This window comes from Verrucomicrobiota bacterium, from assembly GCA_039192515.1.
Lineage (GTDB): Bacteria > Verrucomicrobiota > Verrucomicrobiia > Methylacidiphilales > JBCCWR01 > JBCCWR01.
Window position 1 is genome coordinate 1 of record JBCCXA010000017.1, and the last position, 57671, is coordinate 57671.

52 protein-coding genes, 3 tRNA genes, 2 rRNA genes and 1 riboswitch (1 of these 58 running past the window's edge) are annotated in these 57671 nt (G+C 42.8%); of the genes, 24 read left to right on the forward strand and 33 right to left on the reverse strand.

All coding sequences use genetic code 11. From position 1 onward, the window contains the following. Both AAGA18_08925 and rrf read left to right on the forward strand, forming a co-directional pair. Positions 1 to 515 (forward strand): 23S ribosomal RNA (locus AAGA18_08925); the annotation flags it as partial. Positions 516 to 716: 201 nt separating this feature from the next. Then, a 5S ribosomal RNA gene (gene rrf, locus AAGA18_08930) occupies positions 717 to 832 on the forward strand. Between the two features lie 408 nt (positions 833 to 1240). Here rrf and AAGA18_08935 read toward each other — a convergent pair. The 13 genes from AAGA18_08935 to AAGA18_08995 all read right to left on the reverse strand — a co-directional run bounded on the left by AAGA18_08935 (position 1241) and on the right by AAGA18_08995 (position 17897). Further along, positions 1241 to 2431: an IS256 family transposase gene (locus AAGA18_08935; protein ID MEM9445465.1), complete on the reverse strand. Its 1191-nt coding sequence runs from the start codon at positions 2429 to 2431 to the stop codon at positions 1241 to 1243. Positions 2432 to 2914: 483 nt separating this feature from the next. Further along, on the reverse strand, positions 2915 to 3250 hold the full coding sequence (locus AAGA18_08940; protein MEM9445466.1) for an IS3 family transposase: 336 nt from the start codon (positions 3248 to 3250) through the stop codon (positions 2915 to 2917). Continuing rightward, on the reverse strand, positions 3244 to 3510 hold the full coding sequence (locus tag AAGA18_08945; protein ID MEM9445467.1) for a transposase: 267 nt from the start codon (positions 3508 to 3510) through the stop codon (positions 3244 to 3246). The genes AAGA18_08940 and AAGA18_08945 overlap by 7 nt, the downstream gene beginning before the upstream one ends. Before the next feature lie 154 nt (positions 3511 to 3664). Further along, a complete protein-coding gene (locus tag AAGA18_08950; protein MEM9445468.1) occupies positions 3665 to 7036 on the reverse strand; it encodes an Ig-like domain-containing protein in 3372 nt (1123 codons plus the stop codon). 521 nt (positions 7037 to 7557) lie between these two features. Continuing rightward, positions 7558 to 10449 (reverse strand): Ig-like domain-containing protein, encoded by a 2892-nt coding sequence (locus tag AAGA18_08955; GenBank protein ID MEM9445469.1) that lies wholly within the window; start codon positions 10447 to 10449, stop codon positions 7558 to 7560. A gap of 316 nt (positions 10450 to 10765) precedes the next feature. After that, positions 10766 to 10915 carry a hypothetical protein gene (locus AAGA18_08960; protein MEM9445470.1) on the reverse strand — a complete coding sequence of 50 codons (150 nt, stop codon included), beginning with the start codon at positions 10913 to 10915 and terminating at the stop codon, positions 10766 to 10768. Positions 10916 to 11483: 568 nt separating this feature from the next. Beyond that, positions 11484 to 12092 (reverse strand): Ig-like domain-containing protein, encoded by a 609-nt coding sequence (locus AAGA18_08965; GenBank protein MEM9445471.1) that lies wholly within the window; start codon positions 12090 to 12092, stop codon positions 11484 to 11486. 61 nt (positions 12093 to 12153) lie between these two features. After that, positions 12154 to 12300, reverse strand: a complete 147-nt coding sequence (locus AAGA18_08970) for a hypothetical protein (GenBank protein ID MEM9445472.1) — start codon at positions 12298 to 12300, stop codon at positions 12154 to 12156. 231 nt (positions 12301 to 12531) lie between these two features. Next, positions 12532 to 12783, reverse strand: coding sequence for a hypothetical protein (locus tag AAGA18_08975; protein ID MEM9445473.1), 252 nt, complete (start codon positions 12781 to 12783; stop codon positions 12532 to 12534). Continuing rightward, positions 12777 to 13442, reverse strand: coding sequence for a hypothetical protein (locus tag AAGA18_08980; protein MEM9445474.1), 666 nt, complete (start codon positions 13440 to 13442; stop codon positions 12777 to 12779). Before AAGA18_08980 ends, AAGA18_08975 begins: the two co-directional genes overlap by 7 nt. A 365-nt stretch (positions 13443 to 13807) precedes the next feature. Further along, a complete protein-coding gene (locus AAGA18_08985) occupies positions 13808 to 15040 on the reverse strand; it encodes a nucleoside recognition domain-containing protein (protein MEM9445475.1) in 1233 nt (410 codons plus the stop codon). A 59-nt stretch (positions 15041 to 15099) separates the two neighbouring features. Next, complete coding sequence (locus AAGA18_08990) at positions 15100 to 16518, reverse strand: hypothetical protein (protein ID MEM9445476.1); 1419 nt, start codon at positions 16516 to 16518, stop codon at positions 15100 to 15102. Positions 16519 to 16583: 65 nt separating this feature from the next. Further along, positions 16584 to 17897: an N-acetylmuramoyl-L-alanine amidase gene (locus tag AAGA18_08995; GenBank protein MEM9445477.1), complete on the reverse strand. Its 1314-nt coding sequence runs from the start codon at positions 17895 to 17897 to the stop codon at positions 16584 to 16586. 90 nt (positions 17898 to 17987) lie between these two features. Between AAGA18_08995 and AAGA18_09000 the strand changes: the two genes are divergently transcribed. Continuing rightward, positions 17988 to 18272, forward strand: a complete 285-nt coding sequence (locus tag AAGA18_09000) for a hypothetical protein (protein MEM9445478.1) — start codon at positions 17988 to 17990, stop codon at positions 18270 to 18272. A 55-nt stretch (positions 18273 to 18327) separates the two neighbouring features. On the opposite strand, the gene AAGA18_09005 is transcribed toward AAGA18_09000, so the two are convergent. Continuing rightward, positions 18328 to 18403, reverse strand: a tRNA-Ala gene (locus tag AAGA18_09005). A gap of 164 nt (positions 18404 to 18567) precedes the next feature. Between AAGA18_09005 and AAGA18_09010 the strand changes: the two genes are divergently transcribed. The 4 genes from AAGA18_09010 (at position 18568) to AAGA18_09025 (ending at position 20458) form a co-directional block, all read left to right on the forward strand. Beyond that, positions 18568 to 19320 carry a LysM domain-containing protein gene (locus AAGA18_09010; protein ID MEM9445479.1) on the forward strand — a complete coding sequence of 251 codons (753 nt, stop codon included), beginning with the start codon at positions 18568 to 18570 and terminating at the stop codon, positions 19318 to 19320. A gap of 9 nt (positions 19321 to 19329) precedes the next feature. After that, on the forward strand, positions 19330 to 19980 hold the full coding sequence (locus tag AAGA18_09015) for a hypothetical protein (GenBank protein ID MEM9445480.1): 651 nt from the start codon (positions 19330 to 19332) through the stop codon (positions 19978 to 19980). Positions 19981 to 19983: 3 nt separating this feature from the next. Beyond that, a complete protein-coding gene (locus AAGA18_09020) occupies positions 19984 to 20298 on the forward strand; it encodes a hypothetical protein (GenBank protein MEM9445481.1) in 315 nt (104 codons plus the stop codon). Positions 20299 to 20370: 72 nt separating this feature from the next. Beyond that, positions 20371 to 20458: transfer RNA gene (locus AAGA18_09025), tRNA-Ser, on the forward strand. 181 nt (positions 20459 to 20639) lie between these two features. Here AAGA18_09025 and AAGA18_09030 read toward each other — a convergent pair. Both AAGA18_09030 and AAGA18_09035 read right to left on the reverse strand, forming a co-directional pair. After that, a tRNA-Lys gene (locus tag AAGA18_09030) sits at positions 20640 to 20711 on the reverse strand. Positions 20712 to 20786: 75 nt separating this feature from the next. Beyond that, complete coding sequence (locus AAGA18_09035) at positions 20787 to 21335, reverse strand: PH domain-containing protein (protein ID MEM9445482.1); 549 nt, start codon at positions 21333 to 21335, stop codon at positions 20787 to 20789. 251 nt (positions 21336 to 21586) lie between these two features. On the opposite strand from AAGA18_09035, the gene AAGA18_09040 reads away from it, so the two are divergent. The 3 genes from AAGA18_09040 to AAGA18_09050 are packed head-to-tail and all read left to right on the forward strand — an operon-like array spanning position 21587 to position 25149. Next, positions 21587 to 22981 carry a hypothetical protein gene (locus AAGA18_09040; GenBank protein MEM9445483.1) on the forward strand — a complete coding sequence of 465 codons (1395 nt, stop codon included), beginning with the start codon at positions 21587 to 21589 and terminating at the stop codon, positions 22979 to 22981. A gap of 53 nt (positions 22982 to 23034) precedes the next feature. Further along, a complete protein-coding gene (locus AAGA18_09045; GenBank protein ID MEM9445484.1) occupies positions 23035 to 23994 on the forward strand; it encodes a GDP-mannose 4,6-dehydratase in 960 nt (319 codons plus the stop codon). A gap of 15 nt (positions 23995 to 24009) precedes the next feature. Next, the gene (locus tag AAGA18_09050) at positions 24010 to 25149 is read left to right on the forward strand and encodes a M20 family metallopeptidase (protein MEM9445485.1); all 1140 of its coding nucleotides are present in this window, start codon (positions 24010 to 24012) and stop codon (positions 25147 to 25149) included. 20 nt (positions 25150 to 25169) lie between these two features. Here the strand turns inward: AAGA18_09050 and AAGA18_09055 are convergent, their stop codons facing one another. Next, positions 25170 to 25541 carry a DUF4870 domain-containing protein gene (locus AAGA18_09055; protein MEM9445486.1) on the reverse strand — a complete coding sequence of 124 codons (372 nt, stop codon included), beginning with the start codon at positions 25539 to 25541 and terminating at the stop codon, positions 25170 to 25172. A 249-nt stretch (positions 25542 to 25790) separates the two neighbouring features. Between AAGA18_09055 and AAGA18_09060 the strand changes: the two genes are divergently transcribed. Further along, on the forward strand, positions 25791 to 26552 hold the full coding sequence (locus tag AAGA18_09060) for an HAD-IIB family hydrolase (protein ID MEM9445487.1): 762 nt from the start codon (positions 25791 to 25793) through the stop codon (positions 26550 to 26552). A gap of 1 nt (position 26553) precedes the next feature. Here AAGA18_09060 and AAGA18_09065 read toward each other — a convergent pair whose 3' ends face one another. Beyond that, a complete protein-coding gene (locus AAGA18_09065; GenBank protein ID MEM9445488.1) occupies positions 26554 to 27711 on the reverse strand; it encodes an AI-2E family transporter in 1158 nt (385 codons plus the stop codon). A gap of 117 nt (positions 27712 to 27828) precedes the next feature. Between AAGA18_09065 and AAGA18_09070 the strand changes: the two genes are divergently transcribed. Next, on the forward strand, positions 27829 to 28329 hold the full coding sequence (locus AAGA18_09070; protein MEM9445489.1) for a hypothetical protein: 501 nt from the start codon (positions 27829 to 27831) through the stop codon (positions 28327 to 28329). Positions 28330 to 28343: 14 nt separating this feature from the next. On the opposite strand, the gene AAGA18_09075 is transcribed toward AAGA18_09070, so the two are convergent. After that, positions 28344 to 30116 carry a hypothetical protein gene (locus AAGA18_09075; protein ID MEM9445490.1) on the reverse strand — a complete coding sequence of 591 codons (1773 nt, stop codon included), beginning with the start codon at positions 30114 to 30116 and terminating at the stop codon, positions 28344 to 28346. 393 nt (positions 30117 to 30509) lie between these two features. On the opposite strand from AAGA18_09075, the gene AAGA18_09080 reads away from it, so the two are divergent. Then, positions 30510 to 31433: an FHA domain-containing protein gene (locus AAGA18_09080; GenBank protein ID MEM9445491.1), complete on the forward strand. Its 924-nt coding sequence runs from the start codon at positions 30510 to 30512 to the stop codon at positions 31431 to 31433. A 10-nt stretch (positions 31434 to 31443) separates the two neighbouring features. Here AAGA18_09080 and AAGA18_09085 read toward each other — a convergent pair whose 3' ends face one another. The 8 genes from AAGA18_09085 to AAGA18_09120 all read right to left on the reverse strand — a co-directional run bounded on the left by AAGA18_09085 (position 31444) and on the right by AAGA18_09120 (position 39316). Further along, entirely contained in the window at positions 31444 to 32364 is a 921-nt protein-coding gene (locus AAGA18_09085) for an FHA domain-containing protein (protein MEM9445492.1), read from the reverse strand. A gap of 10 nt (positions 32365 to 32374) precedes the next feature. Further along, positions 32375 to 34702 carry a ComEC/Rec2 family competence protein gene (locus AAGA18_09090; GenBank protein MEM9445493.1) on the reverse strand — a complete coding sequence of 776 codons (2328 nt, stop codon included), beginning with the start codon at positions 34700 to 34702 and terminating at the stop codon, positions 32375 to 32377. Between the two features lies 1 nt (position 34703). Next, positions 34704 to 35501, reverse strand: a complete 798-nt coding sequence (gene thiD, locus AAGA18_09095) for a bifunctional hydroxymethylpyrimidine kinase/phosphomethylpyrimidine kinase (protein ID MEM9445494.1) — start codon at positions 35499 to 35501, stop codon at positions 34704 to 34706. Between the two features lie 59 nt (positions 35502 to 35560). Further along, positions 35561 to 35917: a hypothetical protein gene (locus tag AAGA18_09100; protein ID MEM9445495.1), complete on the reverse strand. Its 357-nt coding sequence runs from the start codon at positions 35915 to 35917 to the stop codon at positions 35561 to 35563. A gap of 69 nt (positions 35918 to 35986) precedes the next feature. Further along, positions 35987 to 36883, reverse strand: a complete 897-nt coding sequence (gene ispD / locus AAGA18_09105) for a 2-C-methyl-D-erythritol 4-phosphate cytidylyltransferase (GenBank protein MEM9445496.1) — start codon at positions 36881 to 36883, stop codon at positions 35987 to 35989. Positions 36884 to 36905: 22 nt separating this feature from the next. After that, positions 36906 to 37652, reverse strand: a complete 747-nt coding sequence (locus AAGA18_09110) for an MlaD family protein (protein ID MEM9445497.1) — start codon at positions 37650 to 37652, stop codon at positions 36906 to 36908. Between the two features lie 42 nt (positions 37653 to 37694). Beyond that, a complete protein-coding gene (locus AAGA18_09115) occupies positions 37695 to 38447 on the reverse strand; it encodes an ATP-binding cassette domain-containing protein (protein MEM9445498.1) in 753 nt (250 codons plus the stop codon). Between the two features lie 5 nt (positions 38448 to 38452). Then, positions 38453 to 39316: an ABC transporter permease gene (locus tag AAGA18_09120; GenBank protein ID MEM9445499.1), complete on the reverse strand. Its 864-nt coding sequence runs from the start codon at positions 39314 to 39316 to the stop codon at positions 38453 to 38455. Between the two features lie 68 nt (positions 39317 to 39384). Here AAGA18_09120 and AAGA18_09125 point away from each other — a divergent pair, with 68 nt between their 5' ends. From AAGA18_09125 to AAGA18_09135, 3 genes are all read left to right on the forward strand, one after another. Continuing rightward, positions 39385 to 40149, forward strand: a complete 765-nt coding sequence (locus AAGA18_09125; GenBank protein ID MEM9445500.1) for a MotA/TolQ/ExbB proton channel family protein — start codon at positions 39385 to 39387, stop codon at positions 40147 to 40149. Further along, positions 40146 to 40565 carry a biopolymer transporter ExbD gene (locus tag AAGA18_09130; GenBank protein ID MEM9445501.1) on the forward strand — a complete coding sequence of 140 codons (420 nt, stop codon included), beginning with the start codon at positions 40146 to 40148 and terminating at the stop codon, positions 40563 to 40565. The genes AAGA18_09125 and AAGA18_09130 overlap by 4 nt, the downstream gene beginning before the upstream one ends. 324 nt (positions 40566 to 40889) lie before the next feature. Continuing rightward, a complete protein-coding gene (locus AAGA18_09135) occupies positions 40890 to 45446 on the forward strand; it encodes a transglutaminase family protein (GenBank protein MEM9445502.1) in 4557 nt (1518 codons plus the stop codon). Positions 45447 to 45454: 8 nt separating this feature from the next. Here AAGA18_09135 and AAGA18_09140 read toward each other — a convergent pair whose 3' ends face one another. The 4 genes from AAGA18_09140 to AAGA18_09155 are packed head-to-tail and all read right to left on the reverse strand — an operon-like array spanning position 45455 to position 49192. Beyond that, positions 45455 to 46330 carry a transglutaminase family protein gene (locus tag AAGA18_09140; protein ID MEM9445503.1) on the reverse strand — a complete coding sequence of 292 codons (876 nt, stop codon included), beginning with the start codon at positions 46328 to 46330 and terminating at the stop codon, positions 45455 to 45457. A gap of 24 nt (positions 46331 to 46354) precedes the next feature. Beyond that, a complete protein-coding gene (locus AAGA18_09145; GenBank protein ID MEM9445504.1) occupies positions 46355 to 47059 on the reverse strand; it encodes an amidotransferase in 705 nt (234 codons plus the stop codon). Positions 47060 to 47087: 28 nt separating this feature from the next. After that, a complete protein-coding gene (locus AAGA18_09150) occupies positions 47088 to 47291 on the reverse strand; it encodes a hypothetical protein (GenBank protein MEM9445505.1) in 204 nt (67 codons plus the stop codon). Positions 47292 to 47344: 53 nt separating this feature from the next. Next, complete coding sequence (locus AAGA18_09155) at positions 47345 to 49192, reverse strand: SLC13 family permease (protein ID MEM9445506.1); 1848 nt, start codon at positions 49190 to 49192, stop codon at positions 47345 to 47347. Between the two features lie 228 nt (positions 49193 to 49420). Between AAGA18_09155 and proB the strand changes: the two genes are divergently transcribed. The 7 genes from proB (at position 49421) to AAGA18_09190 (ending at position 55503) form a co-directional block, all read left to right on the forward strand. Beyond that, positions 49421 to 50236, forward strand: coding sequence for a glutamate 5-kinase (gene proB, locus AAGA18_09160; GenBank protein MEM9445507.1), 816 nt, complete (start codon positions 49421 to 49423; stop codon positions 50234 to 50236). Further along, positions 50226 to 51506 (forward strand): glutamate-5-semialdehyde dehydrogenase, encoded by a 1281-nt coding sequence (locus tag AAGA18_09165; GenBank protein MEM9445508.1) that lies wholly within the window; start codon positions 50226 to 50228, stop codon positions 51504 to 51506. Before proB ends, AAGA18_09165 begins: the two co-directional genes overlap by 11 nt. Before the next feature lie 106 nt (positions 51507 to 51612). After that, a riboswitch (SAM riboswitch) is annotated at positions 51613 to 51724 on the forward strand. 77 nt (positions 51725 to 51801) lie between these two features. Beyond that, positions 51802 to 53061, forward strand: coding sequence for a threonine synthase (gene thrC, locus AAGA18_09170; protein MEM9445509.1), 1260 nt, complete (start codon positions 51802 to 51804; stop codon positions 53059 to 53061). A 14-nt stretch (positions 53062 to 53075) separates the two neighbouring features. Next, positions 53076 to 53351 (forward strand): ubiquitin-like small modifier protein 1, encoded by a 276-nt coding sequence (locus AAGA18_09175; GenBank protein ID MEM9445510.1) that lies wholly within the window; start codon positions 53076 to 53078, stop codon positions 53349 to 53351. A gap of 35 nt (positions 53352 to 53386) precedes the next feature. Beyond that, positions 53387 to 54907: an excinuclease ABC subunit UvrC gene (locus AAGA18_09180; protein MEM9445511.1), complete on the forward strand. Its 1521-nt coding sequence runs from the start codon at positions 53387 to 53389 to the stop codon at positions 54905 to 54907. Positions 54908 to 55214: 307 nt separating this feature from the next. After that, positions 55215 to 55373 (forward strand): hypothetical protein, encoded by a 159-nt coding sequence (locus AAGA18_09185; GenBank protein ID MEM9445512.1) that lies wholly within the window; start codon positions 55215 to 55217, stop codon positions 55371 to 55373. Position 55374: 1 nt separating this feature from the next. After that, on the forward strand, positions 55375 to 55503 hold the full coding sequence (locus AAGA18_09190; GenBank protein ID MEM9445513.1) for a hypothetical protein: 129 nt from the start codon (positions 55375 to 55377) through the stop codon (positions 55501 to 55503). Between the two features lie 60 nt (positions 55504 to 55563). Here the strand turns inward: AAGA18_09190 and sufU are convergent, their stop codons facing one another. Together sufU and AAGA18_09200 are read right to left on the reverse strand one after the other, a co-directional pair. After that, complete coding sequence (gene sufU / locus AAGA18_09195) at positions 55564 to 56043, reverse strand: Fe-S cluster assembly sulfur transfer protein SufU (GenBank protein ID MEM9445514.1); 480 nt, start codon at positions 56041 to 56043, stop codon at positions 55564 to 55566. A gap of 29 nt (positions 56044 to 56072) precedes the next feature. Continuing rightward, entirely contained in the window at positions 56073 to 57338 is a 1266-nt protein-coding gene (locus AAGA18_09200) for a cysteine desulfurase (GenBank protein MEM9445515.1), read from the reverse strand. 139 nt (positions 57339 to 57477) lie between these two features. On the opposite strand from AAGA18_09200, the gene AAGA18_09205 reads away from it, so the two are divergent. Beyond that, positions 57478 to 57671: the beginning of a C4-type zinc ribbon domain-containing protein gene (locus AAGA18_09205; GenBank protein MEM9445516.1), read on the forward strand. It continues 496 nt past the right edge of the window; only the first 194 of its 690 coding nucleotides appear in the window; it begins with the start codon at positions 57478 to 57480; its stop codon lies beyond the right edge, outside the window.

Genomic DNA, 57671 nt, shown 5'->3' on the forward strand with positions numbered 1-57671 from the left:
GAAAGTAGGCCAAAGTGATCCGGCGGTTGAATGTGGAATTGCCGTCGCTCAACGGACAAAAGGTACTCCGGGGATAACAGGCTGATCGCGCCCAAGAGTTCATATCGACGGCGCGGTTTGGCACCTCGATGTCGGCTCGTCACATCCTGGGGCTGGAGAAGGTCCCAAGGGTCCGGCTGTTCGCCGGTTAAAGTGGCACGCGAGCTGGGTTCAGAACGTCGTGAGACAGTTCGGTCCTCTATCCGCTGTGGGCGTAGGATATTTGACGGGTTCACTCCCTAGTACGAGAGGACCGGGAGTGACGTACCTCTGGTGTTCCTGTTGTTTCGTCAGAAGCAGCGCAGGGTAGCTAAGTACGGAAAGGATAAGCACTGAAAGCATCTAAGTGCCAAGCCCCTCTGAAGATGAGATATCCCTATCAGGGCCGTGGAAGACCACCACGTTGATAGGCCAGACGTGTAAGCGCAGTAATGTGTTTAGCTAACTGGTACTAATTACCCGATCGGCTTGATCTTAAATTTTTAGCGAAGTCTTCCGGATAAGTGCCGGGAGACCGGCTAGAAATTCTAAGTAAAGAATTTTAAATGGTTCTCAAGCCAACGCTTAATATAGTGTTGTGCTCTATGTATAGTTGTCGAGGAACTAATGTTCTTTGAAAAGCTAGTAATTGTATCATCGCTAGAAAATCTGAAGAAAATTTAGAGTTTCTCCAGTCTTCTAGTGATCATAGAGGTATGGCCCCACCCGTTCCCATTCCGAACACGGAAGTGAAACATACCTTCGCCGATGATAGTGCAGCGATAGGCTGTGTGAAAGTAGGGCGTTGCTAGTTATATGAACCCCGCTCAGGGAAACCTGGCCGGGGTTCCTTTTTTGTGGTTGTGATTTTCTTTGAGCAAGGTTTTGCGCATTTCATTCAGCTGATTGGCCTACCTATAGCTGAGTATATTGAGAGTCACACTTTGCGTATTATGATGTTGTTAGTTGATAATGATCGTTTTGTCAATTTTAGAGGATAAATTCTCATCATTTTGTTTCTGATTGATTTGATAATATTGATTTGGGCTATGCCAATCTAGGTTACTATGAGGATGCATTTCATTGTAAAGTCCTCTCCATCCTTCGGTAGTGTCCAGAATCTTTCGCACTTTTTTATTTGCGTGCTAGGGCTTATTGATTATTTCTCTTTGTTATAATTTCCTTCCAAGGATGGATAATTAAATTTACCTTATTGAAGGCGCTATGCTGCCTGCCTTTGGTCCTTCTCTAGGTCACGAAGCCTTTTCATGTCCAAATAACGACGCGTAGACCAATGCCCTCCTGCCATGTGTCTGAGCCGTGCACAAACTAACATCAGAGCACTCTTTCCATCTGGGAATGCTCCTACAGCTCTGGTTCGCCTTCGTATCTCTCGCATCACTCGCTCTAAGGGATTGTTTGTTCGCAGGCTTCTCCAGTGCTCTCTGGGATAGCTCATATAACTTAGAGTTTCTTCTAAGCCATTCTCCAATATCTCTCCAGCTCCACTTAATTTCATTGCTTTAAGCTTTTCTACTACCATTTGCCCCTTTTCTAAAGCCGCCTCCCGATCTTCTTGGGCATGGATAGCCTTGAGCATGGCACTGACTTCTTTGACTTTCTTGGTTGGCACCTGTGTCCATACATTACGATAAAAATGCACCACACATCTTTGCCATTTAGCTGCTTCAAAGAACTCTCCTATACCTTCTACTAACCCTAGACATTTATCGCTTACCACCAACTTGACTCCTTGAAGGCCTCGCTCTTTTAGATGCCTTAAAAAGCCTCGCCAACTCTCCAGGTCCTCTTTGAGTCCTTCGCTTACTCCAAGCACCTCACGGTAACCCTCCTCATTGACTCCTATGGCCACCAACACACTCACGTTCTTTACCTCTCCTCCCCAACTACGTTTGAGCCATATCCCATCCAAATACACATAAGGGTAATTGCGCTCTAGCTTCCTATTACGCCACAGATCTATTTTTGTGTAGATCTTTTGGTTGAGCTCACTCACCGTTGATGGACTCACTCGTGTTCCCCATAAGGCTTCGGTGATATCTTCCACTCTTCTTACGCTCACTCCTGCTAGATACATCTCTACAAGCGCTTCCTCCACACTCGTTTCCTTACGCCGATACCTTTGGATAATCTCACTCTCAAACCCTAATTTGCGTAGCTTGGGAACTTTGAGCTCCACCCTTCCAGCTTGTGTCTCAAGCTTGCGCTTGTAATGTCCCGCTCGGCTATCTCTGCGCTCAGAGCTATGCTCATATCGCTTGGCCCCACACAGTTGCTCTGCTTCGGCTTCCAACAATCCATTAAGGGTCTCTTCCACTGTCTCGGCTACCACTCGGTTCACCTTAGCTTCTATCTCACGCTCATCTATTCTTATGATCTTCTGATCGCTCATTTTCCTTTTTTACCTTCCTGCCCAACTCTCGCAGTCAAAATATGTGCGAAACTTATCCTACGTTATCCATCCTTCAATGACAACTTGAGCTTCGGAGACATTTAAAAAGAGTTCCTGATTGAGACACTCATCTCGTAGCCTTTGATGAAAAGATTCTATATATCCATTTTGCCAAGGGCTTCCAGGATCAATATAGATCATTTTGATCGGATGATTATCAACAAAGGCTCTAATGATCTTGGCGATAAACTCACTGGCACTATCACTTCGTACATATTCAGGTGCTCCGTGTTAACTCATCGCATCAGTGAGCACTCTCAATACATCCTGGCTTTTAAGACTTCGAGCCACTTCTATTCTCAAACACCTCCGCGTATACTCATCAATTAAGGTCATCATCCGAATTGAACCTCCCTTATCGGTTCGATCCTGCACAAAATCCCAACTCCAAACATGGTTAACATGATTAGCTTTGCTAGGTAATCATGTCGATTGGCCTCTCCTTATATGCTTCCTTTTCTTTAAACTCACTTCAAGGCCGTAGTCTCCTCTTATCTTCTGAATCGTTTTCTTGCTCACTTCATAGACCTCTCTTATTAGCAGTCCACGGATTCTTCGATACCCGTATCGAGGATACTTATCACTTAAGACTTTAATTCGTTTTTCTAGGCGCTTTTGCTTTTCCTGGATTCCTTGTTCTTTGTAGTAATGACTACTTGTTTTAAGTTTCAGGTATTTACACGCCTGATTCACACGACAGAGACTCTCTACCTTGGCTACTAGCTCCACCGCCCTCCGCTCCTGCTTCGGGCTTACCACTTTTTTCCATTCACATGCTCCAGAACTTTTATATTAAGCAATTGCTCTGCCACGATCTTCTTGAGCTCCCCATTCTCTTTTTCTAATTCTTTAAGCCTTTGTGCACTCTGAATTTCCATCTGTCCATACTTCTTGCGCCACCGATAAAAAGTCTTATCACTTATATTGTGCCGCCGGCATACTTCTCTGACACTTACTTCTCCTTCAGCTTCTCGTAATACCCCTATGATTTTCTCTATACTCCAATTCAATGCTTTCATTCTTTTTGCCTTTCTTTTTTTTCTTAGGCAAATTATGACTCTCTTTCCACTTCACCTTTAGGGGGCAATTCACAGCTTCTTTTGGATGATTCGCCCCCAGCAAAAGCTCCACTCTGTAGAAAGAGCGAAGCTTTTTTGATTTCAACAAGAATTTTTATTCCACAATGGTCAACTTTGGAGCTAATGTGCCAAGAGAAGAGCCTTCTTTAGAACTGAACCATATATCATCCCTGGAAGAGCTAATAGGGTCTTGGGCCAATATAATGGTGATATCTCCATCTCCAGAGATAGCGCTAGTTAAGTCTAAGGCAATAATGCTGGCTATACTAACGGGACCGCTGATAGAGGTGATCTCGCTCACTGCCATAGGTGGTGAGGATTCCAATCCTGCTAGGTTTTCTTCACTCCAGGAGTTATAATCTCCTAGGAAAGCTCGAATGGTTCCATTGCCGCTGTCCATAACCTCTAGTTCAAGGATCGCAGATGTTGGTGGACCACTCAAACCACTGATATTAAATTTAAGATAAGAGACTCGTGTGCGATCACTATTTTCTAGCCGTAGGGAATTATCATTTTTGGCTTTGCCATTTTCAATATAGGCATCATCTTCCAAAGTTATAATCGGTTCAGTAGCTGCTAAAGCTGTAATCCTTAGATAATCGATGTTAGCGCCTCCTAGGCCGGTATTTTCAATTCTAATACTATTACTTCCAGATAAGAGGTCAAGCGTTAGGCTTGCAGTTTCACTCCAGGTATTTCTACCTCCCGTTGCTGGGAAACTGAGGTCAGAATTGACCTCAATAGAGTTGACAATGACTTTGAATGGTCTGTTTCCGGAAGCAAGCGAGTAGCCGAAGCTTGTTTCTGCTTTCAGATCCTCGCTGGCCTCCACTGTCCATTCGATAAAACCTCTTCCGCTAATCTTAATATAGCCTGTTCCACTAAAACCTGTTGCATCATTTCTAAAAGGCCCAGAAGTAATTGCTTCAGGTCCTTCTGCCTCATAAATAACAGGTTGTTCTTCCGTCGTCTCAACTATAAGAGTAGCTGTAGCTTCAGCAACAGCACCCTCATTGTCTGTAGCGACAAGCTTTAGTACGTAACTGCCTGCATCTAGTGCGAGCAAGCCGGGATCTTTCTTTCCGAACCATGCATAAGGCGCTATATTATCGTAACTAAAGAAAACGTCGTTTACATAAAGTTCCACATTGGCTATTTTTCCGTCTGGGTCAGCGGCATCAGCTTCTATTAAAATACCTTCATATCCTTCAATTTTGTTTAACTCAGATGAAGGGTTGAAAGAGACTGTGGGAGGCGTGTTAATTACAGTTTGTGTTACCGTGAGGGTAGCAACTGCTTCAGCTGTAGCGCCTTCATTGTCTGTTGCGATAGCCTTTAACTCATAAGTGCCTGCTTGTAAGCCAAATAAGTCTGGATTTTTCTGTCCGAACCAATTGTATTTTGGTCTGTTGTCTGAACCAATGAAAACTTCTTCTAGATAAAGTTCCACATTGGCTATTTTTCCGTCTGGGTCAGCAGCATCAGCTTCTATGTAAATACCTTCATATCCTTCAATTTTGTTTAACTCAGATGAAGGGTTGAAAGAAACTGTGGGAGGCGTGTTGGTTACAGTTTGCGTTACCGTGAGGGTAGCAACAGCTTCAGCTGTAGCGCCTTCATTGTCTGTAGCGATAGCTTTTAACTCATAAGTGCCTGCTTGCAAGCCAAATAAGCCCGGGTCTTTATTTTCGAACCAAGTGTACGGTGATTTTTTATCTGAACGGATGAGAACGTTATTTATGTAGAGCGCAACATTTTTTATACTCCCATCAGAGTCTGAGGCACTAGCGTCTATCTTGATTGAAGTATATCCCTCATCCAAACGCAAGGTGGATGAATCCTCGAAGGCCACACTTGGGGGATTGTTTGCTGAGTTGTCCTCAATGATTTTAGAAACGGGCAACTTGTCAGCTTGATTGTTTTGTTTTTGCGAAGTATTGCCAGTGCTACGGCTGGCATAGTCTTTATTACTGTTTCTATCCCATAGGAGCAATCGGTCAATAGCATGTCCTCTTGAACGGGCACTTACCTGGAGAACATACTGCTTTCCGGTAACCAGATCCCAATGTACTGGCTGAGCATTGTTATCAACATTGCGGGCCTGCCAAGTCCATTTACCTATCGTGTTCATGTAAATCTTATACCAATCATCTTTTGGGTCTAAATCTCGCTTATTTGCCGGGTCGACGGTTTTTCCATCAGCTTCAATCAAACGGGCCCAATTGTCATTATGCTCAGTATTGTTATCTCCAATTGTGATATAACTCCGCCATTGAAATTGATAGTTTCCATCTTTAGTCACAACAAAAGGATAGTTAAGAGTTCCAAACCCAGGTTGTTGGAATGAATCTGCCGTCGCAACGTAATAGGAATTCCCCGTGTAACTGGCAATACTCCTCTCCTCAGACCACAGATTGTTAGGAGAATCAAACTCGATGTCCATCACGACCACTCCATCTTCGGACCCTTCATAGTAGGAAGTAATGATTGGCGGGTCCGGGTCTCCAATGCCAGAAGAAGTTCCTTCTACCACATACCGATCCCAGAATTTACGGATAGTATCGGCTTTGGTATTGATCTCCATGATCCACCATACTTCGACAGTATCAGAGAAGTCGGCTCCACCAGGTATAGTGGAGTAGGGGGCACCAGGCCACCCCGAGTCTACGATAACTTCTTCCGCTAAGCCCCACAAATCTTTGGCTGACTCATTCTCATTGGCTGGACTAAGAGCCTCTTGAATGTAGGTTAAGTCACTCGAATTGTAGGCTGGGCTTCTTTTGCCTTTTTTGCCGTTTTTACCCTTTTCATCGTAATCCAGATTCCCGTCGTCAATTTTGATGTATGATGTCTGGTCTTGAACGTAGCCCAAATCACTAGGTGATGACTGGTTTTCATTCCATCTGCTGTGCTGAACGACCACCACATTGCTTTTGATCAATGAAGGTGATACACCTTCATCGATCAGCTTTCTAATCCATGCGGCAGTAATATTTGACTGTCCGGCTTCTGCTACAAAAACGACACCTCCATTTTCAATAACCGATCTGACTTTGTTTTTGACGCGATCAACTGATCGGTTCCAATTAACACCTCTGACCAAGTGGCCATCCCAGGCATAGGTCCACGTGTTTTTCCCCTCACGCCCATAAATTTTTTCCATAAGTGGCCTAGAGTCGATAAAACCATCTGAATAGCCCTGTATACCTGTTGCACCGAGGACCGCATAAACATCAACATTCTTTAAATCAGGGTGTAGCAGCATGCTGCCGAGTGCGGCCTGCGCATGGATATCATCAGGGTCCGGTAGGGAATCATACTGTGCTAGCAGTAAATCGGTCCTAGTGTCAAACAATGGATAGTTTCCTCTTTCTTGCGCAGTTAGTGCCTGAACAAAAGTTGGTATCAATAATAGTACCAAAATACTTAGTAGTATTCGCATATTTCTCATAATTAATTCTCTCATTATCTATCAGTCCTTCGGGGCTTCTATTTATTAAAACGCAAAATAATGCGTTTGTAACGTTACACTCTTACTGTTGTTTCAAACCCCTTGAACCTTACTAAAAAAATGTAAATTATGGTTTCAAAGACAGAGTGCCAAGCCCCTACGGCAGGCTGAATAACCGTTCAGAGCTACAACGGCAAAATGAAGTGTAAGCGCTAGTTTGTAACTCACATTACAATTATGATAAGGCTTGTTGGAAAAAAAGGCAATTTAAATATTTAATCCAGATAATTAGCATAAAAGTTAAAAGAAGTGCCTAAAAATTTGAATAGGAGGAAAAAGGGAGTGGACGAAAATATATCGAACGCATCCTTTGAGCATATCTTTTGAAACAAATGAAGGCCAAGCGATCGAGCGCGAATCCTGATAGAGTCAGGATATCAGTCTTCATAGATGGTAACTATAGAAGACTAATCGCTTCTTGGGGCCAAGATCCCACCCAGATCTCTAAGTCTTTATTGTATCATTCCGGTTAAGGCCTACTCAGTGGCTTTAATGCGGAGGAATGACTTATCTCCAATATCTCCTAGCGCAATCTCGTAGGTAAGAGTAAGGGTTTCAGTTCCATCTCCGTTATCGACCGGGCCATTAGTAACTTCATAGTCTTTTCCTATCGTTAATGGGGTCCAAGAGCTAGCAGAGAGATTAGTTGATATTTCAACTATATAAGAAATTGATTGATCACTACGACGGGTATAGATCATGTTTAGAAAACCTTTAGCATCCACAAAAATTTTCTGCTTCCTCGGATTCAGAGGGTTATTGGGGTCTAAACCGAATAGAAATTCATATTTATTGCTATAACCATCTTTGTCAGTGTCCAAATCACCCGAATTGTCTGGTAAATCATTCTCTTCTTCCCAGATCTGGTAAGGACTTTTTGGTGCACTAATCACGGTAAGGGTGGTTACTACTTCAGCCTTAGCATCTTCATTGTCTGTAGCAACTACTTTTACCTCATAAGTTCCTGCTGCTAGGCCAAGTAATTCAGGATCTTTCTTACCAAACCAATTATATTTTGGTTTACTGTCTGAACTGATGAAAACATTATCTAAATACAATTCTACATTAGTTATTTCACCATCTGAATCTATGGCATTAGCCTCAATGTAGATGCCATCGTATCCTTCAACCTTATCCAATTCAGATGAATCGTTGAATGAGACGGTGGGTGGCGTATTGTCTACAGCCTTCACAGTAAGGGTGGCAATAGCTTCAGCCGTAGTACTTTCATTATCTGTTGCGATAAGTTTCAGCTGATAAGTTCCCGCTGTTAGGCCAAGTAATCGAGGGTCTTTCTTACCAAACCAATTATATTTTGGTTTACTGTCTGAACTGATGAAAACATCATCTAAATACAGTTCTACATTAGCTATTTCACCATCTAAATCTATAGCATTAGCCTCAATGTAGATGCCATCGTATCCTTCAATTTTATCCAATTCAGATAAATCGTTGAATGAGACGGAGGGTGGCGTATTCTCTACAGCCTTCACAGTAAGGGTGGCGGTAGCTTCAGCCGTAGCACCTTCATTATCCGTTGCGATAAGTTTCAGTTGATAAGCTCCCGCTGCTAGGCCAAGTAACTTAGGGTCTGTGTTTTCATTCCATCTGTATTCAAATGCGTTGTCCTCTCTTATCAAAATATCATCAAGAAAAAGTTGAACATTGTCAATTTGCCCATCCAAGTCAGAGGCATTAGCCGCTAATTCTATAGATGTATATCCTTCCTCAAGATTTAAACCCGACGAACTATCGAAAGCAACGCTGGGCGGGATATTGGTAGGAATGCCAACAATGATTTTAGAAGCCGGTAGCTTATCGGCTAGATTGTTTTGTTGGCGTGAAGGAGAACCATTGGTTGGATCTGCATACTGTGTCTCACCGTTTCTGTCCCAGAGGAGCAATCGGTCAATAGCATGACCTCTTGAACGGGCACTTACTTGGAGAACATACTGCTTTCCAGCATCCAGATCCCAATGTACTGGTTGAGCATCGTTATCGACATTGCGCGCTTGCCAAGTCCATTGATCTGTCCTGTTCATGTAAATCTTATACCAGTTATCCTCATTTGAGTCTTCCTTTGGGTCTAGTTTCTTACTGTTTACTGGATCAACGATCGTTCCATCAGCCTCAATCAAACGGGCCCAATTGTCATTATGCTCCGTCCCGTTATCTCCGATTGTAATGTAACTGCGCCATTGAAGTTGATAGTTTCCAGCTTTAGTCACTACAAAAGGATAATTAAGGGTTCCGAATCCGGGTTCCCTGAATGAGTCCACCTGAGCGACGTAATAAGATCTCCCTGTGTAGCCGGGAACAGTTGTTTCCTCTGACCAAAAGCTTCCCGGAGAGTCAAACTCAATATCCATCACGACCACTCCATCTTCAGACCCTTCATAATAGCTAGTGATGGTTGGAGGGCCTGGATCACCAACGCCAGAAGAAGTTCCTTCTACCACATAACGATCCCAAAATTTGCGGATCGTATCTGCCTTGGTATTGATCTCCATGATCCACCATACTTCTACGGTATCGGAGAAGTCGACTCCGCCTGGTATAGGGGAGTAGGGGGCTCCAGGCCATCCTGAGTCTATAATCACCTCTTCGGCCAAGTTCCACAGTCCCTTTGCTGCTTCATTGGAATTCAGAGGACTAATTACCTCTTGTATATAAGTCAAATCACTTGACTTGTAAGCTGGAGTTTGTTCGCCCTTTTTGCCATTTTTACCCCCTTCATCGTAATCCATATTCCCGTCGTCAATTTTGATGTATGATGTCTGTTCTTTAACATAGACCAAATCATCCTCTGATGATTGATTTTCATTCCATCTGCTGTGCTGAACGACCACCACATTGCTTTTGATCAAAGATGGTGATACACCTTCATCGATCAATACTTCAACCCAATCGGCTGTAATATTTGACTGGCCAGCCTCTGCAACAAAGACGACACCTCCACTTTCAATAACGGATCTGACTTTGTTTTTGATGCGGTTCACGGATCGATTCCAGTTAGCGCCTCTGACCAAATGACCATCCCAGGCATAAGTCCAAGTGTTTTTACCCTCTCGACCGTAGATTTCCTTCATCAGTTTTGTAGAATCGATAAAGCCTTGATCTAGCCTCTGTATGCCTGTTGCACCAAGAACTGCATAGACACTAACAGTCTCTAGGTCGAGGTGTAGTAACATGCAGCCGAGTGCGGCCTGAGCATGGATATCATCAGGATCCGGTAGAGAATCATATTGGGCTAATAATAAATCCGTGCTGGGATTAAAAATTGGATAATTACCTCGGTTTTGAGCAGTCAAAGCTTGCAATACTCCCGGCACTAGAAAAATGGCCAAAATATTTAGTGTTACACGCATATGTTCTGCAGGCTTTCCCTTTTTAAATATCTACTAATTCACTTCTCTCTGATTTTGTTAAGTGATCACTAAAGTAATTAGTGTAATAGCGTTTTGCATAATTGCCAACTGTAGGACAGGTTAGTTATTTAGTTGATACAATCACTAGTCTTTTTTAAGAATATGGTCTTGCTCTTTAAAATTCTAAAATTTTCAACAGAAAGATTGTGGCTGAAGATAGTGCTTGCAATTCAAATTGCGAATTAAAAGATAATTTTTATCGATCCCCTATTTTATTTTAAACTCATATGATGGTGTAGTGACTTAAAAATCAGGGTTAGATCTTGGCATCGACAAACACAGAGTTTTTAAAGGTATCCCCGTTCTGAGACCCATGTCTCTGTAATATCAGGATGGGCGTTCCGCGTGCTTGATCACTTTGCTTGCCAGTAATTAGAGTTACGCTCTGACGATGCGATTGAGACATTTTCGTTGATTCTCTTTCTGTAGTGCATTTTGTAATGTATAGGCAAGAGAGGCTAATCTGGCTTGCCATTCTGTGGTTTCACCGGTAAGTGCTTGTAAAGGTCTGTCTAGTCGCTTGTGCTTGGATCCATGTTCATATCAAAAGCTCAATCCGGCGGAAAAATCTAGGAATACTTAAATTTCCTGGATACCCCGGTTGAACCCGAGTATGACAAAATGGGTGTTAAAATTAGTTCAAAAAAGCTCTAGTAGTTCAATTTCTACTTCATAACGCAAATTAAAAAAGTCGATGTGAAAGAATATGATTAGGTTTTAGATTAATCCATATGAACGAATTTTAGGTGCAAAAAGACAGTATTAACACTGACGCACTATACAAGCTGTGTTTGCTTTCAATTAATTATCTTACTAGAATCACTTGAGTGTTATTGATCTAACTTAATTCGTAAGAACAATCTACCTGTAAAATCTGCTTAAGGAGTGTCATATCTCAAGGTAATTGTTTCAGTTTCACTACCATTATCATCAGGTTTAGAAGTGATGGTTAAGGCTTCAGTACCTATCGGTGTTCAAGATTCTGAGCTAAGATTTGTTGAGATTTCCAGGGTGTAAGTAATTGATTGATCTTTGCGTCGGATATAGATTTTACTCAAATAACCTTGCCCATCCACATAACTGCGGGGTCTTCCCTGATTGAGGGGGGTATTAGGGTCCAAGCCCAAAAGGGATTCATATTTATTAGTATAGCCATCTTTATCTGTGTCTGAATCACCAGAGTCAGCTGGTAAACCATTCTGAACCTCCCAGATTTGGCAAGCGGTTCTGGGAGCACTTTCTGCTGTTAGGGTTGCGACGGCCTTAGCTCTTGTGCCTTCGTTGTCTGTAGAAATCACTTTTAATTCATAAGTCCCGACAGCTAGGCCGAGTAACTGAGGATCTCTGGTTTCGTTCCATCTGAACTTGGATTGGTTGTCCTGTCTGATTAAAACATTATCTAAATAGAGTCGAGCATTTTCTACACTTCCGTCAGAGTCAGTGGCATCAGCTTCTATGAAGATTGATGTGTATCCTTCTTCAAGGGTCAAGTCAGATGAATCACTAAAGGCTACGCTCGGAGGGATTTTGGCAGGATTGCTATCTATAATTTCAGAAACAAGCAGTTTATCGGCTCGACTGATTTGTTTCTTTGTAGTGAAACCGTTTTTTAGGTTTGCGTATTCCGTATCGCCATTTCTATCGCTAGAAGTAGTCGGTCAATAGCGTGCCCCCAGAGCGGGCGCTTACTTGAAGAACATATTGCTTTCCTGTATCAAGATTCCAATCCACAGGTTGAGGATTGTTGTCGATATTACAGGCCTGCCAAGTCCACTTGCCTGTCGTGTTCATGTAAATTTTATACCAGCCATTCCTTACATCCAAATTTCTCTTATTTGAAGGATCGACGGTTGTTCCATCCGGTTCAATTAGGCGGGCCCAGTTGTCACTATGCTCAGTGTTGTTATCTCAGATTTTAATGTAACTGCGCCATTGAAGTTGATAGTTTCCAGCTTTTGTTACGACAAAAAGATACTAGAGAGTTCCTATTCCGGTTTGAGGTTGTTGGAATGAACCTCTGATCTAACAACGTAATAGAAATCTCCAGTGTAGCCAGGAATCATTGTTTCCTTCCTCGGACCAGGGGTTTTCTGAAGGGTCAAACTCAACGTCCATCAAGACAACTCCATCTTCAGATCCTTGATAGTATGGAGTGATTACAGGAGGGCTGGATCCTCCAGAGCCGGAACTTTTATTTATGACATATGTGTTCCAGGATTTTCGGAGACTATCTGCTTTGGAATTGATTTCTAATATCCAACAAATTTCTACCATATCAGAAAAATCGATCCCACCGGGTATTGGGGAGTAGCCAGCCCTAGGCCAACCCGTATCCACAAGGATCTGTCCGCCTCAATTTCATATGGTTTTGCAGCTTCATTCCATACACTGTGTTGAACCACCACCACATTACTTTTGATCAGAGATGACGAGACATCTTCATTGATTAACGCCTCGATTCGGTCGGCATTAATACTTGACTGACCAGCCTCAGCTACAAAGACCACACCACCATTTTGAATAATTGATTTGACTTTGTTTTTGATCCGCCTGACTGATCGATTCCAATTAGCACCCCTGGCCAAATGGCCATCCCAGGCATTAGTCCAGGTGTCTTTTCCCTGAGGACTATGGTTGATGTTCATCAAAGGGGTAGTGTCGATAAAGCCTTGTTCGAGTTCTTGTGTGCCGGTAGTCCCAAGGACTGCATAAGTATCAACGTTCTTTAGATCAGGGTTAAGTAACATGCAGCCTAGTGCAGCGTGGCAATGGACGTCATCCGGGTCCGGTAGAGAGTCATACTGAACAAGCAGAAGATCCTCGCTTGTATCAAAAGAGGAATAGTTTCCTCGATTTTGAGCGGTTAATGCTAGGGCTATCGCTGGTATCAGGAGTAGCACTACAGTCTTTAGCATTACGAGAATACTTCTCATAGTCAATTTCTTCCTTTTGTTATAAATCTAATCTTCTAGGTACTGAAATTAACTAAAGTAGGAAATATTGTAATACATCTCTTATAGTCCTACATATTCGCAAAGGCGAAGCAATTTAAATATTTAGTATTTGCAATAATTAGCATTTAGAATTCATTAAGGCAGTTTTGATAGTTTTTGCCTGGAAAAGTAGGTCAGCGATTAAAATTACTGGATTTGCTTAGGTGGACCTAGTTAACCTATTAGTCCGTGAAATCATAGCAATTACACATCAATCAAGTTTATTCTACAATTGGCGTGTGAATATCTAATTTTAGTTCTTTTTTGATGAAATTGGTTTGCTTAACGATGATATTATCCATGGTTCACTGGCCAAAAAACCAGTAGCCAATCAGTATAGCTGCAACGACCCCAGCAACTTCGGCAAACAGTCCGCCAGGAATGGCGTATCTAGTTTTAGTGATTCCGACACTTCCAAAGTAAACAGCTATGACATAAAAAGTTGTCTCGGTACTCCCTTGGATAATGGTAGCCATAACGGCGGGTAATGAATCAACTCCATGGTTTTGCATGGTTTCAAGCATCATGCCACGCGCCCCGCTGCCACTGAAGGGTTTGATGAGTGCTGTAGGTAAAGCGTCTACAAAGGAGGTGTCCCAACCAATTGTAGTTACCCCACTTTTGATGATATGGAGTATGCCGTCCAGCAAGCCGCTTGCTCTGAGGCAAGCAATCGCAATCAGCATGGCAACTAAGTAGGGGATTATCTTTATGGCTATCGTGAATCCTTCCTTAGCACCCTCTACAAATGTTTCATATAAGGGAACTTTTTGGGTGAAACCCGCTATGAGAAAAGTCATGACAATTGAAAAAAGTAGGAGGTTACCTATAAGAGTTGATTGGCGATTCATCTCTTCTTGAGGCAATTGGTTAAGGAAGTAACCAGTGCCGCCAATCACTAGAGCAAAGCCACTAAGGTAAGCTAGTATTACCGGATCCCATAATTTAATCCTTTGGGCTATTGAGACGTAAAGAAAACCCGCTAAGGTCGAGCAGGCAGTTGCCAGCAATATAGGAATGAACACCATAGTCGGTTCCGGGGCACCTTGCTGAGAGCGGTACATAAAAATAGACATAGGCAAAAGAGTTACAGAGGAAGCATTTAGCACTAGAAAGAAGATCTGGGCATCAGATGCGGTGTCTTTGGACTTATTAATTGATTGAAGATCACTCATTGCTTTCAAGCCCAAAGGAGTTGCGGCATTATCAAGGCCTAGCATATTAGCCACCATATTCATGGTGATGGATCCAAGTGCCGGATGATTTTTGGGCACAGATGGCATAATTCGCTCGAAGAGTGGGGAAAGGCCTTTAGCAATGAGCTGGACTAATCCTGCTTTCTCCGCGATTTTCATCAGACCTAGCCATAAGCACATGATTCCTGTTAGCCCCAGAGCTATCTCAAAAGCGATATTTGCATATTTGAATAGGTTCTGGACAATATCATTAAAGATTCCAGAATTTCCTAAAACCAACCACTGGTATAGCGAGGCTATGAAGGCTAGTAGAAAAAATAGAAACCAGAGGATATTGAGCATGTCCTATGCTGATCTGCCGAAACAAAAAGGGAATGTTTTTTTTGGGTTGTAGAAAGCGTCTAAAAACCAAAGCCTTCAATAATGCCAGGCAGGACTTCTTGTATGCTCTCGGTGCCTTTTTTGATGATTTCTGCGCCTTTTTCTACGGTGTCCTCAACCGTGTCTTGAATTTCACCGATAAAAGCCTTTTGGAGTCTAGGTGAAAGATCTTCTTTGAAGGAGTCAGTTGTACCAGTAACCGTCATAGGAGGTGCTGCCCAGTGGTATTTTTCACGACTTATAGTGAAGACTTGGCTCTTAGCCCCGGGAACAAAACTAAGTAATCGATCGGTAGTGCCAACATCTAGCGAGCCATTTAATTGTTTGGAGGAAGCTGAGAGCGATCCCATTAGTTTGAGAATTTCATTTGACTCGAGTCGAATATTCTCAAGACGAAAATTTTCACTATCTTGGTAATCAAAATCTAATTGCGCTTTGTCAAGTTTAAGCCTTAGGAGATCATGTAGCTTTGTTAGATTATGAAGTTTTTGCAATGATGGAAGGCCTGTGATATAGCCTTGATTTAAATTTACCTTTCCCTGGATACTTAATGTTTCTTCCGCATGAATAAGCTTTCCATGGCTGTTGATGGTCCCACTTATATGGTCTTTCAGTGGATTGGGTAAGAGGTCATCACTTGGAAAATCTCCTATAGTGTAGTCAATGTTTGCAGAAATGACATCACTGAATTTAAGGTCACCTTTTACGAAGATCGTTCCTCCGTTTATTCCATTAGCTTTGGCCTCTATAATCTTGAACTCTGGAATGTCTACAAGGAGGCGGTAATAATCCATCATGAGAGAGGAATGGGTGACGTAAGAAGGTGTATTAACCTTTCCTCCATATCCTCTAGCCTCCCAAGAACCGTTATCTTTAGGGACGAGTGATAGTTTAGATTGCTTAAGAGTTCCGTAACGGATTGTCGGAGGGTTATCCTTCGAAGGCATGGCCCAACTAAGATTTGTGTCTTCTATGATGACTTCTTTAATTTTAAGCTTTGTCGGGAGTAGAAAGGCTATTGGAAAGTTGCTGGAAAGGCCTGTAATGGCTGAGTGGTCGAGTTCATTTTTGGGTTCAGCGTTAAGGCGGATATTTAATGTGCTTACTTGGATTTTTTCGATTTCCCACGTGCGAAAGAAGATGGCAGCTAGATTGAAGTGAACACGGATGTTATCTGCCTTTATGATTTCAAAAGCACTGTCTTCATTGCCTTTAGCAACATAACTGTTTGATGAAAGAGTGGTGTCTTGCAAAGATATGGGTTCTAACTTTCCCTCAGCTCTTAATAATTGGTTTAGTTGGATAGATGCAAACTGCTGAAATGCGGAGCTCCTGATATAGCTCGTAACGGTAAACCAAGCGAAAACAAAGGTGGATATAATGAGGGCGAATAATGAGATCGATACTATCCACAGTAAAGTGGGTAAGCGCATTTTCATGGATATGGTTTTATCTCATCAGTAGCTCGATATCAATAGCTGTTGATCCAGGGTGCTGTAAAATTTTAAGGGGTAATGCGGTAATATTCTATCAGCGCCTTTACTACAGTATCAGCGTACTCCTTATAAATATTTTTTCTATCTCTTCCTAGAATGCTTCTAGTGCCAACATATTCGCCGGCATTAATGTGGGCATAGGTATCTCTACTATTCATGACATAGGGTTCAAGAAAGAGGGTAGGACAGTTAAAAAGTCTATTGGCAATTAGATTACGAGACCAGATATATTTTTTTGAGTCCAGCGCTGTGGCGTTTTTGCCATGATAGATAAAAGGGGGTAAAGATGTTTCTTTGACGAAATGATGCCTGAAGACTTTGGCTGCTTTTAATTCGTTGTCATACACTTGAGATAGAATCTTGTACATCATTTCAAATCGAGAGTCTTCAAATTCAAGCTCGCCAGCCATGTAAGTGCCATTGATTAAGATGTGGAAGTGATTCTTATCCACTAAAGTAGGCTTTGAGGGATCTCCCCAACTCTCGGCATTAAAGTGCAGACAAAGTGCGAGCTCTGGCTTGAGTTTTTGATTAATGAGTTTACTGCGTGCTCTGATCTCGCTAATTCGGTAGAAAAACATCTGGCTTCGCCAGTCTGTGGAATAGATTCGTTTGGGATCAAAGCGGCTTCTAAACGTTTTTAGTGGATTGCTAATACCCCAACTAATAAGTTGCTGGCGAGCTTCGTTAACAAAATCAGCAGGCCTTTTAGAGGTCACAGGCTCGGTGCTTTGTCGCGTTAGTAAAACTGTTGCCCCCAATTGCTCAAGTTGTTCTTTGATTAATAGAGCAACTCTAAGGGTCATATCACCTTCTGTTACGGGAGTGTCTTTTCCTATTTGGAACCACCGCTCTTCCATTTTGGCCCAAGAGCCACCTAGATGCCCAGGGTCTATGGCTATGCGTCTCCCATTTAAGGGCAGCGGTTCAAGAGATGTTTGGATAGATGGTGCTGCCGTTTGCTTAGAGCTTTGAAGCCAGTACAATGCAGAGGAATTTAATGCGTTAGTTTTTGCCTGAGTGGCATAGTGTAGCTTGTAAGCATTATCCCACGATTTATCACCAGTAAGGATAAGCGCATGAGTTTCAAAGATACGTATGCTTTGGCTCCAAGCATTATGAGGAGCGTAGACCTCGTTTAAGAGCTTAAGAAATTTGCTTTTACTTATGCTGTATTGGAAAGGGTCCAGTCGTGACCAATCCGGTTTATCAGCTAATGGGCTGATTTTTGCTTGAAGCTTTAAGTTCTGAAAAATGGAAAGGATAAAGGAATAGAGAATTAATTTGATGATTATTTGATGTACTTTTTTATGGGATATCATAAGCTTAGTTGCATGGCGAACATGTGATATTTTTACAAATCAGTGAATTAAAACTAAAGTAATTCAATCTTAAGGCGAATCCTTTTCAGCATGAATGGAACGATACGAAACCTAGCGATAAAATTAAAGCAAGATTATGTCACAGGCGTTGACAATGGAGCGGATACGCAACCAATTTATTTTAAACAGGGTGAAGTGGTTGAATGTCTGATTTATGATCGCAGCGTTCTGCACACAAACATATTAACAGAATCGGGCTGGATTTATCAATTGCCTCATAGTGTCTATGAAGAACTGCGGGAAAATATCACAGAGAAAGAAACGAATGCTATCGATTACTTTCCAGAATTTGGCGTATACGTAAACTCTCGATAGATGATCTTATTTTAATAAATTTTTGAGAGCCAAGGATGAATCGCTCTAGATAGATTGGTGGAGCCATGGGGATTCGAACCCCAGACCCCCACAATGCCATTGTGGTGCTCTACCAACTGAGCTATGACCCCGGTTACGCTTACGATAACCTACAAGCCTGGAGCATGCTAAAAAGACGCTCGCTTATCAACTCTTTAATAATCGATACGTATAAGAGTTTGTCTTAGACAGAATCTTGCTTTTATGTGACATTCAACGCTTGCGCGTTGTAGGTGTCTGCGTATGATAGATTTAGATGAGTAGGTTGATTGCTTTATTGCTAGCTTCTTTCAGTGTTGGCTTAATGTCTTGCGATCCGCCCCAAGCAGGGGTGAGTTCAGAGGATGATCGAAATCCTTATTTTCGGCAAGCCGGCGCTTTTCTGGAAAATGACCTGCATCATGCAGCAATTAAAGAATATAAAAAAGCCTTGGATAAAGCTGGCGATAAAGTTGCGAGAGCGCATGTTGAGATAGGGCTCATCTATGCTGATAAATTAGGAGACTCTATAAGTGCCATTTACCACTTTCAACAGTTTCTTGATGTTCGACCGGAGGCACCTGAAGTAGATAGAGTGAAGAATTACATAGAAAAAGCAAAGATAGATCTGGTCTTAGGATTGCCAAGGCCACCGTCTGCTGATGAGGAAGTTATCTTATTAAGGGAAGAGAATAAGAGGTTACGTGCAGAACTAAAGAAGAGAGGTTGGCAATCAAAATTTGAGACCCAAGCTCTGGTTGCGAATGTCTCGTCCGATACCACTCAAGTAGCTGCCAATACTTTAGATGAAGCCACTACAGGTCAAAACATAGCAAGCGGTGAAACTGAACTGGGCTCCTCTGCATCACAAGTGTATATTATTAAAGCAGGAGATAGCTTGTGGAAGATTGCCGGAGAATTTTATCCTGAAGATATTCCTGCGGGGGTGGAAAAAATCAAGGATGCAAACACTACTGCCACTTCTAATGTAAGAAACTTAAAAGTTGGACAAGAACTCCTAATACCTTAATAGACGCACATGGCATCATCAAAATCTACTCGTCAAGAAACAGATCTGCTTACCAGAGAAGACTCGAATAGTTCATTAGCTGATTTAGATCATGAGCTTAGAGCTCAACAAGAGCGCCTACTGGAGTTGCAAAAACAACAAGAAGAAGTTGAACGCCGCAAACAAAGATTAGAGTCTTTAAATCAGCAACGTATGAAAGTAGCTAGTGGTCAGAAGCATTTACGTGAAAAATTTTCAGATGCGCTGGCACTTCTCGAGCGCTCGGAATTTGATCTTCAGAGACAAGCAGAATACATTGAGTCTACACAAAAAGAGTTTGCAGAACACCTAGAGCGAATAGAGGGCATTGATCCCTCAGCTTGGGATCCAGAAGAAATTGACGAGGAGTTAACCAAATCACTGCGTATTATCGACGTCGCAAACGCTGATTATGAAAAATTTCATCCAAAATTAGATGTTCTTTCTAAAAAGGAGCTTGGGGAAACTACTTCCAACAGTGTAGTAAATGGAATGGGGAGCCAAGAGTATGATGCTTCTGGTGATATGCTATTTGCTGATGATTTGCCCTTTGTAGAGCTTGTGCGGCGGGGTTTTGGTCTAAGTTTTCCACTTATTGTTGTTCTTACTTTGATTTCTTTGGTTTATTTCTTTAAACCTTAACGAGTGTTTTCTTTTCTATTCAATAAGCGGCCTGATCCAATAAACGATGAGATCAAAAAGCTCAAGCAGGCTAGTCGTCGCCTTGAGCGTGAGGCTGCTGAATTGCAATCGCAAATAGGGATGGGAAATAGTGGTGTCACAGACAACGAACAATCACCAAGGGTAGTGCTTCTACCAAACAGTGAAGCTTCAAATTTGCGCAATAAATCTAACCCATCTCGCTTAAAAGTTCAGGGCAGAAAGTTGCGAAACCGCTTTTTAATCCTCTGTGCCGTGGTCATTATATTGCTTCTACTCATTTTAAAAGCAGTTTTATAAAAGCTTGCTGCCTAATAGTTTTTTATTGTGAGGGTGTATATTTGAAGGTAGTGTCCTATTTGCCTTTTTTGAGGAGCGATGCCTGAGTGGTCGAAAGGAACGGTTTGCTAAACCGTCGTACCCCAAAAGGGTACCGCGGGTTCGAATCCCGCTCGCTCCGAACCCTCCGTCAGGAGAGTGAGTAGCGAGTTTTAACATAAGTACGGAACGCTAGGCCTGATAGAGTTAGGTATACGGGTCTCAATCCTGTTTGCTCCGAATCCTCTGATAGAAACTCGGTTTATTTTATTAATAGACGGCTAGTGGTGATATTCGGATAGATTCTAGAGTGGAATAGGCTATAGGCCGACTGGGACTCGAACCCAGAACCAATGCCTTAAAAGGGCACTGCTCTACCATTGAGCTATCGACCCGCTGAAAATGGTAGAAAACACTAACCCATCTCAATAACCTGTCAACGATTTATAAGATCAAGTGGATAAAATGAACTAGTAGAGCGAGGCTCTATAGACTGCTCGGTCATCGACTTGAGTCAATTGTGGGCAGCGGTTAACAATTTCCTGCAAAAAGCCCGCAGAATCCTCAGGCGCAATTAAGATGTATGCCTGGTTTGTATAAACGGTATAATTGATTCTGAGACGCTTGATTGACCAAGCAGGAGCGCTTTCTATATTTAGGATAGGAAATACTTCCCGAAGTGTTCCTAGAGAAATATTCCATTTTAAGAATAAACCAGCACGAACTTCCAAATGTTGTTCCGTAATAGCATAGGTTGTTGGATATCCTAACAGAGCAAGAAGTCCTCCAATAATTAAAACACTTGCTAAGATGGCGAGGCCGATTGCTTGTTGCCCCTGAGAAAATTGAAGGATGCTTGCAATCGACCCAGAAGCAGTAAGGCTTACGAAACACAATGTGAGCCACCAGTCTACTTTGGGCTGATACCTTGATACATTCTTGCTGTCATCTGTCTCACAGGTTTCTGCTTTGAACATCAGTGCTTCTTTTATCCCGGGTATTCGTTTACTGCGTTGCATATTGCTTTCCTTATAGGTTATCGACCGCAGGAGCCAGATTGTAACTAAATTTGCTATTTAGGCTCTTGAAATAAACCTTGCTACATCTAATGCTTTAAGATGACACTCATAAGGTGTCTATTTGGTTCCGGTCTATTTTTCTTAAGGCTTTGTTATTCAGCCTCTTGTGCTTTCTGAGTCGGCTGAAATACTTCTCTAAAAGCTTTTATGATAATCTAATTTTTTTTCTTGATGCCGATTGCTATACCCGCATGTATAGAGTAAAGGAGCTTCTGGCCCAGCCCTTTTTTAAAAAAATATCTATTTCGTTTCATAAGTTTGAAAATTACCCCACAGGAATCGAATCACACGCCACAGCCCCCCTCGATTGGCTTATATGCCTGCTTTCCTTGATACTCAGCGCCTTCCCTGAAAACATGGATTTGGCTGGATTACTGATAGGCCCTATATTGGCAGGTTTGGTGGGTTTTACTCTGTTCAGCTTGAGCAAAGAACTAAAATTAGGAGAGGCTCGCTGGCTTCTTCTTGGAACTTATCTTCTAAGCCCGCCTCTTATATGGTCTTGTTCAATAGGTCGTCCTGATCATCAGTGTCTCATCGCTTCGCTTATTACTTTAGCAATCCTATTCGAATCTATTCGTTGGCAAAAGCCTACTTACCATCCATTTGCAGGATCTTGCTGGGGCCTAGCTTTGTGGACTTCTCTTTGGGAGCCACTCATTCTATTTTCATGTGTTCTGCTACTTAACCTGATTAAAAGGAAGCATGAACATAGAGCATATCTGATGGGTCTGGGCGTGATGCTAGTAAGTTTTTTGGCTGTCGATGGCCTGCCTTCGCTAGCTATGTCTGCAGAAGATCGCAAGCTAATTATGAATTGGCTCGCTACTATTGGAGAAATTGAACATCTCCACTGGCTGCAACTTCTTCAGATAGGTCTGCCAATCTTCGCTCTGCCCTATTTATTCTACAAAAAGCCATCATATCTGAAGCATTCTACCCCTTTTTACCTCATCCTAACTTTATTTGTATGGACCATTTTCTTGAGCTTTTTTCAGAAGCGCTGGCTTCCTTATATGTGTGTGATGGGGCTCTTTCTGACTCCATTACTGTTTTATCAGTATAAAAAGAAAAAGACTTTTATCATGCTTTATATATTACAATTTCTGCCCCTAATTATTTGGAATATCTGGGAATATAAAATGGTTAAGCAACCGACTGAACTAGCAGAACTAAGAGAGCTTGCTACGGAAGCAAAACCAAATGAAGCCCTTCTTGGTCCTTGGTGGCACTCTCCGGCTTTTCTTTATTATGCGCGGACACCTATTGTTGCAAGCTCCTCACATCAGAGCCTTGCAGGCACCTTAGACTCGGCCCAATTTTTTACTACGCAAAGTTTTGTGGAAGCCAAAAAAATTCTTGAGAAAAGGCAAGTCAGATGGGTTTTGATATCCACCCCAAGTAACCTATACATGAATTCTTTCCAAATCCTTTATGGGCATAGACCCTACCATCGTGATATTCCCAAGAATCCCGAAACCGACCTGGTTCTGCTTAGACTTTGGTATAGCAAGGCAGTCCCAAAGTGGCTGAATTTAAGAGGTGTGACGGATCATTACCGACTCTATGAAGTTGTTCAGGACTAGGGCGGGAACGGAGATAGGCTTGCAGACATCTAATAGATTGCTAGCTTCTAGCAATGCGTATTTTAGTAACTGGTGGAGCAGGCTTTATTGGTTCCCATGTGCTTTTGGCACTAAATAACCAAGGTCACACCACTTCGCTAATAGATGATTTTAACGATTTTTACGCCCCGTCTCTTAAAAGATGGAATGCTCAAAATTGTGGATCCATTTTATTTGAAGGGGATATTCGTGTTAAAGAAGACGTAGAGAGATGCTTCGACTTGCATCAGCCCGAGGCAGTTATTCACCTGGCAGCGCGTGCAGGTGTTCGCCCATCTCTAACCCAAACTCAGTTATACGTAGATACCAATGTTACCGGTACCCTCAATATTCTCGAGGCGATGCGCTCTCGTCATATCAAGAGGCTGGTTTTTGCCTCATCAAGCTCAGTCTATGGGTGTAATAAAAAAGTTCCATTTTCAGAATCAGACCCCATTCTTAAAACAATCTCTCCTTATGCGGCCACCAAAGTAGCGGGGGAACATCTTTGCTCTGTTTACTCCCATCTATACGGTATGTCTGTTGTTGCCCTGCGCTTCTTTACTGTTTATGGCCCCCGCCAAAGGCCTGACTTAGCTATACATAAATTTACTCGTCTGATAAACGAAGGTCGTGAGATTTCTCAATTTGGCGATGGTACAACCCGGCGTGACTACACATTTATTGACGATATTGTGCAAGGCGTTCTGCAATCTCTTAGCTACACCAAGGACCATTCTGGTCTCGAAGTCTTTAATCTAGGTGAGAGCAGAACGGTCGAGTTGCGAGAGCTCATTTCTCTGATTGAGGATTCATTAGAAATTAAGGCGAAGATCAGAAAATTGCCTATGCAGCCCGGAGATGTGCCCTTGACCTATGCGGATATTACAAAGTCTAAAGAACTACTGGGATATAATCCCCAAACACCTATTGAACAGGGTATCCAAGCATTTGTTTCTTGGTTTCATGAGGAAACGAAAGTCATTTCAAACTAATCTCACTTGCCCCTCGTGAAAACTAAACCTCTTAGCCCAACAGCTAAACTCCTAGGAGATCTCATCAAGATCCCGAGCGTCAACCCGCAAGGTTCACCTGGCACCTCTCAAACAGGAGAGCAAGAAATTGCAACCTACATAGCCGACTTTCTCAAAAAAGTAGGTGGTGATGTTTCATTAAAAACAATCGAACTAGGTCGGCCTAATCTTATCGCTGTCTTCTCAACATCTAATAAGCGTCCTAAAAGAAGAGTACTCTTTGCCCCTCACCTAGACACCGTATCTGTCTCGAATATGACTGTCGATCCATTTGATCCTCTAATTAAAGGCGGAAAGTTATATGGAAGGGGAAGTTCAGACACAAAGGGCCCTATGGCAGCCATGCTAATTGCCCTAAAAGATTTTTTTCAAAGACCCAGACAAAATTATAACACAGAATTCACTTTTGCCGGACTCATGGGAGAGGAGGCGGGAAACTTAGGAGCCATAGCTCATGCTAAGACTTGTCCAAAATATGATCTTGCTATTGTCGGTGAACCTACCGATTTACGCATTGTTCATGCCCATAAAGGAACACTATGGCTCCGGATTATTACAAAAGGTAGAGCCTGCCATGCTTCAATGCCCCAAGAGGGGGAAAACGCCATAGATATGATGTCAGAGGTACTTCGCTATTTAAAAGAGGACCTGTCTAATATCTTGGAGTCTAAAACAGATCGTTACCTGAGGACTTCAACCCTAAACATTAGCACTATTTCTGGCGGCTCTAAGATTAATATTGTGCCAGATTGTTGCACTCTAGAAGTTGACTTTAGACTTGTTCCAGCTTTTTCTCATAGAGCCTTTATCTCTACTTTAAGGCAAGCACTAAAAGCTATTGATAAGACTATCAAAATTGAAATCATCGGCGATTGTCCAGGCTTATACCTTGACCCTCAACATCCTATGATTTCCCTTATACTACCTGCGACTAAAGGCATTTCAGTAGCACCGTGGTTTTGTGATGCTTCGATCTATGCCCAGAAAAAAATACCAGCAGTCGCATTAGGACCTGGATCCATCAAGCAGGCTCATACCAGTAATGAACATATTCGTCTATCCGCATTAGAAGCAGGCACCCGCTGCTACAGCAAGATTCTAAACCTACTAGCGTAATATAATAGAAGGACTTCTCCTTACTTAATTAGGCGGAGTGCGAAAGGATACCTGTAGCTATGACCTTCATTAGCCTTAATTGCTCCAATAATAGTAAAAATAATACTAATCAATCCCACTATGGGTAGTAACAGAAAGCCAATAGCCACAACCGTTAAAATGGCGGATATAACAAGAGCTATAGATATGGTAATTTGGAAATTCAATACTTCTTTACCTTGGTCCTCAACGAATGGCATTTCTTGTTTTTTTAATAGCCAAACCACTAAAGGACCGATTAAGTTCCCGAAAGGTATTATTAGGCCAGCTAAGGTCGCTAAATGGCAAGCCATTCCCCATGTTTTTTCGTTCTTATTGACTAATTGACCTTCTTCTACCTGACTCTCTGACATCATTTTGTCCTTTCTTTTGATATAGTTGTTCGCTTGCTTGCTCTTAAATCTGTTCAGCGTAATGGACACCTAAAGATCTTCTCGAGATCCAAGCCCTATGAAACACAAATCCTCAATCGAGTATCACCTTTTGAGGTATCTTCGTCGACTCTTTTTTGCTTGTGGCGAAGGATAAAAATCCGAAGCATTCAAGATTCTATTTTACGAACTTATCCATTACATTATGTTTAGTCTCGAATTGAATTTCATATGCATCTCTTATTGTCTACAGACTTTGATGGTACGCTCGTTACTCACCCTGAAAAAAATCCGTTTGCACCAGATTTTATTAAGCAGCTTACTAGGCTACGCGAGAGTCATAAGGTAACCTGGGTTATTAATACCGGAAGAAGCTGGCATATACTAGAGCATAGTCTAGGCAGGATTCCTCCTGCCATACCCCCAGACTGGGTGGTCGTATTGGAGAGAGAAGCCTACGAAATAAAGGGCAAGGAGAGTATCCCACTCAACCCATGGAATCAAAACTGTAGGAGGATACACAGCCAGTTGTTCGAAGAATCAAATTCCACGTTCAACGCTATTAGGAAAGCATGCGCACACTTCTCAAATATACAATTAGTAGAAGATGAAGGCTGCCCCCTTGGTATTATTGCTGCAGATGATCAGCAAGCAAATGAGGTTGATGCCATTGTCAAAGAACATATTAAGCATCTTGAGAATCTATCGATTATGCGAAATACTATATATTTCCGCTTCTGTCACATTGAATACCATAAAGGCAGTGCTTTAAACGCTATTGCTAAAAAGTTGGATATTCCTGTAAGTCAACGTTTTGTTGTGGGAGATCAACTTAACGATCTTCAAATGCTGGATCGTAAAGTAGCAAAGCATATTGCTTGTCCTTCTAATGCTTCAGATGCCGTGAAAAATAGAGTTTTAGAACAAGGAGGATATATCGCAAATCAGCCTGACCAACGAGGCATAGCAGAAGCCTTACAAAAATTCTTCTGAGCTAGAGTAGTTCTCGGATATACTTCTGCTTTGCCAATCTCCAAAATACAACAAAGAAGGCCGTAAGTGGGATTGCCAACAACATGCCTGCTAGCCCATTTAAAGCGGTTCCCCAAAAGAATATAGCTACAATGATTGCTAAAGGGTGTAGTCCTGTCTTCTCTCCCATAATTCTGGGTGTGATAAGTAGCCCATCCAAAACTTGGACAATCACAAATACTCCTATGACTAACCCCAAGGTGAGTACTCCGCCGTCCTGTTGAAAAAACGCCGTAGGCAAGGCAATGGCAAGTCCAACCATATTTCCTAAATAAGGAATTAAGTTTAGCAGTCCCAAAGCAAACCCAATGACAAAACCGTATTGCAAACCTACGATGCTAAAACCTATGGCAAACAGAATTCCTTGAGCCAGTGCAACTAAGAACTGACCTCTAAAAAATGCAACCATGATATCAACAAACTCTTTACAAAGATAAATCACGTCATCCCTAGTCTCCTTTTTCAGGAAAGGTAGCCCGTGCTCCATTTTTCTAATTTCAAACTTAGGGGTCATTAGAAAAAAAGCTAAGTAGACTGGCATAATTAACCATCCCAAAAAACCTGTTGCCCAGTGAGAGACTCCAACACCAGCTTGTATCATTTTACTAACAACGGCTTGGAATCCATTAAAGAAAGCTTCTCCATTTTGCTGAAGCGCTTCAGTCAATTTTTGGTCAAGCTGATACTCCTTCCAAATGTTTTGCACACTTGGAAGGTGATTATAAACCACAGCAAGAATCTGTTCGTACCACAGAGGAATCTTAGGAATCAACTCTGTCATTTGACCCACTAAAACAAATCCAAAAATGAACAGAAATAGTGTTAATGGTAACAGACAAGAGACAAAGACAGCAGTTAAAGCCAAAAATTTAGGGATACGTAATTTAGCGCAGAGCCAATCATAAAATGGCTTCAACAGCAAAGCTAGAGCTGCTGCGACTGCTAAGGGCAAAATAACATTCGAGAAAAAGGCTACAAACTTAGCAACTAACCAAAAAACCACTACTAAAAAACACAAAATGGCAGCAGTTGCCAGAGTTGTTAAGCCAGCGGCTATTGTTTTTGCCTGAAGCTCAGTAAAGCTTAACTTTGCTCCTTTACTCGAAAACTCCTCTTTCATCACGCACAAAGATATAAAAACTTTTTTAATGATTACAAAACAAGTTTTTTTCGACAAGCATTAGAATTAGCTTCTCGTATCTCAATTTAGACCCTTATTATTATATATCTAATCTCTGTGTCTAGTTATTCAAAAAGAGACTATAAGCATTTAAATGCTGCCTGCGGCTATGCACAACTGGGTCTATATCAGGATGCTAAAGTTGAGTTGGATCAATTGAGTGATGATTGCACTGATGAAGAAGATATCATGTCACTTAGTTTATGGGTGCACCAAGAACTAAACGAATGGGAAACATCCCTCAAACTGGCTGAAGCTTTATCTCAAAGAAATCCAGATGAACCCAATTGGTTTATTGCTTGGGCGTATTCGGCCAGACGATTCCTTTCAATATATAAAGCTGAAGAAATATTAGAGCGTGCCATGGAGCAGCATCCCAAGCATGCCATGATTCAATTTAATTTAGGTTGCTATGCCTCTATTCTTGGTAATCAAAAAAAGGCATCTAAGCTCATTAAAGACGCTATCAAGCTTGATGCCTCTTATGAAAAACTAGCGAGGGAAGACCCTGATCTTGAGGGCCTGCGTAAAAGTGATGAGTTTCTCAATGGCTCATAGTTGATATGAGCTAATTATCGTACTCCGTTCTCTACGGAGAGCTTTGCTTTTTGTTCTATCTCTATACTTTGCAAACGATTCTTGCAATCTAACAATCTGTATTCGACTACTTCAGGATAAAAGTCAGATTCATTTTTCTTAAGCCTCTCTAACCCGATAATGGCAAGTTTGTAATTTTCAATGGCTTTTTCGAGATTACCTTGAAGATGAGCAATTTCTGCATCTTGTACCATAGAAAAATAGCGTTTATATTCTAGTCTCCTAGGATCAGGCTCATAAAATATTGAACTGGAGGGATTTTCTTGAGCAGACCTTTTCAGGGCCTCTGCTTTTGCAACTTTTTCAAGATCTGCTTCGGGTTTGTCTTCAGATGAAAAAGGTACAAAATCTAGCTTTTCTTCCTCAGCCGAGGCAGTATTTGGTGGTGTAGGCTGCTTGGCAACTTCCGCGAAGGCATTTTCATTTGCAGATAATGGTTCAGCATTCTCGCTAGCAGGTCTTTTGATAGTCGTTTCTTTCATAATAATCCTAGGCGCTTCCGGGATGTTTAATTCCTCGTCACTTATTTCTATCATTTGCTCATCTAGGATAGGTTCAGCAGTTTCCATAATGGGTTTAATAATCTCTCCACCCCTTACCTCTTCCTTTGCAGCGTCCATCTCCTGCTCTCTGCGTCGCACTTCCTGACTAAGACGTATTTTCTCTTCCGCTTGGCCTATTTCTTCTTCGGCGATGCGAATTTCCTCTCCGGTTGGATTAACTTCTTGGTTGGGCTCAATTGAAATTTCTGTAGCAGTTGGCTCATCGAGAATACCACTATTGGGGATTGGCTGATCCATGTCAAAAGCAGCTTGACTAGAGGCATTGGGAAATGCGGCAACAGGAATGCTTGCACCATCAAGGTTACTAGTTTGTGCTCGCTTCTTGCTTTCATTCTGAACAACTTGCCTAGCAAGCATGATTTGCTCTTTTTCGGCTTTTGCTCGCCTACGAGCTTCGTTACGCGCAATCATCTCAGCGTCAACCTTGTCGCGTATGGCATCATTTTCGCTGTTTTGCTCAACATCTAAATCGTTAATTGTAGGAATGCGAGGGGGGACAGATACTTCTGTTTCCTCGGCAACCGTTATTTCTTCAATAGGAGCTGCTTGCTCTAAAGAGGCTAAGGATTCTGCATCTGCCTGAACCTGCTCTTGCTCTAAGACTGTGGTAGCAAGCACCTCTTGCTCATCTTCATAGCTAACCGGAGCGTCAAGTCCTCCCAAAATTTCAGACTCGCCTTTTAATATCTTTTCCTCTCTAGCCTTGCGTTCAGCTAACTGCTGTTCTATAGCCAAGAGCTCATTTCTTTGCTCTTGGGTCATAGCAGAAAATGACAAATGATGGGCTACTGGGTAAAACCAATTTCCTCTCTTCACCATAAAAGCGGGCGTAGACTTTCCTTGTTTTGGAACGGGAGGTGGATTTAAACCGGTTGAAGCCATAGTGGGCTTCACATATCGGATTCTGATTACAGAACCTGGAGCTGTCCCAGATTTTGAGCGATCTACTTCAACAACTCTTGCTTCTAGTTCTACTTCCTGATTAGCGGCAGGCCCCCATAGAAAGCCTTTATTTTTTTTACGCACACTCAGTACCTCGATAATCATCTTTTCGGGAGCTTTGAGCTGCTCATCTCTTGCTAGTTCTTCGCTATAGTCTTGGCCATAGAGAGTGGAGTAAAAGAAGCTTAGCACTATTAAATATATGCCTATCAGGCGTTTAGATATATTCAAATTTCTCTGCACAATCTTGTTTATAATGATGCGCAACCCCAGTATGGGTTGCGAGTTAAATCTCTTGATATAAAAAAATGACAAAACTTCAACCATATTAACCAAATTTGGGATAAGGAAATATCCAACAGCGCTTATTAATTTCTATATAGAGCTAAAAATAGATGTGAATAGCGCAATCGAAGTAAGAAATGGCGATATATGTTTATAAATTGCGTATTATGTAGACCATTCTTGTGCGGGTTAAGCATACTTTATTCCCCTGTTTCTTATACCCAGCTCGGGTTGTGAAGATAATATTTGTTAATATATTTAAACAACCATTGATGTTTCTCTCAAAATCGTTATGATATCTAGAATAAATTGTAGTTGGAGAGCGGTTAAAATTTAATTCCCACATGCCCTATGACAAGCGATGTATCAGACGAGTTGCAAAAACTCGGCCAGCGCCGTAAGACTGGCTGTTTACAAATAATTGCGAAGCACTCTCAAGATGGCACTGTCATTAATGTATTCCTTAAGAGCGGTCTTATTGTTTATTGCGAGAGTCGAGCGATGTTCAAGACATCGGTAGGGCTGCAGAACTTAGCTTTTTGCCTAAAGTGGCCAAATCCCGAGTTAAAATGGATTAATGAACGACCAACCCCTAAGATAGCCTATCAACATGAAACACAAAGTATACTGTTTCGCATCGCTAGTATCCTTGCTAACCCAAGAGGACAAGAACAAAAGATTGGCCAACTGCTCAATTCCGACCAACGCAATGAAGACGCATACTATGATAATCCTAGAGCCTATGGATTTAGTTTACACGTTTTAGACACGGAATTTTCGGGTATGCAATTTTTTGTGCTGGATGATAAAAGTATCATAGGACGAAAAAACTCCTCTGATTTTGTTATTCCACATCCGACTCTATCCAGTGAGCATTGTGAACTTCATAAAGAGCCATCTGGTTATATGGTCATTCAGGATCTCGGCTCGACAAATGGCACAATGGTCAATGATGTTCTTGTTCAAAGTAGTAAGCTGTTTGATGGAGACCGTATTACAACGGGAGATATTTCTATGATGTTTTGTGTGCGTACCAAATTTGATATTATGCACCAAATAGATGAGCAGCAAAATAATTTTGCAAAAGCTCAAGTGAATACCGGCGGTATTCGTTCAGTTAATCAAAGTGTTAAGGATGTTGCCAAAAAATCAGTGGTTGATGAGACAACTCAACACAGCCCTATTATCACCATTAAGCAGCCCCAGCCTTCTACTTCAAAAGTTTTTTTAGATGAAATCACCAAGCGTGTTAAATTCTGGAAAAAAAAGAGATAACCTAATTCAATTAGGTCAAATGGTATAAGACAGTTGATTGTTTTCGGGGTCCAGTCAGAGCCATAGAATAAGGGTGGGCTGTGCCATGACTTCCTAAAGCACCTTGAAACTTTTCAGTGCATAACATTGGACATCCAGCTTGCATCGCTCTTTCAGATACCTCTTTTACTATCTCACAAGTCTCGCCTGACATAGTTTGATGGTTGATTTCTTTAGAGCCGATTGTTTTGAGCGTAACCTCTCCGTAGTGCATGGCTGCGCTCGCCCTTACAAAGGGCCTTGAGGCATCTACCATGTCCATGGTGTCCTTTGCTAAGGTATCCGTATCTTTCAAGCAACTCTTCACACATTCGAATACAACTTGAGAAAAGGCTCCTGGAGTTTCACTTTCCATTTTCCAATAGGAAGTATGCGAACCTTTTGCTAGCTGGTCAAACACTCCCCCATAGTGCTCAACTTGTGCTTCTTGCCTTTGCAGCCACTGCCCTAACATCCAACTTAAGGCCAACTCTTTGTCTTTAAAAAAGTCTTCGTACCCGGGCAGAAGCCTAATGCATATAGCCACAACATGCTGGTTCGATGATTTGACTTCTATTTTTTTTGTAAAACTTGGCTGGTTAGCTTTATCTAGATCAAGCTCATTACCGTTAAAACTAAAATCTTGATCTCCAATCGTGATTGTATCCCCATCTTTTAGGGGAGTAGGGGTGGTGACTATAGATCCGTTTAGAAAAGTCCCATTTTTGCTTCCCCAATCTACTAACTCATACATACCACGATTATTAAGCCTTAGCATCGCATGAATACGTGAAGCACGGCTCGTGGACACGCGCACACTTGCAAGCTCGCTTCTTCCTAGTGTGATCACTGGAAGATCAAAGCCCCATTTTTCTTCCCCGCTTATGAGTTTTCCTATAATAGGTTCTACCATAAATTCAGGCTTAATCTATGTTGTATTTTTCTAAATGAACATCCTCTGCATTAACAATGATTTGAATGCCTCCTGTCTCAGAAAGCCGCCAAACGGTAATCTTTTTATTCTCGCAAGTCTGCCAAAAATCCAAACTCAAAGAACGATCTGAAGAAAATCCTAATGAATGTCTGACTAAGTGTTTTGGTTGAATAGCTTCAAGCCACTCGTAAGATAAATTAGTCAAGCGTGTGTGTTCCCCTTGGATCAAAACATCCGCTCTCAAGTTTTCTTTCCTTTCTAAAATATGGTTCTCCACCTCCACAGAAATATTAGATGCCATGATAATTACCTTATCGATAAATACCAGACGCAATACACAACCTTGGTCATCTGGACTTCTTTTTACAGAGCTATTGTCGGGCCATAACCATTGAACATGGCTCGTTTCTTTAAGGCTTATCATATCGCCATATCGAGCAAATCTTTTAGGATATTCCATCATTTCAGCAGTATTGACCCATTTTTTATAACTAGAGGAAGTATTTGAGCAACCTCCATCAATGAGTGTTCTAAACCCTTGAGGACTAACAAACACCTCTAAAGCATCACAATAGCGTTTCCCGGGCTGTACTAATATTAAATTTTCCCACTGATTTACTCCTAGTTTTTGGCTCAAAGGCTTGATTATCCAGTTCCAAGTCACCTGATCACCTGGCCCCAATAAATGATATTCATTGTCTATTTCTAGAATGATTGGAGCAGATTTTCTGCCATCACAAACCCATAGCCTAGCTTCGCAAGATGGAGGCTTTACTTCAAAGCCCATTCTCAAATAAGTGTGACTACCGGGTATGTCAGCTAATAAATTTGTGATTATGACAATCATTTTAAGCAAAAACCATGTCACTTGATTTAGTATCAGGCTAAACCCAGTCCATAGAAAGCTGGCCACTACTGACAAAGCACTGATCAAAACGACAAGACTCGCCAACGGCACAATGACCATGTTAGCTATTAGCCCTACCACTGAAAGCATATGAAAATGATACAAAACAAAAGGAATCGAGGCCAAAATTGCACATAGTGATGTTATAAATAAACTACAGAAAAACAGGGAAAGCCTTGTCAAAACTATTTGAAAAGGATGGACCAATCTTCTTGGCAACCAAGGATCTAACTCCCATAGAAAACTTAACTTCGCCATGGTTGGTGAACAAAAAAGAATAAGTGCTAATGTTACAAAAAAAGATAGTTGGAAACCTAAGTCGAAGAGTTGTTCAGGAGCAAAAGCCCAAATGAGCAAGGCAACGGTTGCCAGAATGTTTAGCAGATTGATGGGTCGGTAAATTCGCCATCCAATTAACACGGACCCCCACATCATGAATGCCCGCAAGGCACTGGATTCCATGCCAGTTGCTAAACAGAATATAAAAACTAATGGCAAGACAGTCCAAGCCCATCGCCAAGTAACAACTTGGCTAATATGTAAAACCAGAAGTAACATTCCAGCAATAACGGCTACGTTTTGCCCACTGACGGCAAATAGGTGAAGCGTACCTGTTATTCTGAAATTATCCTCAGTTTCTTCTGCTATGCCATCGGTGTATCCGAATAGCATACCTGCCATGAGTGCCGCAATTTCCGGGTCCTTTTCAACTCCAATTTGGAGGGTTTCTAGCATGTGCTCACGTAATCTGTAGCCGATCTCTAGCCAAGGTAGGCCTCTACCTTGAGCTAGCTTCTTTGAATTCTCCCTTTTAACCTCCAATATATGGGATATGCCTCTCGACTGAAGGTATTTCGCATAATCAAAAACGCCCCAATTGCTAACGGATTTTGGTTCACCCAAAAAACCAGTAACTTGCCAAATATCGCCATATTTCAGCCAAGACTCTTGTGTTTTTAGGTTGTAGGAACGAAGCAAAACCTTGCCTTCTGCTTTTTGCCATCCCTCTGTTGATTTGATTTCAACAACATCAGCTAGACATTCTAATCTCCCTTTACCTGTGGCAACGCCTTTAATCCTTGGGTCATTTGTCACCTGAACTTTCAGCACCATGGTCTCACCTTGTGGGTAGTTCATCACAAGAGAAAAATGATTTTTATTAACTATATGAAAGCTAACAACACCATAAAAATAAAAGGCGAGGACAGACAGAGCTATTATAGAGTAGGCCTTGCAGGAGCTCTTTTTTAGAAAGCAAAGAACGAGAGCCAGTAAGAAAAAAAAGAGGAAAGGTAGCAATGGAGCTGCAGGCCAATATTTCGCAGCTATGAGTCCTAGTACTGCACCTATAGCCACAGAAACCAGTGGAGCTTTCTTATTCTTTTGAATGCCTGAGTGTTCCTCGGCCACTTTATGGCTCTACTACATAATGATTAAGAGCCTTGAAATGGCCGAGTTTCAAATGGCTTTTAATTGCTCTAGTCATAAAAGATTTTGCGAGTCCTACAGATTCGGTCAGGCTATTCCCCTGTGCTAAATAGGCGGCTATAGCAGCTGAGTATGTGCATCCAGTTCCATTTGTCTTAACACCCCTAATCCGGTCAGTTCTATAGCTTTGGTGGGTTTTACTTGCGGCTAAAAAGTCTACAGCATCTTTAGCTAAATGCCCGCCCTTTACCAAAACACCAGCACCCCAACGCTTGCATAATAACTCAGCAGCTTGCTCCGCATCTAATTCATTAACAATTTTTTTAGCTAATAATAATTGAGCCTCATGGATATTTGGAGTAATAAGAGTAGCTATAGGAAATAACTCTTCTAAAAGTGTTTGAATTGAATTTTTCCTAAGCAACTTTGTTCCAGTTGTTGAAACCATAACGGGATCTACAACTATTTTAGGTCGCTTCAGAGAATCGATCTGCTTTAAAAATGAACAGACTTCTTTAATAATAGAGTTGGAGTAAAGCATGCCCGTTTTGACCACGCTAACTGGAAAGGCATCAAAGATCAGCTCCATCTGCTCTCGGACTTTTTTTGCTGGAAGCGAAGTAATGCTTCTTACCTCTGTAGGATTTTCCGCTACGATGCAAGTAACCGCAGTTGTACCATAACAATTTAAGTGACTAAAAGTCTTTAAGTCTGCCTGGATACCTGCTCCTCCACTGCAATCAGAACCAGCTACACTCATGACAACAGGCGTGCTACTCATGAGAAGCAGTTGAAGCTAAATTTACCGGGAGGTCAATAACTGAAATACGGAAAAGAAGATTAATGATTACCTGAGGGAGGGCGTAAATCAGGTCTCTCACCAGGTGTGGGGCGCCCGATCAACTTAGATCGCTGACTTTCTTCCTCCAATTCATCATCTTCTTCAAGTGCAGCTAAAAGCTGCTTTTTGAGAAGTGCCATCCAGCTAAATGATCCAATACATATAACCACCCCAATAGGTAGTAATGATAAGACAAGGTAAAAGGCCCAACCTAACATCTGAGCTTCACGGAAAGGGTCTTTAGGGTCAATCAGTATACTAAGCACGCTAACCCCTACGGGCACAATAACGAGTAGCAATCCAACCCCCATCCACATATTGGCTAGAGACTGCTTTCGAATAATATTATCTTTCATACGCATACTCTAACATCTTTAATGCAGTATAGGTCAGGCAATGTCAACGGGTAATGACTGTGTTTCGACTTAAATCTTATCCTCATTTTTAGGAAATATAATTCTTACTAATTCCTGGAATTGATTTAATAAAAGTTGTGACTGCTCGGAAGACTTTTGCATCTTGCTGACGTAATTGCGAAACTTCTCTGAGTCGCCTCCATATTTTTCAACTAAGGGTAAGTAGCCCATGATTGGGCTTAAACTATTACATAAATCATGTCCTATCTGGCGCAATTTCAATCCTTTTGAACGATTCAATAATAACTCAATGACTTCCCAATCACGTGGATGTGTGATTTTCATATTGATGATTCCACCATCTACTAGAGCAACAGGTTTACCTATGGCTTCCATCGCGGAGGCATCGTCTGTAATAGCTGTCGCCTCTTGGTGAACGCACTCATACGCTTCTAAGATGAGTTCGGTTCGAAAAATTTGGGGTGTTTGCACGGTCCAAATATTTGCTCGGTCTACAGTCTTAAGGATCATGCTTTCTTGAGAGCTGAGCTTCATCGTATCCGTTGCACTCTGCCCACAAATGGCTCCACCTACCTCTTTAGCTTTGGCTAAGAGTAGTTTCATTAGCTCTTCAGTTAATAGGGGTCTAGCGGCGTCGTGAACGGCAACGTAGTCAGTCTTGCCCTTTAAATGCCTTAAGCCTGCCCAAACGGAATCTTGCCTCTCTTTACCTCCCTCAATGATTTCAATAGGCTTGTCAATCTCTAGTCTTTCAGACATCTGATTGAGACTCTCTATAAGATCAGGCCTAGTCACAAGGATGATGGAACCAACAGCATCCATCTCCTTAAAAACTTCTAGGGAGTACTGGACTACGGGCTTACCTGCTATGGGTGTTAAAATTTTATCATAGCCTAAGCGGCGACTTCTGCCTGCTGCTAAAAGAATCGCTGCACAATCACTCATAAAATGTCTATACAAAATGCAGCTATTTTTTCTTCTGATCTTCCTCGGAGCGGTCTTTGTAAAATAGAACTCCACCGCGGCGCAAGTTTTCACCAAGGGCCTTAAATTCCTTAACCATGATCCTCACGTCATCCGCTACCTTTTTATCTTTTAAGACTGTATGTAAAACGCCGTTGCCTTCTTCGGCCTCTTCCATAATGCCGTTCAACTTCTCCATCGACCCCCTCGCATTGGCTACTAAGCCATGAATATCCTCGGACAACTGTTCAGTTAGAAGATCATTGTTAATTCGATCCATCGTTGCATCAATCTTGAGCATGACCGGGTCAATCTTTTTCGCCAACTCACTAGCCAACTCATTGATCTCCAAGTTTCTTTCACCCTCGACGGTATCTCCCGGTTGAACAAACTCACTACTACTGCCAGGAATCACATCTACATAACGGTCTCCCAATAACCCATAAGAACCGACTTTGAAAGTAGAGTTCTTTGGAAGCATCACATCCTTCTTGATTTGAAGAACCAATTGAGCAGATTTTCCTCCATCCACTATCTCGGGTTTTTCTGGGACGTCTCCTATCTTGGCACCGCGTAGCAGCACTTTGGAGTTTTTTAAAATGCCGCTAGCGTTATCGAATTTCGCATAGATCGTGTAGGTCGGTTCTACAAAACCTTTGAAACCACTAAAGACCACAACTAATACGCCTATTGAGATAAGACCCAGAAGCACAAAAGCGCCCACCTTCACTTCAACTAAACTATCTTTCACGTCACCTTCCTTTCATCACTGCTATTTTAAAAATCTCATCGCTTAATACACGGTCACATCTTCCTTATCTGACATTCCATTGACAAACTTATGAACAAGAGGATCTTTGCTCTTCTGAAACTCCTCTGGTGTTCCCTCACAGTAAATACGCCCTAAATGCAAATAGGCTATTTTGTGAGCGATCATGTAAGCGCTTACCATATCATGAGTGACCACGATGGACGCCATATTAAAATGCTCAGCCATTCTTAAAATTAATTTATTGATACTATCTGCTACCACAGGGTCCAGACCTGTAGTGGGTTCATCATAGAGCATCAACCTGGGCCGGGAAATAACTGCTCTGGCCAATGCGACTCGCTTTTTCATTCCTCCACTTAGTTCAGCAGGCATTTTCTTTTGCTGCCCCGGCAAATCCACTAACTCTAAAGCCTCCGCAATCTTCTTGTTCATTTCCTTTTTGGTGTCTTGACGCTCCTCCTTTAAAGGGAAGGCCAAATTGTCTTCCACTGATAAGGAATCGAATAGAGCTCCTGCCTGAAAGAGCATGCCGATATTTCGCCTGTAAGGATTTAAGTCCTCTTCACTCAACTCTGAAAAATTAGTCCCATCGAAATAAACGGCACCTTCATCGGGCTGCATTAGCCCTATGATATGGCGAAGCATCACACTCTTTCCTCCGCCGCTGCGCCCGATGATCACGAGCCGTTCTCCTTCATCCACCGTAAGTGAGACACCGTCCAGCACCTGTTGCTGTCCTAGACGTTTTTTAATATTTTTTACCCTGAGTAACATATCTCTTAACTGTCTAAGAAGAGGTTATTCAGCAAGAATGTGAAAAAGAAATTCGAAACCAATATCGCTAGAGATGCATTCACAACTGCTTCTGTCGTTGTTTTTCCCACGCCGGCCGTCCCCATTTCTGGATTCAGCCCCTTGTGACAACTAATAATTGAAATAATCACTCCAAATAATGTCCCTTTGGTCAGGCCGATCATGACATCACTAGCACCTGTGAACTTTATTGTATTCTCCAAGTAATAAGCTCCATCTACTCCCAAAATAGGTACCGCTACGAGATAACCGCAGCCTATCCCAGTAATCAAAGCCAATCCCGTTAAAATAGGAGCAGAAATGGTTAAAGCCAGAAATCTGGGAACAACTAAATACTCTATGGGGTAGACTCCCATAGAACGCAGAGCATCTACTTGCTCGGTAATTTTCATGGACGAGATTTCAGCGGCCATGGCGGCGCCCACACGACCAGCAATTAATAAACATGAGAGCACGGCTCCCAACTCCCGGCACATGGCCACAGAGACCACAGGCCCTACTGCTGACTCCATGCCTAGTCTGACAAATTGGAAATGCACCTGTGCGGCAAACACTGCCCCTGTGAAAGCTCCCGTAGTTAAAACGACAAATTGTGATCGAACTCCAACAAATAGCAGTTGTTCCATAAACAATTTCCACCGCAATTTATAACGCCACATGGACCGGAGTATATCCACCATCAGCAGACTCACCTGACCGGTTGCTGTAGAAGTTTGGATCACCCACTTGCCAGTGGCTCGAAGCGTATTAAGACATGAGGCGATAACCATTATCTCATATAGATCAGGAATTCTGATCTGACAAGATGTTCCCTGAGAATTGACTGGCATAGGCGGGCATAAGATCTTGGCAATTTTATCTTTTGACCTTCGTGGCCTTCCATCTATAACCGTTATTAATGTTACCTCGATTATTCAAGACTATAGTTAGTCTCACCTCCTTAGCCCTCCTCCTACCTCAGCTCCTCCTAGCCCAGGAAATTACCACAGAACCTGCTGCTGAGGCGGCCGAAGCAGATTCTCAATCTCTCATGGAACTCATCCTATCTGTCGAATGGGTCCTTTATCCATTAGCTATTCTCTCCTTGCTCATTTTAGGGCTTATCATTTTTAATTTTGTCTGGTTGCGAGAACAAAACATTGCGTCTCAGGAGTTTCTCAAAAAGGCCCAGGACGATTTCTCTGATACCAAGATGAGGGATTTGCTCGACCTTTGTGATGAATCGAACGAAGCATGTGCTAAATCTCTAAGCAAAGTTCTGCACTTTGCTAAAGACAACCCGTCTATTGACCTGGCTTCGCTTAATCAGATCGCAGAATCCGAAGGAAACCGACAAACCATGCGTATTAATCTTCCCAATGTTCTTCTCATGGATTTGGGAGTCATGGCACCTATGGTGGGGCTTCTTGGAACGGTTATTGGTATCCTCAGATCCTTTGGTGAGCTGGCATCAGATGATACGCCTATGCGCTCAGTGATGCTCGCCGGTGGCGTCTCTCAAGCGTTGGTGGCTACTGCTCTTGGATTAAGCATTGGTCTTCTGGCTATGTTCTTCTATGCCATATTTAGGACGCGGGTGAGCTACCTTATTGGATACTTTGAGACCACTCTTTCCGACCTCATGGTTCGCACTCGAATTATCCTTAAGGAAAATGCTAAATGAACCTTTCTAAGCACATCAAAGACGAGCCTATGCAACTGCAACTGGCTCCATTCATTGATGTGATTCTCTTTCTGCTTACCTTCTTCTTGCTTACTTGGAATATCTCCCGTTACGAGGCCGAGCTGAGTGTCAGCTTGCCCACCGCAACCGAATCCGAAACCTCGACACGCATGCCCGGAGAGATTTTGATTAATGTCAATAGAGCTGGGGATATCATCATCAACCGCAGAACACTGGCAGCAGAAGAGCTTCAAAGTATTCTCACCCAAGTTACCTCAGATTTTCCTGACCAAGCTGTCATCCTCAGGGCAGATGCTAAAACGGACTATCAAAATGTCATCAACGTCATTGACATCTGTAAGGCATCCAAGATCTGGAATATCGCTTTCACTACCACGAATCCGGAGGAAAAATAAAAGATGGAGCTTTGCCAGCTCCTTTAGAAAATTTCATAGAAATCTTACTTCATCGTGCATGTCAGATTAATGGGGCGTTTCGAGTCAATGATCAATTCTGACAAACTCTCTGTTTCTTGGGATCAAGATTTTGCGCAGCTCTTCAAGTCTCTACTGCATCATCCGGGTTAAGGCTGTGCATGAGGAGAATGAGTCTCTCACTCTTCAATTTCAAGCAACAGGAGAGTGCCAAAGCTAGTAATTTTATATCTCGAACATGACTATGCCAAGGGATGAAGATTGATAGAGGCACACCGTCTATGCTAGGATATTTAATGTTATTGTATGCTTAAGAACAACCGAATTAGTCTCAGATCATATGCATTTTTATATACACTGCTTCTCCTTCTGGGGGGAAGTAAAGGCCACGCTACAGCCGAGTCATCCTTTCGAGATTTACAGCTAACAGATAAGCAAAAGAAGGAGTTGATATCGCAAGTTAATTTTCAAGTAAGTATAGGCTTCTTGGAAGGATATCGAACAGATCTATTAGAGGGTTCAGTTGAAGCAAGATTGGAGGAACTTCATAAAAAGTTGACAGATGCATCTTCAAGGGAAGAGGTCATCAGCATTAGATGGCAGATCATTGAGGTCTTATCCGAAAAAGAGCAAGAGCATCAGCTTCAGTTACATCATGAGGCTCAAAAAATCTTAGAGTCCATTGATGGATTATCTGCTCAAAAGCTTGGTGCGGCGGATCTTCTTTTAGCTAAAGCAAAGGCGCTGGCAGTTTTAGGGCAACATGAGCAAGCCTTAGAATTCTACCATAAAGCGTTCCTCTTTAATCCTCAGAAAATGAAAGTCTACATAGATGTTCTAGGTCTTTTTCTAACTCTTAAGCCTCACGAACTTAAGACAGAATATTGGCAATACGTCTCTAGGCAATGGCTAGATGCTGGCGAGGCCTTTTTCGAGATACAAAAACAAAAGGGTGAAAACGCCCTGAATGCGGATTTCTATTCCAAGGCCTATCGTTTTGAAAACGTTCATGCGAGGTTGTCTGTATACCGTGCCAATGTCATAAAGAATCCCGAGGCTACCAATATATTGCTTAATACAGATTACTATGCGTCTGTAGGAATCGATCACTTGGAACAAGCCTGTAAACTTGCTCCTGATAATACGGCCTTTTACTACAAATTTCTTAGCAAGCAGCTCTTGATTCACTATATCCAGCTATCTAATAGTGACATGATACAGTATGCACTTGATGAGCTTCGTCAGTTGATAGGTTCTACTGAGGACGATGAAAAATCATCACCATGGAAGGTCCTGTCAAAAGAGGAGAGTATGCTTCAGCTTGCGGAGGTAATCGATGAAATATTAGAAGCAACTCCTGAGAAACATAAATATAATCGCGATTATTATTCTTTAATTAAGTTCCGTGACTTTTTTGTTCGTCCAGATGCCGATAAGCTGGTGCGAGTTTCATTAGATTTAGTCGACCAATTTCCTGAGGAAGTTAAATATCTTAACGATTATTTTTTAGCCTTGTTGATGCAATTTAGCTTGGAAAATAAAGAAACGAATTTTGTAGATAAGGCTGATAAACATAAACAATTCATCGCTCTCTCAGGAGATGAACTTTTCAGAGCATACCAAAAAAACTACCAATTAAATCCCACGGCTACCTGTGCCATAATGATTGCTAATTTGTTTTATAAAAGGGACAGGATCAGCGATGGGTTAACTTTGACGCGGGAATTTGTTGATGCACATCCTGAAGATTATCGTCTTCAGGGAGCTTTGGGTTGCTTCCTTATGAAGGCGGGTGAGTATCAAAAAGCAGTGGAACATTTTCAAAGAGCTGCATGTAAAGCGTCTGGGGATAGACAATCCAAAGCTTATGATTGGAAAAATCTTGCGTTGGCAAGACTTCTAGCCGGGCAAGTGAATGATGCCGCCCATGCTTATACGATAGCCAGGGGGCTATATAAGAACGATAGCGGGGAAACAGAGGACTTTTATGAGGGATTAGATAGTATCCTGGGAAATCCATTTAATTCAGAAAACTTGCCCGAATTTCCTTGGAATAATCTTGAAGAAGTACTCAGAGATCATAGTGAAGATCAAGCATTCAGCTCTAAAGTATTTTATACAGAGTTACAGCTAGATCCATCCAGGAAGACTGAAATTCATAAAAGCATGTTCCTATTAAAATCGGTCCATAATGAGATTTTGCGTTACCTCAAAATGCAGGAGGCACAAACGGTTGAAGAAAAAGTTGAATGCCTCAATAGTTTTTTAAATCATGGCTTAGGGCTGGGTTATGTTGCCTCTTTGGAACAAGGCAATGATAGTTTTCCTGGCTATACTTTAGCTCAAGGGAAAGGTAATTGTTTAAGCCTCAGTCTGCTCTACCTCATATTAGCAGAGCATTTGCAATTACCTCTGGAAATGGAAGCCATCCCCCGACATGCTTTTATTTCCCATGATTCCCAACGAAAGCAGAGGGTTATAGAAGCGACAGAGTTTTCTTTTTTAGAAAGAGATCATGACTCTTACAAAAGACTTTTTTCAGAAGAAACTAGCTACAAGCAATTTCTCCAGAATCAAGAAAATAGGCATGTGATTAGTAAGCAACAAGCCTTGGCTTACATGGTATCGAATTTTACTGCTGAGCTGCATTATCGCAATAAATCTGAGCAAGCCCTTAAGAAGCTCGACCTGCTGCATAAAGTTTTTCCCAAGGAGAAGCATTTTCTAAAGGGGAAGGTTTTGGTCAATCTCTGTAAGTGGAAACAGGCTGAGCCTGGAGATGGTAATGGTTCGAGTGCCCTCGATACTTTTTCAATCGATCAAAATGCTTCAAACCTCATTCAGGTGCTTCGCGAAGATGTTGATTCGGATAAAGTGCTGTCCTTATTGGATAAAATCATTCAATTAGATCCTGCAGACAGCTTTGCTTATAGTTGCAAAAGACAAGTCTATACCACCTATAAAAAAGATGATACTGAGGCCGTGGAGAATGCTATCTTAGCTACCAAGCTGGCGTGGAATGCTAGTCTTACAGAATTAATTGAACTTGCAGAATCCCTGGAAAAGCAAGAGAAGATTGATTTGGCTCTAAAATGCTACCAAAGTGCGGTTGAAATCAATCCGGACTCCATTCAGGCACAATCGGCTTGGGCAGCCGCCCTCTCCAAGTATCAAAGAGAGGATCAAGCTAGTAAGGCTCGAGTGGCGTTACAACATGTCATAGAAGCGCTTCCCGTAGATAAAAGATCTCTGATTAGCTTATTGGGTTATATTGAGGATGATTCGGAGATGAAAGAGCACGAGAGATTTTTGCTAGCTCTCTATACCCCGCGCCAAATAGGTGAGTTCTTCAAAGACGGGGAAATTCTGCCCAGAGACTGCGACAGAGCCATGAAATACTATCAAAAAGCGATCATGGAAGGGGATTCAGTAGCAGCTCATGACCTTGGGGAGTGGTATTTCGCCGGGTTTTGTGATAAGAAGCCTAATCGTAACGATTTGCAACAGGCTCATAGTTATTATGAAAAGGGGAGTCAATTAGGAAACAAGTCTAGCACCAGTATGCTGGCAACTTTTTATGATCCCTCTAATGCTAGATGGGCTAAAAAAAGAAATAAAATTGTAGGTGGAGCAGACGCTAATAAGGCTGCCCAGTTATATTTAGAAGCCGCTAATAAGAGGGAAGTGCTTGCTTGTGACCGTCTTGCAAGATTGTATCTCAATGGCTTGCATCCTGGTGGAAAGAATCTCCGAAAAGCCTATGATTGGTTTAAAAAGGCCAGTCAATTGGGAAGCGAGACGAGCACAACTATGCTGGCAAGTTTTTATGATTCCTCAGATGCTGAAGGCACCCAAGAGCGAAACAATGTAGTCGGAGGCGCTGATCCTGAAAAAGCTGCTGAGTTGTATTTACAGGCTGGGTTACAAGGTCATGCCAGGGCTTTTTTCAGATTGGGCAATATCTATTTGGAGGGTAGACATCCGCAGGGAAAAAATCTCGCGCAAGCTTTTGGATACTACATGCGTGGAGGTAAACTAGATGATAAGGAGTGTATCACGATGGTGGCAAGTTATTTTGATCCCTCGGATGTTGATTGGGCAAAAGAGCGAAACCAAGTTGTGGGAGGGGCCGATGCTAAACGTGCTGCATCCCTCTACTTAACTGCTGCAAAGCGAGGGCAAGCATGGGCCTGCTATAGATTGGGAAATCTATTCTTGGAGGGTACACACTATAATGGGAAACACTTAGAGAGTGCTTTAAAACTCTATCGAAGAGGCACCGAACTGAAACACAAGGACTGTATGGCTAAGCTGGCAAGTTTTTATGACCCCTCGGATGCTGACTGGGCCAGAGAGCGAAACAAGGCAGTCGGGGGCGCAGATGCGGAAAAGGCAATAGAATTATATTTGCAAGCTGCTGAGCAAGGAAACACTTGGGCCCAAAACAGATTGGGCAGTATTTATTATAACGGAGCAGGCACAGAAAGGAACGAAAGCGAGGCCTTAACATGGTATCGCAAGGCTGCTGAGCAGGAAGCTTACACCAAGGATTCTTTAAATAATCTCGCCTGGATTTATGCCACTAGCAGCGAGGTGAATTTTTTAAACGGCACGGAAGCTCAAAAGCTTGCTTTGAAAGCGGTGGAGAAGGAAAAAAATCATTCGACGCTGGATACTCTAGCTGCTGCTTATGCACGAAATGGAGAATTCGAAAAAGCAATTGCAACCGTCCGAGAATCTATCGACTTGCTTAATCAAGAGGATACGTTGGATCATGCTGCTAAACAAAATCAGTTGCTTGATGTGCAAGGCAGGCTAGATCTTTACCTTGCAAGCATGCCCTACACGGCGCAAAAAGACTAGGCATTCCTTTAGTTAATCTTTGTCACATCAACTGCCAGCTTGATGGTATGGTTCCCGCCTCCAGTCAGAGCCCCTCGGATCAGAGAGACGTCTAGGTAATCTCTACCCCAGGCCAGGGTAATGTAACGGTCCTTGGCAATACAATCGTTGGTAGGGTCAAAGTCGATCCAACCCAGGTTGGTGCAGTAAACGGAAACCCAGGCGTGGGAGGCATCGGCACCAAGAACTTTCTCTTGCCCCGGCGGAGGGTCGGTTTCTAGATAGCCGCTTACATATCGTGCGGGCAGTCCGTAATTGCGTAAGCATGCAATCATAAGGTGAGAAAAGTCTTGGCAGACTCCGCGTTTGCTTTCGAATACTTCTTCAATAGGAGTAGAAACAGTAGTGGCGGTGGAATCAAAGGTAAATTCGTCGTAGATTTTTTGGGTGAGTAAAAGTGCTAGTTCGTGGATAGGTAGTTTATTCTTGAAAAGTTTTTTGCCCCATTCTCTTAAACATTCTTGGTAGGGCACATAAGCCGAAGGATAGCAGAAATTAAGGGCGTGAAGGTGTTCTTCAGATGGTTGATTTTGCAGAGTAGAAGGAACCAGATTCCATGCTGTAGAGGTGCTTAGAAGTGAGTCTGGTTGCGGGTTAATGTCGATGGTATGACTGAGGTCTATTTTGAGTTCAGAGTGCGCTTCGTTTAAGGTAAAGGCGGTGACTGAGTTGCCAAAGTAGTCAAAGGTGTTTTCCTGAAAACCTGGGGTTGGGCTAATAGTGACTTGCGATGAAGTAACGCTTTGATGGCTGAGCTCACGGGGAATGAGGTGGGTGGCATGATCTGAATAAACTACGGGTTCAGAGTAGCTGTAATGGGTGTGATGATCAACTCGGTAGCGCATAGGAATGGGTAAGCCAGAAGATGCCTATTTTATGAATCCATTTCTAGTAAAAACCTTCAGAACATCTGCCTGGATTTCTTTGATATGGGCAAATCTGTCTGCGTTGCAGAGCATGTCTTCAGGCGTTTGTATAGAGGCAGACTCCTCTAGTTCATTCCCACAATGATCTACTAAAGCTTTTGCGGATTCATAGGTAGTTTCCAAATGGAATTGTAAGGCGAGCACTCTGTCTTGGTAAATAAAGCCTTGGTTAGCACAGGCATGACTCTGGGCGAGGTGGGAAGCACCTCCAGGAATCTCAAAAGTATCTTCATGCCAGTGAAAAACATGGGCCTTATCGGGAAAGCTATTTGTCAAGGGAGTCTTTTCCAGTTCTGCCGCTTTTGTGATTTCAAACCAACCGATTTCTTTATGTGGATTTTTCTTAACTGTAGCTCCAAGGACGTTGGCAATCAGCTGGGCCCCCAGGCAAATGCCAAGCATGGGCTTTCCATCGCTCATGTTTTTTTCAATGAAGCGTTTTTCTTCAACGAGCCACGGATATCTTTTTTCATCATAAATTCCCATGGGCCCACCCATAATGATGAGGAAATCAAACGCACTACTAGCAGGCAGCGCTGCGGAATCAAATAGAGGGCTATGGGTGATTTGGTGGCCATTCGCTCTTAACCACGGTTCCATACTTCCCAGGCCTTCGAAAGGAACATGTTGTAAGTAGTGAACACGCATATTCAAAGGGGCCTGTAGAATCTAAAGGTTATTGGAGGAATTCGTCATCATCGTAAATATCACCGAGTCCATTAAGAGGATTCATAGAATCTAGATATGCGATCAAAGTATCTGAGAGATTTTCAATAGTTTCGGATATTGTTTTTCTATCTTGAATATCCTTCGTTTCAGCTAGTTGATCAATACTCCTTTCAATAGATGCTTTGAGTCCTTCAATAATTTTTTCAGTCATGGTGTTAGCACCCTATAGATCAATGGGTAAAATGCAACCCATCTCAGTCCGGCTCAACTGTTCTGAAAAGGCCAAATAATAGGAATGAGCAAGGTCGCGGTTACCCAAAAAAGAATACTCAGAGGCAGCCCGAACTTTGTAAAATCCGTGAAACGATATCCCCCGGCACCATAAATCATGGTATTGGTTTGATAACCGATAGGAGTCAGGAATGAAGCCGAAGCAGCGATCATAACCGCGATAACAAAAGTGCGGGGGTCCAGTCCCAAAGCTAACGAGCTGTTGATGGCAATAGGTGCCATAATGATGGCGGCTGCGCTATTGGAAATGACTTCCGTAAGTAAGTTGGTAATCAGATAGAAGCAGCCAAGGGCCACATAAGGCAGAAATTGATTGTCAGCGAGTGTTTTGATAATGTCTACAAATGAGCCGGCGACCAGGTTGGCCGCACCTGATTTTTCCATAGCAAGACCTATCCCTAGCATACCATAGATGAGAAAAAGCACTCCCCAATCAATTGATTTGTAAGCGTCATCTGGTTGAAGGCATTTAGTCCATAGGACGACGAGGCATCCAAGAATAGCGGATACGTGTATAGAGATCCCATTATCAATTGCAGCCACGATGACGACTGCTGCCATAGTTGCCCAAACAATCCAGGCCTTATCTTTATTGGCGACTTCGGGTATTTGATCTTCGAGAAGCATGAGGTCTCCCATATTTCTGAGCTGGGCAAAAGTTGTGGTAGGTCCAAGCATTAAGATGGTGTCACCAAATTGCAGACGCTCGTCGAGAAAGTTTTTGGAGAGATTTTTTCCTTGTCGGTGAATAGCTAGTATAAGCATGCCATAGGTTTGCCGGAAACGAATTTCGCGGATGCTTTTACCCATCAGGCTGGAGTGAGGGGCAATGATTCCCTCTATAATAGAACCTTCTATGACAGAAAGTGTTTGAACACCCAGCTCTTCAGAGAGTTCTGAGGAAAGCTCCCGGTCTTTTTTTTCAGGATCTTCGGATGATACGATGTACTTCTCAGATGCAGAAAAAAGGATTCGGTCGTAGGGGCGAATGATTACTTCATTCAAAGGTAGTGTCAAACGAGTGCCATGCCTTCTGATTTCAATAATCCGGAAAAGAGTAGCGTTCTGAGCGAGCTTCGTTTCGGTCAAACGGATGCCAATAAGAGGGGAGTTAGGTTGAATCAGGGCATGACATAAAAAAGTTTTGCGTTCTTCGGGGCTCAGCACCGAGGTAACATTTTGCCGCGAGGGCAGTAATTTAGGTCCGAAAATAATGACATAGGCCATGCCAATGAGTAGTAAAGGCAGGCCTATCTTAGTGATTTCAAAAAAGCCAATCTTCCCGAAGTTGTAAGCCGGCGAAGTAAAAATATCAGATACAATCAAGTTGGTGGAGGTGCCAATAAGTGTGCAGGCTCCTCCCATGATAGCTGCGTAGGAAAGGGGGATGAGGAGCTTTGAAGGAGCAACCTGCTGTGTTCGAGCCAAACTTAAAAGAACCGGGATGAAAATGGCCACAATTGGGGTGTTATTCACAAATGCCGAGGCCAGTGCAACAAATACGGTCACACATAGTAGCAAAAAGATTTGATTCGAGCTCAGATGCTTTGTCAGTAGACGAGTGATGCCATTAATGGCACCGGTCTGTTGAAGAGCTCCGCTCAAGATAAACATGGCAGCAATTGTGATAGGGGCTTTGCTGCTAAAAACCGAAAAAGCGTCTTCGGGATTAAGTAATTTTAGAGTTGGGTTAATGGCACTGAATACAAGCAAGAATCCAAATGCACTCATGGCAATGATCTCCGGAGGAGCCCATTCTTTGAAAAAGGCTACCAGCACGATGGCAAGTAGAATGAGGACGATGATTATTTCAAAAGTCATAGGATTAGAGATGACAAAAAAGCGTTATTTTGCCGCGGCATCCTGTATAGTTTGCTCCAGTCCGCCGGTGATCGCAAAGAACAAAACGGACAGAATAGGCGTCAGCACTAAGCATAAGAGGAATAGAAAAATAAGGATTTTCTGATTTCTGGGTGAAGTTTGGGCTTTCATTTATACATGTCTCACCTTAACAAATAGGCAAGAATCACCAAGGAAGCAAGATCAGGTATGAAGAGAAATGGAAAGCGAATTGTTGTTAAAATTGGAAGCCGTCTTTTGACTTCAAACCAGGGAGGAGTGAATCATGAGATGATCAGCTCCTTAGCTAGGCAAATTTCCAAGCTAAAGAAACGGGGGTATGAGGTGATGTTGGTCTCATCTGGCGCGATTGCCGCCGGCATGGGTGTTTTAGGAAAAACCAAGCGTCCGCAAGGGCTTGCTGATTTACAAGTTTGCGCCAGTATAGGTCAGCCCGTGTTGATGGGGGCTTACCAAGAAGTGTTCGCGCAATTCGGTCTTTGTAGTGCACAGATTTTGGTGACATCCTGGGATCTAGATAGCAGATCTCTCTATAAAAATGCTAGAGCCACCGTGGAAGCACTCCTGGGTCTGGGGAATTGTGTGCCCATATTCAATGAGAATGACGCACTTTCGTTTGAGGAAATTGCCATGCTCAACCGCTTTGGTGATAACGATATGTTGAGTGCGCAAGTTGCTTTGTTAGCCGAGGCTTCGTCTTTGATTATCCTTACGAGTGTCGATGGATTGCGAACCAATTCCAAGGGCGGGCGCCTTATTTATGAAGTTAATAAGATTGATAAACGGATCGAGAGCTACGCTGGGGGCGCCGAAAGTGAGCTTTCTGTTGGGGGAATGGCTTCAAAATTAAATACCGCCAAGTTAATGATGAAGGAAGGAATTCCTATGCATATTGTAGATGGCCGTATCAATGGTATTATTGGAGATGTTTTAAAAGGTCATAAGGTAGGGACACTGTTTGTCACTAAAACCTCCGGAAATAGAAAAAAAGTCAATGCCAAGTAAGCAGGATCAACTCAAAAAGCATCTCAAAGATATTGCGGTTAAAGCCAAAGAGGCTTCACGTAGCTTGGCAGATGCCGGCACGGATCAAAAAAATAAATTGCTCCAGGAAATCGCAAACAAGCTGGAGTCTAAAGAATCGCGGCAAGCAATTGCTGAGGCCAATGCCAAGGACCTAGAGCTAGGAGAAAAAGCAAAACTTTCCCATGCATTGCTTGATAGGCTAGAACTCAATAAGAAGCGCATGACATCTATGGTCCAAGGAGTTCAGCGCTTGATTGAGCTACCCGACCCAGTGGGTGAGGTAATCAAGGGATGGGAACAGAGTCAAGGAGTTCAATTGCAAAAAGTCCGAGTCCCCATTGGAGTGATTGGGATTATATTTGAGTCACGTCCCAATGTTACCGTTGATGCTTCCACCCTATGCTTGAAGACAGGTAATGTGACGATTCTTCGCGGAGGGAAAGAAGCTTTTTATTCAAATCAGGCCCTGGGTAAATTGATTGGCGAGGCGGCCAAAGCATGTGGTTTCCCTCAAGAAGTGGTAACGGTCTTACCGACCACTGATCGAGAAGCAGTTCCTATTTTGTGTGAGATGCATGAGCAAATTGATTTGATGATACCTCGCGGTGGACATGGGCTAATCAAAAAAGTAGTCGAACACTCGCGGATGCCAGTCATCAAGCACTATGATGGTATTTGCCATGTCTATGTTCACCAAGATGCTGTTCTCAAAATGGCCAGAGAGATTGTCTTGAATGCCAAACTTCAGAGACCCGGGGTTTGTAATGCCATGGAGACACTACTAATCGATGCCACCGTAGCTAAAAAGCTCGGCAAGAAGCTGATCGATGCCTTGTTGGAGAAGGGGGTGGAACTTTTTGCTGATCGTCAGACTAATAAGGCATTGGAAACGAAGTTTAAAGCGCCATCTAGTTGGTCTACCGAATACCTGGATCTCAAAGCCGGCCTAAGAGTAGTAGAGGGCTTAGATCAGGCGATAGCGCATATTGAAAAATATGGCTCCCATCATTCGGATACAATCGTGACAGAAAATGAGCAGGCAGCAGAAACCTTCCTGCAAAAAGTCGATTCTGCTGCCGTTTACTGGAATGTCTCAACACGTTTTACGGATGGTGCGGCCTTTGGCTTTGGAGCAGAGATTGGTATTAGTACCGATAAGATCCATGCCCGCGGTCCCATGGCTTTGGAGGAGCTCACTTCTTATAAATATGTAGGTAGAGGGAAGGGACAGATTATTAAATCCGGATGATGGTTACGAGGCTTTGTATCGCCACAAAAACTTAGGCAATCATGTTCTTACGAATGAGGCGATCGAGATGCTTGACAAGCTTAAGCATTCAAGTAACCTAATAAAACTCTTATCAAGAGCAGCAGAGGGACTGGCCCATTGAAGCTGCGGCAACCGGAATCTGCAAAGATTCGTCCAGGTGCTAAACCCAGCCATGAGTAACCATGGAAGGATGAGGGAGATAAAAGCCTTAAAGCTTTTTTAAATCCCTTACACTTCTCCATGTATCTTGATAGGAGCAACAGGAAGAAAGATTATGGCAGAAGAATTTTTTAGTAATTTAAAATGTAGGGAGTGTGGAAGGCTCTATCCTAAAAAAGCGATTCATGTCTGTGAATTCGATTTTGGACCTTTGGAGGCAGCATATGATTATGACAAAATCAAAGATGCAATCTCCCGCAAGAAGATTGAAAGCCGTCCGCAGTCTATGTGGCGGTATCGTGAACTTTTCCCCATTGACGAAGACCCAACGGTAGGTTTGCAAGTTGGCTTTACGCCTCTCGTTAAAGCTGACCGTCTTGCGAAGGCTTTAGGTGTTAAAGAACTCTATGTGAAGAACGATGCAGTCAATTACCCGACGCTAAGTTTTAAAGATCGTGTCGTATCGGTTGCTTTATCTCGGGCAAAGGAACTTGGATTTGAAACCGTAGCTTGCGCGTCTACGGGAAACTTGGCGAACTCAGTGGCGGCCAACGCGGCTTCGGCAGGCTTGCCAAGCTACGTGCTTATTCCTGCAGATTTAGAGCAGGGCAAAGTTCTCAATAGCTTAGTTTATGGAACCCATGTGATTGGAATTCATGGTCCATATGACCAGGTGAACCGTCTATGTTCTGAGATTGCAGGAAAATACGGTTGGGGGTTCGTAAATGTCAATCTGCGTCCTTACTACGCTGAGGGTTCTAAATCAATGGGCTTTGAGATTATTGAGCAAATGGGTTGGCAGATTCCCGCTCATACTGTAGTGCCTATGGCCAGTGGATCTCTTCTCACCAAGATTCATAAGGCCTACCAAGAGGCAGTGAAAGTAGGATTGGTGGAGGAAAGCAAATTTTTCGTTCATGGTGCTCAGGCCACGGGGTGTGGGCCAATCAGTGAAGCACATAAAAATGGCAGTGATTTGATTAAGCCGGTGCAAAAGCCTGACACCATTGCTAAGTCATTGGCCATAGGAACTCCTGCTGATGGTTATTACGCCGTCCGCGTCATGCGGGAAACGGAAGGTTCCGCTGAAGCAGCTACAGATCAGGAGATTATTGACGCCATCAAGCTACTTTCAGAAACCGAGGGAATATTTGCCGAGACGGCAGGAGGCGTAACACTGGCTTGCGCGCAAAAGTTAATTGCCTCGGGCAAGTTGCCCAAGAATGAGCCTATTGTGCTCTGTATTACAGGTAACGGTTTGAAAACGGCAGAGGCGGTTGCTGACCATATTGGCGCTCCACGTTGTATTAACCCAAGTTTGAAAGAGTTTGATGCTATGTTGTCAACAAGTGGTGAACTCGTTAACTCTAATTAAAAGTAAGGATTCATATGGCTATTGAAGTAAGTATTCCAACCCCTTTAAGGACATTAACAGATAATCAAGATACGGTAGAAATTGAGGCGGCCAATATTGACGCTTTAATTGAAAGCCTCGAAAGCAAGCACCCAGGTATGAAGGAACGCTTGCTTGACGAGCAGGGAACGATTCGTCGTTTTGTAAATATTTATGTGAACGGTGAGGACGTTCGCTTCTTGGAAGACCTCAAAACACCTCTCAAAGAATCAGACGAGGTCAGTATTGTTCCCGCTATTGCCGGAGGGTAAACAGCCTATCTGTGTGCTGAGGAAGTGATGGAGTAATGGCCGATCAATCTGCGCTTTTACAAAAAGTCAGAGAACTTCCCCATAAACCAGGTGTCTATCTTTATCGCGACCGTATAGGTCGCGTGGTCTATGTTGGTAAAGCAAAGGACTTGCACAAACGTGTCAGTCAGTACTTTCACCCATCCAAAAGAACTAAAGCAGACAGAAAAACAAGGGCTCTAGTAGACAGTATTTGCGATCTAGAAGTCCATGTTGTTCGTAGCGAGCCGGAAGCGATTCTCCTAGAAGGGCGCTTGATTAAGGAATATCGCCCCAAGTACAACATTACCTTTCGCGATGATAAGCGCTTTCTTCTCGTAAAGGTGAGTTTGAAAGATCCTTATCCGCGCTTCCAATTAACGCGCCTCAAGAAAGATGATGGAGCGCGTTATTTTGGCCCATTTGCCCACAGTGGCGCTCTGAGAGCGACACTGGATATGATGCGTCGTCGCTTCTCATTGCGGAATTGCCGTCCTCGCACGCCCAATGATAAAGATTACAAGCATTGTCATGATGATGTGATTCGAAATTGCTCGGCGCCTTGTATTGGCAAGGTGTCTCAACAAGAATATTTGAAACAAGTTGAGGAGGCTTGTTCTTTTTTGGAAGGGAAGTCAGGAGAGATTTTAGAAGCACTGGAGCAGGATATGAAACGGGCAGCAGCTCGTATGGAATTCGAAAAAGCTGCTGATTTGCGTGACATGATCGAGAGTATTCGCAAAACAACCAAGCCTCAAAAACGGTTCTTGCGCCAGGTTCCTAGCACGGTTGTGCCAGAAAAGGATCTTGAGGAGTTGCGCAATGTCCTTGGCCTACAGGCAATTCCTGAAGTCATGGAATGTTTTGATATTTCCAATATCTCAGAAACTCATGTGGTGGCTTCCATGGTATGTTTTCGAAATGGCAGACCAGATAAATCAAATTATCGAAGATACCGTATCAAAGGAGTAGAGGGGCAGAATGATTTTGCCAGCATGGCGGAAGTTGTAAGACGTCGCTACAAACGAGTGATTAAGGAAGGTGGCAAACTTCCTGATCTTATTGTGGTCGATGGCGGTAAGGGGCAATTAAGTTCAGCAGTTAAGGAGCTTCAAGCATTAGAAGTGTTTGAGCAACCGATTATTGGCTTGGCTAAGAAGCGGGAAGAAATTTTCCGTCCACTAACACCCTACCCTTTGGTCCTTTCACTCGAATCAGGTGCCGTGCGCCTTCTCCAACGCTTGAGGGATGAAGCACATCGTTTTGCCAATGGATATCACCAACTTTTGCTTAAAAAAAGAATGTCAGAGAGCTTGTTGGACGACTGCCCAGGTATCAGTCAGAAACGCAAAATGGAGTTACTCAAACACTTTGGCTCTGTGGATAAAATACGCAGAGCAACCGTGGAACAACTGGCTGAAGTTGAGGGTATTAGCGAAAAATTAGCCGAAGGGATTCAAATCTATTTCAAAGAATTAAAATTAGGTAAGAAGGATTCGGGCGATGAGGACCAGCCAGAGTATATCTTAAAAATCTGAGCCTTTACCCCATGCTTTCCAAAAAAATAACCCACCCCCTGATAGATGTCTGAGGGGGGAGGTTAAGCTGTGGGTGTCCTAACTACCAGATGATGAGAATTGAGGAAGGCTAAAAAAGGGTAACACTCCAAATATAGGAAAAGGAGTGTTGAATGCAACAACCCGTAGAGAGAAAGCGAAAAAGACGGAGACATTTTAGAGAAATACGGAGAGGGGGCAGGGCTTGGAAAGACAAGTTTTAGAGAATGACTCACAACTAATTAACTCAGCTTTGAGGAGTGAAAGCCTTTTCAAGGTATCGAACCTTATGAAAAAGACTGGAAGTCATTTGGCTTGGACGAGGGGAGAGGGGCGTCAAAACCAACTCGTCTCCGCGGAACTGCTCTCACCTGCTCTGGGCGACAAAGCCTTGAGCTTCATGTATGATGGGCAGGGACGCCGGGTGACTAAGGCCGTAGAAGAATGAAATGGCAGCGCCTGGACCTTCCTGGAAAAAATGCGCTTTACCTGGGATGGCTGGAACCTTCTCGAGGGAGAGGCCTCCACCGGGCGGGGCTATAGCCTTGCTAAACAATACGGCTGGGGAACTGATTTGAACTGAACTATGCAAGGAGCTGGCGCAGTCGGAGGGCTGACCCTTGTGTTGCACATTTGGGTCATTTCATTGTGTTGGTTTGGTGCAATCGGTCTATCGCTTGTTCTAAAGCATTCCAAGCGAGCATAGCGCAAGGAATGCGTTGGGGGAATTGGGAGATGCTTTGCAGTGCGAGTATTTCACCTGAAAGTGTGGTTTGCATTGAGGAGTCGGCATGCAGGAGTTCTTTAAATGCTTGGTGATAGTTAGTGATTTGAGACTTTTTCTTGCCCCGTAAAAGTTCTGTCATGAGTGATGCGGAAGCTTGGCTGATGGCACAGCCTTGACCTTCAAAGGTAATTTTTTCTAAGGTGGGATCTAGATCATTCTGTGACCAGATAAGATGCAAGGTTACTTCATCGCCACATTTTGCATGACGTCCATGAACACTTTGTTGAGCGTCAGTGAGCAGCCCAAAATTTCTAGGGGAGCGTGAGTGGTCAAGCAGAATACCTTGGTAAAGCTGAGCGACATCGATCTGGTTTTGGGTGTCTTGTTTCAAAATGGCAACAAATCATTAAGAGAGTCTTGTTATGTAAAGAAGGATCGCACTTTCTTGAGAACCTGGATGAGCTGGTCTATTTCATCAATGGTATTATACAGGTAGAAGCTCGCTCGAGCAGTAGCAGGGGTGCCAAGTTTTTTCATAAGAGGTTGGTTGCAGTGGTGCCCTCCACGTAAAGCAACACCGTATTGGTTGGCCACTTCAACAACATCGTGTGCGTGAATATCATCAAAGATAAAGGTCACCATGCCAGTTCGATTGTTTTTAGGCCCTAGGATTTGGATGTGCTCTAATTCATTCATTTTTTGATAAGCGTAGCCAGCCAATTCAAGGTCGTGTTGATGGATAGATTCGCGCCCTAGGTCATCAATATAATCTAAGGCTACGTGTAAGCCGATGGCGTCTGCAATATTAGGGGTGCCGGCTTCAAATTTATGAGGGCCTGTTTTCCAAGTACTTTTCGTATAGTCCGCAGTATCAATCATCTCACCTCCACCGTGCCAAGGAGGCATTGTTTCAAGAAGTGATTCTTTTGCTATTAAAGCACCAATACCGGTTGGTCCTGCTACTTTGTGACCCGAAAAAGCATAGAAATCGCAGTTTATCTCTTGGAAGTCGACGGGCAAGTGTCCTGCGCTTTGTGCGCCATCAACGAGTGTTATGATATTCTCCTCCTGAGCCAGAGCACAGATGGCTTTGACAGGATTGGTGATGCCCAGTGTGTTGGAAATATGTGTGAGGCAGAGCAGTTTGATCTTATGAGGGCTAGCTTTGTTTTCTTGGAGGCGTTTTTTCAGAAAACTTAAATCCAGTTCTAAGGTTTCGGGTAATAGTGGTATGAACTCTAGTTGAGCTCCCTTTTTCTCTGTTAGCAGTTGCCAAGGCACAAGGTTGCTATGATGTTCCATTTCTGTAAGTAAAATGACATCACCCTCTTGAATTTGGTCTTGTCCCCATGTTTGAGAAACTAGGTTGATGGCTTCAGTTGTTCCGCGGGTGAAGACTACATTTTCTTCAGAAGGAGCGTTAAAGAAACGAGCGACTCGCTTTCTGGCATTCTCGAATGCCAGGGTGGCCCTATTGCTCAGCTCGTGGATGCCACGGTGAACATTGGAATGATCTTGGAGGTAGTACTGGGAGACGGCATTAATGACGCACTCTGGCTTTTGAGTGGAAGCTGCGCTATCAAGATAAATGAGAGGTTGACCGTTTACTTTTTGATTTAAGATTGGAAAATCCGCTCGGATCTTATCTAAGTCCAAGGCAGTGATCTGATTCGGATTCGCTATCATCTGTAAATGAAACAATAGTTCCGATTATGGAGAAGTCTAGTGGGATATGGATTGCTTTAACTCGAATTGTGTGAAATGGCTGGCTATTGGAGGTCTAGTGCGTTAACAATTAGGGCGTATGTTGCAAGAAATGGAGTCCATGCTGATTTTGCAAGATCGGGATGTAAGGTGTATGGCCTTGGAAAGAGAGATCAAGGGAATACCGAGGCAAATAGAGAGCATCAAGTCGAGATTTGAGGGGCAGAAAAAAAAGCTTGAGGATTTAAAGGTAGCAAGCCGTCAGGTTGAGAGTGAGCGTAAGGATCTGGATAACCAAGTGAAGTCTAAAGAGTC

Coding starts and splice junctions, on each gene's coding strand:
- AAGA18_08935 (MEM9445465.1), bottom strand. CDS start 2,431: ATGAGCGATCAGAAGATCATAAGAATAGATGAGCGTGAGATAGAAGCT.
- AAGA18_08945 (MEM9445467.1), bottom strand. CDS start 3,510: ATGAAAGCATTGAATTGGAGTATAGAGAAAATCATAGGGGTATTACGA.
- AAGA18_08950 (MEM9445468.1), bottom strand. CDS start 7,036: ATGAGAGAATTAATTATGAGAAATATGCGAATACTACTAAGTATTTTG.
- AAGA18_08955 (MEM9445469.1), bottom strand. CDS start 10,449: ATGCGTGTAACACTAAATATTTTGGCCATTTTTCTAGTGCCGGGAGTA.
- AAGA18_08960 (MEM9445470.1), bottom strand. CDS start 10,915: ATGTCTCAATCGCATCGTCAGAGCGTAACTCTAATTACTGGCAAGCAA.
- AAGA18_08970 (MEM9445472.1), bottom strand. CDS start 12,300: ATGAACACGACAGGCAAGTGGACTTGGCAGGCCTGTAATATCGACAAC.
- AAGA18_08975 (MEM9445473.1), bottom strand. CDS start 12,783: ATGGTAGAAATTTGTTGGATATTAGAAATCAATTCCAAAGCAGATAGT.
- AAGA18_08980 (MEM9445474.1), bottom strand. CDS start 13,442: ATGAGAAGTATTCTCGTAATGCTAAAGACTGTAGTGCTACTCCTGATA.
- AAGA18_08985 (MEM9445475.1), bottom strand. CDS start 15,040: ATGCTCAATATCCTCTGGTTTCTATTTTTTCTACTAGCCTTCATAGCC.
- AAGA18_08990 (MEM9445476.1), bottom strand. CDS start 16,518: ATGAAAATGCGCTTACCCACTTTACTGTGGATAGTATCGATCTCATTA.
- AAGA18_08995 (MEM9445477.1), bottom strand. CDS start 17,897: ATGATATCCCATAAAAAAGTACATCAAATAATCATCAAATTAATTCTC.
- AAGA18_09000 (MEM9445478.1), top strand. CDS start 17,988: ATGAATGGAACGATACGAAACCTAGCGATAAAATTAAAGCAAGATTAT.
- AAGA18_09010 (MEM9445479.1), top strand. CDS start 18,568: ATGAGTAGGTTGATTGCTTTATTGCTAGCTTCTTTCAGTGTTGGCTTA.
- AAGA18_09015 (MEM9445480.1), top strand. CDS start 19,330: ATGGCATCATCAAAATCTACTCGTCAAGAAACAGATCTGCTTACCAGA.
- AAGA18_09035 (MEM9445482.1), bottom strand. CDS start 21,335: ATGCAACGCAGTAAACGAATACCCGGGATAAAAGAAGCACTGATGTTC.
- AAGA18_09040 (MEM9445483.1), top strand. CDS start 21,587: ATGTATAGAGTAAAGGAGCTTCTGGCCCAGCCCTTTTTTAAAAAAATA.
- AAGA18_09045 (MEM9445484.1), top strand. CDS start 23,035: ATGCGTATTTTAGTAACTGGTGGAGCAGGCTTTATTGGTTCCCATGTG.
- AAGA18_09055 (MEM9445486.1), bottom strand. CDS start 25,541: ATGTCAGAGAGTCAGGTAGAAGAAGGTCAATTAGTCAATAAGAACGAA.
- AAGA18_09060 (MEM9445487.1), top strand. CDS start 25,791: ATGCATCTCTTATTGTCTACAGACTTTGATGGTACGCTCGTTACTCAC.
- AAGA18_09065 (MEM9445488.1), bottom strand. CDS start 27,711: ATGAAAGAGGAGTTTTCGAGTAAAGGAGCAAAGTTAAGCTTTACTGAG.
- AAGA18_09080 (MEM9445491.1), top strand. CDS start 30,510: ATGACAAGCGATGTATCAGACGAGTTGCAAAAACTCGGCCAGCGCCGT.
- AAGA18_09085 (MEM9445492.1), bottom strand. CDS start 32,364: ATGGTAGAACCTATTATAGGAAAACTCATAAGCGGGGAAGAAAAATGG.
- thiD (MEM9445494.1), bottom strand. CDS start 35,501: ATGAGTAGCACGCCTGTTGTCATGAGTGTAGCTGGTTCTGATTGCAGT.
- AAGA18_09100 (MEM9445495.1), bottom strand. CDS start 35,917: ATGAAAGATAATATTATTCGAAAGCAGTCTCTAGCCAATATGTGGATG.
- ispD (MEM9445496.1), bottom strand. CDS start 36,883: ATGAGTGATTGTGCAGCGATTCTTTTAGCAGCAGGCAGAAGTCGCCGC.
- AAGA18_09115 (MEM9445498.1), bottom strand. CDS start 38,447: ATGTTACTCAGGGTAAAAAATATTAAAAAACGTCTAGGACAGCAACAG.
- AAGA18_09120 (MEM9445499.1), bottom strand. CDS start 39,316: ATGCCAGTCAATTCTCAGGGAACATCTTGTCAGATCAGAATTCCTGAT.
- AAGA18_09125 (MEM9445500.1), top strand. CDS start 39,385: ATGTTACCTCGATTATTCAAGACTATAGTTAGTCTCACCTCCTTAGCC.
- AAGA18_09130 (MEM9445501.1), top strand. CDS start 40,146: ATGAACCTTTCTAAGCACATCAAAGACGAGCCTATGCAACTGCAACTG.
- AAGA18_09135 (MEM9445502.1), top strand. CDS start 40,890: ATGCTTAAGAACAACCGAATTAGTCTCAGATCATATGCATTTTTATAT.
- AAGA18_09140 (MEM9445503.1), bottom strand. CDS start 46,330: ATGCGCTACCGAGTTGATCATCACACCCATTACAGCTACTCTGAACCC.
- AAGA18_09145 (MEM9445504.1), bottom strand. CDS start 47,059: ATGCGTGTTCACTACTTACAACATGTTCCTTTCGAAGGCCTGGGAAGT.
- AAGA18_09150 (MEM9445505.1), bottom strand. CDS start 47,291: ATGACTGAAAAAATTATTGAAGGACTCAAAGCATCTATTGAAAGGAGT.
- AAGA18_09155 (MEM9445506.1), bottom strand. CDS start 49,192: ATGACTTTTGAAATAATCATCGTCCTCATTCTACTTGCCATCGTGCTG.
- proB (MEM9445507.1), top strand. CDS start 49,421: ATGAAGAGAAATGGAAAGCGAATTGTTGTTAAAATTGGAAGCCGTCTT.
- AAGA18_09165 (MEM9445508.1), top strand. CDS start 50,226: ATGCCAAGTAAGCAGGATCAACTCAAAAAGCATCTCAAAGATATTGCG.
- thrC (MEM9445509.1), top strand. CDS start 51,802: ATGGCAGAAGAATTTTTTAGTAATTTAAAATGTAGGGAGTGTGGAAGG.
- AAGA18_09175 (MEM9445510.1), top strand. CDS start 53,076: ATGGCTATTGAAGTAAGTATTCCAACCCCTTTAAGGACATTAACAGAT.
- AAGA18_09180 (MEM9445511.1), top strand. CDS start 53,387: ATGGCCGATCAATCTGCGCTTTTACAAAAAGTCAGAGAACTTCCCCAT.
- AAGA18_09185 (MEM9445512.1), top strand. CDS start 55,215: ATGAAAAAGACTGGAAGTCATTTGGCTTGGACGAGGGGAGAGGGGCGT.
- AAGA18_09190 (MEM9445513.1), top strand. CDS start 55,375: ATGGCAGCGCCTGGACCTTCCTGGAAAAAATGCGCTTTACCTGGGATG.
- AAGA18_09200 (MEM9445515.1), bottom strand. CDS start 57,338: ATGATAGCGAATCCGAATCAGATCACTGCCTTGGACTTAGATAAGATC.